The sequence below is a fragment of the Aeromonas sp. QDB23 genome, assembly GCF_027707745.1.
Taxonomy (GTDB): Bacteria; Pseudomonadota; Gammaproteobacteria; order Enterobacterales; family Aeromonadaceae; genus Aeromonas; species Aeromonas allosaccharophila.
Window position 1 is genome coordinate 1 of record NZ_JAPCJA010000047.1, and the last position, 40966, is coordinate 40966.

The 40966-nt window shown below is 58.1% G+C and carries 41 protein-coding genes; 20 read left to right on the forward strand and 21 right to left on the reverse strand.

Annotated elements, in window-relative coordinates; genetic code table 11:
* Positions 1–127: 127 nt before the first annotated feature.
* From gloA to PG888_RS17435, 9 genes are all read right to left on the reverse strand, one after another.
* Positions 128–541 (reverse strand): lactoylglutathione lyase, encoded by a 414-nt coding sequence (gloA, locus tag PG888_RS17395; RefSeq protein ID WP_005347113.1) that lies wholly within the window; start codon positions 539–541, stop codon positions 128–130.
* A gap of 56 nt (positions 542–597) precedes the next feature.
* Positions 598–1239 (reverse strand): endonuclease III, encoded by a 642-nt coding sequence (gene nth / locus PG888_RS17400; protein ID WP_182937760.1) that lies wholly within the window; start codon positions 1237–1239, stop codon positions 598–600.
* 13 nt (positions 1240–1252) lie between these two features.
* Complete coding sequence (locus tag PG888_RS17405) at positions 1253–2014, reverse strand: electron transport complex subunit E (protein WP_420000827.1); 762 nt, start codon at positions 2012–2014, stop codon at positions 1253–1255.
* A gap of 15 nt (positions 2015–2029) precedes the next feature.
* Positions 2030–2662 (reverse strand): electron transport complex subunit RsxG, encoded by a 633-nt coding sequence (gene rsxG / locus PG888_RS17410; RefSeq protein ID WP_021230643.1) that lies wholly within the window; start codon positions 2660–2662, stop codon positions 2030–2032.
* 43 nt (positions 2663–2705) lie between these two features.
* The gene (rsxD, locus tag PG888_RS17415; protein WP_182937759.1) at positions 2706–3758 is read right to left on the reverse strand and encodes an electron transport complex subunit RsxD; all 1053 of its coding nucleotides are present in this window, start codon (positions 3756–3758) and stop codon (positions 2706–2708) included.
* A gap of 11 nt (positions 3759–3769) precedes the next feature.
* The gene (gene rsxC, locus PG888_RS17420) at positions 3770–6484 is read right to left on the reverse strand and encodes an electron transport complex subunit RsxC (protein ID WP_182937758.1); all 2715 of its coding nucleotides are present in this window, start codon (positions 6482–6484) and stop codon (positions 3770–3772) included.
* A gap of 14 nt (positions 6485–6498) precedes the next feature.
* Complete coding sequence (rsxB, locus tag PG888_RS17425; protein ID WP_005350799.1) at positions 6499–7077, reverse strand: electron transport complex subunit RsxB; 579 nt, start codon at positions 7075–7077, stop codon at positions 6499–6501.
* 2 nt (positions 7078–7079) lie between these two features.
* On the reverse strand, positions 7080–7661 hold the full coding sequence (rsxA, locus tag PG888_RS17430; RefSeq protein ID WP_005359621.1) for an electron transport complex subunit RsxA: 582 nt from the start codon (positions 7659–7661) through the stop codon (positions 7080–7082).
* Positions 7662–8101: 440 nt separating this feature from the next.
* A complete protein-coding gene (locus PG888_RS17435) occupies positions 8102–8302 on the reverse strand; it encodes a very short patch repair endonuclease (RefSeq protein ID WP_232093550.1) in 201 nt (66 codons plus the stop codon).
* 68 nt (positions 8303–8370) lie between these two features.
* Here PG888_RS17435 and PG888_RS17440 point away from each other — a divergent pair, with 68 nt between their 5' ends.
* The 8 genes from PG888_RS17440 to rluF all read left to right on the forward strand — a co-directional run bounded on the left by PG888_RS17440 (position 8371) and on the right by rluF (position 18967).
* A complete protein-coding gene (locus tag PG888_RS17440; RefSeq protein ID WP_182937757.1) occupies positions 8371–9942 on the forward strand; it encodes a DNA cytosine methyltransferase in 1572 nt (523 codons plus the stop codon).
* Positions 9943–9988: 46 nt separating this feature from the next.
* Entirely contained in the window at positions 9989–11470 is a 1482-nt protein-coding gene (locus PG888_RS17445) for an ATP-binding protein (RefSeq protein ID WP_182937756.1), read from the forward strand.
* Positions 11467–14142 carry a Z1 domain-containing protein gene (locus tag PG888_RS17450; protein ID WP_182937755.1) on the forward strand — a complete coding sequence of 892 codons (2676 nt, stop codon included), beginning with the start codon at positions 11467–11469 and terminating at the stop codon, positions 14140–14142. Before PG888_RS17445 ends, PG888_RS17450 begins: the two co-directional genes overlap by 4 nt.
* Positions 14135–15106: a PD-(D/E)XK motif protein gene (locus PG888_RS17455; protein ID WP_182937754.1), complete on the forward strand. Its 972-nt coding sequence runs from the start codon at positions 14135–14137 to the stop codon at positions 15104–15106. The genes PG888_RS17450 and PG888_RS17455 overlap by 8 nt, the downstream gene beginning before the upstream one ends.
* Positions 15107–17179 (forward strand): AIPR family protein, encoded by a 2073-nt coding sequence (locus PG888_RS17460; RefSeq protein ID WP_182937753.1) that lies wholly within the window; start codon positions 15107–15109, stop codon positions 17177–17179. It begins immediately after the preceding gene.
* Between the two features lie 42 nt (positions 17180–17221).
* Positions 17222–17590, forward strand: coding sequence for a VOC family protein (locus PG888_RS17465; protein ID WP_127005825.1), 369 nt, complete (start codon positions 17222–17224; stop codon positions 17588–17590).
* A 245-nt stretch (positions 17591–17835) separates the two neighbouring features.
* Positions 17836–17958, forward strand: coding sequence for a hypothetical protein (locus PG888_RS17470; protein ID WP_265176792.1), 123 nt, complete (start codon positions 17836–17838; stop codon positions 17956–17958).
* Positions 17948–18967 carry a 23S rRNA pseudouridine(2604) synthase RluF gene (gene rluF, locus PG888_RS17475; RefSeq protein ID WP_182937752.1) on the forward strand — a complete coding sequence of 340 codons (1020 nt, stop codon included), beginning with the start codon at positions 17948–17950 and terminating at the stop codon, positions 18965–18967. Before PG888_RS17470 ends, rluF begins: the two co-directional genes overlap by 11 nt.
* Positions 18968–19020: 53 nt before the next feature.
* Here the strand turns inward: rluF and PG888_RS17480 are convergent, their stop codons facing one another.
* Positions 19021–20295, reverse strand: coding sequence for a cyanate transporter (locus PG888_RS17480; RefSeq protein ID WP_182937751.1), 1275 nt, complete (start codon positions 20293–20295; stop codon positions 19021–19023).
* Positions 20288–20803, reverse strand: coding sequence for a nucleoside deaminase (locus PG888_RS17485; protein WP_182937750.1), 516 nt, complete (start codon positions 20801–20803; stop codon positions 20288–20290). Before PG888_RS17485 ends, PG888_RS17480 begins: the two co-directional genes overlap by 8 nt.
* Before the next feature lie 109 nt (positions 20804–20912).
* On the opposite strand from PG888_RS17485, the gene PG888_RS17490 reads away from it, so the two are divergent.
* A complete protein-coding gene (locus PG888_RS17490; protein WP_139401398.1) occupies positions 20913–21755 on the forward strand; it encodes a LysR family transcriptional regulator in 843 nt (280 codons plus the stop codon).
* A gap of 65 nt (positions 21756–21820) precedes the next feature.
* Here PG888_RS17490 and rsmS read toward each other — a convergent pair whose 3' ends face one another.
* Both rsmS and PG888_RS17500 read right to left on the reverse strand, forming a co-directional pair.
* Positions 21821–21976 (reverse strand): pleiotropic regulatory protein RsmS, encoded by a 156-nt coding sequence (gene rsmS / locus PG888_RS17495; protein ID WP_082628436.1) that lies wholly within the window; start codon positions 21974–21976, stop codon positions 21821–21823.
* A 94-nt stretch (positions 21977–22070) separates the two neighbouring features.
* A complete protein-coding gene (locus tag PG888_RS17500; protein WP_041208541.1) occupies positions 22071–22538 on the reverse strand; it encodes an acyl-CoA thioesterase in 468 nt (155 codons plus the stop codon).
* Between the two features lie 148 nt (positions 22539–22686).
* Here PG888_RS17500 and PG888_RS17505 point away from each other — a divergent pair, with 148 nt between their 5' ends.
* Positions 22687–23325: a tellurite resistance TerB family protein gene (locus PG888_RS17505; RefSeq protein WP_182937748.1), complete on the forward strand. Its 639-nt coding sequence runs from the start codon at positions 22687–22689 to the stop codon at positions 23323–23325.
* Positions 23326–23381: 56 nt separating this feature from the next.
* Here PG888_RS17505 and PG888_RS17510 read toward each other — a convergent pair whose 3' ends face one another.
* Positions 23382–24812, reverse strand: coding sequence for an aminotransferase-like domain-containing protein (locus PG888_RS17510; protein WP_182937747.1), 1431 nt, complete (start codon positions 24810–24812; stop codon positions 23382–23384).
* Between the two features lie 122 nt (positions 24813–24934).
* On the opposite strand from PG888_RS17510, the gene PG888_RS17515 reads away from it, so the two are divergent.
* From PG888_RS17515 to PG888_RS17550, 8 genes are all read left to right on the forward strand, one after another.
* Positions 24935–26506, forward strand: coding sequence for a cytochrome ubiquinol oxidase subunit I (locus PG888_RS17515; RefSeq protein WP_182937746.1), 1572 nt, complete (start codon positions 24935–24937; stop codon positions 26504–26506).
* Positions 26506–27645 carry a cytochrome d ubiquinol oxidase subunit II gene (gene cydB, locus PG888_RS17520; RefSeq protein ID WP_270693873.1) on the forward strand — a complete coding sequence of 380 codons (1140 nt, stop codon included), beginning with the start codon at positions 26506–26508 and terminating at the stop codon, positions 27643–27645. The genes PG888_RS17515 and cydB overlap by 1 nt, the downstream gene beginning before the upstream one ends.
* A gap of 16 nt (positions 27646–27661) precedes the next feature.
* Complete coding sequence (cydX, locus tag PG888_RS17525) at positions 27662–27772, forward strand: cytochrome bd-I oxidase subunit CydX (RefSeq protein ID WP_005337572.1); 111 nt, start codon at positions 27662–27664, stop codon at positions 27770–27772.
* A gap of 130 nt (positions 27773–27902) precedes the next feature.
* The gene (locus tag PG888_RS17530) at positions 27903–28862 is read left to right on the forward strand and encodes an MBL fold metallo-hydrolase (RefSeq protein ID WP_182937744.1); all 960 of its coding nucleotides are present in this window, start codon (positions 27903–27905) and stop codon (positions 28860–28862) included.
* On the forward strand, positions 28855–29184 hold the full coding sequence (locus tag PG888_RS17535) for a hypothetical protein (RefSeq protein WP_182937743.1): 330 nt from the start codon (positions 28855–28857) through the stop codon (positions 29182–29184). The genes PG888_RS17530 and PG888_RS17535 overlap by 8 nt, the downstream gene beginning before the upstream one ends.
* Positions 29172–30029 (forward strand): DUF692 domain-containing protein, encoded by an 858-nt coding sequence (locus PG888_RS17540; protein ID WP_182937742.1) that lies wholly within the window; start codon positions 29172–29174, stop codon positions 30027–30029. The genes PG888_RS17535 and PG888_RS17540 overlap by 13 nt, the downstream gene beginning before the upstream one ends.
* Positions 30022–30786, forward strand: a complete 765-nt coding sequence (locus PG888_RS17545) for an HvfC/BufC family peptide modification chaperone (RefSeq protein WP_182937741.1) — start codon at positions 30022–30024, stop codon at positions 30784–30786. The genes PG888_RS17540 and PG888_RS17545 overlap by 8 nt, the downstream gene beginning before the upstream one ends.
* A 38-nt stretch (positions 30787–30824) precedes the next feature.
* A complete protein-coding gene (locus PG888_RS17550; RefSeq protein ID WP_139729761.1) occupies positions 30825–31433 on the forward strand; it encodes an HvfX family Cu-binding RiPP maturation protein in 609 nt (202 codons plus the stop codon).
* Positions 31434–31529: 96 nt separating this feature from the next.
* Here PG888_RS17550 and PG888_RS17555 read toward each other — a convergent pair whose 3' ends face one another.
* The gene (locus PG888_RS17555) at positions 31530–32708 is read right to left on the reverse strand and encodes an MFS transporter (protein WP_182937740.1); all 1179 of its coding nucleotides are present in this window, start codon (positions 32706–32708) and stop codon (positions 31530–31532) included.
* A gap of 340 nt (positions 32709–33048) precedes the next feature.
* Between PG888_RS17555 and PG888_RS17560 the strand changes: the two genes are divergently transcribed.
* A complete protein-coding gene (locus tag PG888_RS17560; protein ID WP_232093549.1) occupies positions 33049–34059 on the forward strand; it encodes an HAD family hydrolase in 1011 nt (336 codons plus the stop codon).
* 163 nt (positions 34060–34222) lie between these two features.
* Here PG888_RS17560 and dkgB read toward each other — a convergent pair whose 3' ends face one another.
* The 4 genes from dkgB to PG888_RS17580 form a co-directional block, all read right to left on the reverse strand.
* Positions 34223–35026, reverse strand: a complete 804-nt coding sequence (dkgB, locus tag PG888_RS17565) for a 2,5-didehydrogluconate reductase DkgB (protein ID WP_182937739.1) — start codon at positions 35024–35026, stop codon at positions 34223–34225.
* A 64-nt stretch (positions 35027–35090) separates the two neighbouring features.
* Entirely contained in the window at positions 35091–35387 is a 297-nt protein-coding gene (locus PG888_RS17570) for a putative quinol monooxygenase (protein WP_182937738.1), read from the reverse strand.
* A 181-nt stretch (positions 35388–35568) separates the two neighbouring features.
* Complete coding sequence (locus PG888_RS17575) at positions 35569–35931, reverse strand: VOC family protein (RefSeq protein ID WP_182937737.1); 363 nt, start codon at positions 35929–35931, stop codon at positions 35569–35571.
* Between the two features lie 365 nt (positions 35932–36296).
* Positions 36297–36689 (reverse strand): DUF6404 family protein, encoded by a 393-nt coding sequence (locus tag PG888_RS17580; protein WP_182937736.1) that lies wholly within the window; start codon positions 36687–36689, stop codon positions 36297–36299.
* Positions 36690–36883: 194 nt separating this feature from the next.
* Between PG888_RS17580 and PG888_RS17585 the strand changes: the two genes are divergently transcribed.
* Entirely contained in the window at positions 36884–37786 is a 903-nt protein-coding gene (locus tag PG888_RS17585; protein WP_182937735.1) for a LysR substrate-binding domain-containing protein, read from the forward strand.
* 177 nt (positions 37787–37963) lie between these two features.
* On the opposite strand, the gene glpK is transcribed toward PG888_RS17585, so the two are convergent.
* Positions 37964–39466 (reverse strand): glycerol kinase GlpK, encoded by a 1503-nt coding sequence (glpK, locus tag PG888_RS17590; RefSeq protein WP_182937734.1) that lies wholly within the window; start codon positions 39464–39466, stop codon positions 37964–37966.
* A gap of 38 nt (positions 39467–39504) precedes the next feature.
* A complete protein-coding gene (locus tag PG888_RS17595) occupies positions 39505–40353 on the reverse strand; it encodes an MIP/aquaporin family protein (protein WP_042057673.1) in 849 nt (282 codons plus the stop codon).
* Positions 40354–40966 lie beyond the last annotated feature (613 nt).

The following is a 40966-nucleotide window of genomic DNA, read 5'->3' on the forward strand; positions in this document are numbered from 1 at the left end:
GAAGCCAAGGCCCCAGAGGTATAGTGTGAAAAAAGCCAATAAAAACAATGCCAGTCAGGCTTAACTGACTGGCATTAGCGCATCTGCGCTCTTTTTTGATCCTGCCATCCGGCAGCAGTCGGGTCGCTTAGAAGCTGTCACCCAGGCCAGTACCGGCATCTTTCTTGGCGATCAGTTCAATCTTGTAACCGTCCGGATCTTCGACGAAGGCGATGACGGTGGTGCCGCCCTTGACCGGGCCCGGCTCGCGGGTGATCTTGGCGCCGGCGGCGCGCAGGGCGTCGCAGGTGGCATAAATGTCGTCTGCTTCCAGCGCGATATGGCCGTAGGCAGAGCCCAGTTCGTACTCGCTCACCCCCCAGTTGTAGGTCAGCTCGATCACCGCCTCATCTTTCTCGTCACCGTAGCCGACGAAGGCCAGGGTGTACTTGTACTCGCTGTTCTCGCTCTTGCGCAGCAGCTTCATGCCGAGGACGCGGGTGTAGAAGTCGATGGAGCGTTGCAGATCGCCGACACGCAACATGGTATGCAGAATTCTCATTGCTCAGTTCTCCGGGTTGGTGATGTGTACTGCTTTCAATCTCGCTTGCGAGGCTATCAGCTTTCGGGATAGACCTTCTCTTTATACTCGCACAAGTCCTCGATGATACAGGAACCGCAACGGGGCTTGCGAGCGAGACAGGTGTAACGCCCGTGCAGGATCAGCCAGTGGTGGACATCCAGCTTGAACTCGGCGGGCACCACCTTGAGCAGCTTCTCCTCCACCTGATCCACGTTCTTGCCTACTGCAAAGCCAGTGCGGTTCGATACCCGGAAGATATGGGTATCGACGGCGATGGTGGGCCAGCCAAAGGCGGTGTTGAGCACCACGTTGGCGGTCTTGCGGCCGACGCCGGGCAGGGCTTCCAGCGCTTCGCGGTTTTCCGGCACCTCGCCGCCATGGCGCTCCAGCAGGATGGCGCAGGTCTTGATGACGTTCTCGGCCTTGGTGTTGAACAGGCCGATGGTCTTGATGTACTCCTTGAGCCCGTCCACCCCGAGGCTCAGCATCGCTTGCGGGGTGTTGGCCACCGGATAGAGCTTGTCGGTCGCCTTGTTGACGCTGACATCGGTCGCCTGCGCCGAGAGCAGCACGGCGATCAACAGCTCGAACGGCGTGCTGAAATTGAGCTCGGTGGTGGGGTGAGGGTTGTTTTCCCGCAGCCGCTCCAGGATCTCTCTGCGTTTCTGGTTGTTCATGCCTTGCGTCCGATCATAGCTCGGTCGCCCGGACGCGGGCCGGGGCAACGTTGCAGTGGGCCACGGTGGTCGCCTGTTTGCGATCCCGCCAGTCATTGATGGCGTTCTTGGCGGCGATCAGCTGCCCCAGCCCGATAAAGCCGCCCGGCGGCAAAATCGCCAGCAGCAGGCTGGCATCGGCGTGGAACAGCTCGATGCGCAGGGACTTGGCCCACTCGCCCAGCAGCAGTTCGGCGCCATCAAACAGGGTGCCCATACCGATGATCTCGCGCATACCGCCCAGTACCAGCAGCACCAGAGTAAAGCCAAGGCCCATCATCAGGCCGTCGAGGGCCGCCAGCAGCGGCGGGTTCTTGGAGGCATACGCCTCGGCGCGGCCGATGATGATGCAGTTGGTGACGATCAGGGCGATAAAGATGCCGAGCGCCTGATAGAGGCCATAGGTGTAGGCGTTCATCAGCAGCTGCACGCTGGTCACCAGCGAGGCGATGATCATCACATAGACCGGGATGCGAATATCTTTCGGCACCCAGTTGCGCACCAGCGAGACAGCAAGGTTGGAGCAGACCAGCACCGCCATGGTGGCAAGGCCCAGTCCCAGCGCATTGGTAAAGGTGGAGGAGACGGCGAGGGTCGGGCAGAGCCCCAGCACCTGCACCAGCGAGGGGTTGTTCTTCCACAGCCCCTGACTCATCAGCTCCTTGAGCTCGCCCTTGCGGCTTTCCAGCTCGGCAATCGGGGCTGCGCCCGTTTCAATCTGTTCCATCTGGTTCATGACGGCTCGACTCCGTTAGTTCGCCGCCGGACAAGCCGGGGCGTTGCTGAGCAGTTCGGGTTGCTCCTGCTGCAGTTTCAGCAGGTTCTTCACCGCCTTGACCACGGCGCGCGGGGTAATGGTGGCGCCGGTAAAGGCATCAAACTCGCCGCCATCCTTCTTCACCGCCCACTGGGGCTCGTTGTCATGGGTCAGGAATTTTCCGGCAAAGCGGTTGATCCAGTCCGATTTCTTCAGCTCGATCTTGTCACCGAGGCCCGGGGTCTCGTTGTGAGCGAGCACGCGCACTGCGGTGATGGTGCCCTTGGCATCAAAACCCGCCACGATGCGGATCGCCCCGCTGTAGCCATCCGGTGCGATGGCCTCCAGCGCATAGCCGGTCACCACACCATTCTTGCTGGCGGTATAGAGCGCCTGCGGCTGATCGCTGCCCAGATACTTCCTGCTGGTCACCTGCTTGCAGCTGGCCACCAGATCGTTGTCATAGCTCCCCTCCGGCAGCAATACCGAGAGAGTTTGCTGTTTCTCCAGCTGTTGCTGGTGGGCGATTTTATCCTTGGTCAGCTCGTTGGTCAGTACCACCAGCGCGGTACAGCCGAGCGCGAACATCGCCAGAATAAGGCCGTTCTTGCGCATGCTCTTTAACATGTCCGGGCTCCGTCAGCTGTGATGGGGGAAAAGGGCAGAAACATCATTGGCGACGAGCTCCATATACTTTCGGGCGAGTCAGGCTGTCAATAAACGGAACGCAGAGGTTGGCCAGCAGCACGGCGAAGGCGAACGCATCCGGATAGCCGCCAAAGCGGCGAATGATGTAGACCAGTACCCCGATCAGCACGCCATAGACCAGTCGGCCGCGTGGCGTTGTGCAGGCGCTGACCGGATCGGTGGCGATAAAGAAGGCTCCCAGCATAGTCGCGCCGCTGAATAGATGGAACATGGGCGTGGCAGTCGCATCCGGGCTCACCAGATAGCCGATGGTGGAGGCCAGCAGCAGGGCACCCAGAATGGCGGTGGGAATGCGCCAGTTGATCACCTTCTGTTGCAGCAGGAAGAGGCCGCCCAGCAGATAGCCGAGGTTGACCCAGCTCCAGCCGATGCCGCCCCAACCCTCAAACAGCGGGCCGCTCAGGATCTCGCCGGTGGTGAGCCCCTGAGTCAGGCCGGTTTTAAGGGTATCGAGCGGGGTTGCCATGGTCAGCCCATCCACCCCTTGCTTGAGCTGAGCCATGCTGTAGCCGTCGAGGCTAAAGCCGGTGAAGATCACCGACGCCGCATCGCCAAAGCCGAGGCTGTAGGCGCGCACACTCTCTGGCGGCAGCCAGCTGGTCATCTGCACCGGGAAGGAGACCAGCAGCAGCACATAGGCGACCATGGCCGGGTTGAACAGGTTCTGGCCCAGCCCGCCATAAAGGTGTTTGGCGACGATGATGGCAAAGGCCGTGCCCACTACCATCATCCACCACGGCAGCAGCGGCGGCAGGGAGAGACCGATCAGCACGGCGGTGAGCGCCGCACTGCCATCCATCAGGGCAGGCTTGATGGCGCGGCCACGGAGCTTGAGCACCAGCGCCTCGCACGCCAGCGCAGTCACCAGCGCCAGCAGGATCTGGATAAAGGTGCCCCAGCCGAAGAACCAGGTCTGGGCCAGCAAGCCCGGCACGCAGGCCAGGATCACCAGCAACATCAGGGTTCGGGTCTGTTTGCGGTTATGGGCAAACGGCGCAGTCGCAATATTGAACATGAGTCTGTCGATTACCTTGTGGTTGTTCGGTCGGCTGACGGGACATCTTCAGCGGCGGTCTCTGCGGCTCTGGCTGCCTCGGCCGCCAGCTTCTTCGCCTTGGCGCGGGCCACGGCAGCCGCAATGGCCGCTTTTTTCGGATCAACAGGGGCATCAGCCGCAGGGGCGCTCGCTTCAGGCGTGGCAGTGACGGCAAGTGGTTGCTCACTGCTGGCAGCATCGGTTTGCATCGGCTCAGCCGATACGCGCTCACCCTCAGTTCCGGCACTCTCTACCTGAGTAGCGGCACTCTCTACCTCAGCACTGGTACTTGCGCTCTGTTGCGCCAGCTTTTTGGCCTTGGCACGGGCAATGGCTGCGGCGATAGCGGCTTTCTTGGGATCGACCGCTTCGCTTGCAGCCGCATCGCTTTGGCTGGTGGTTACTTCGCTCTTGGCTACCGTCACGTCGCGGGTCTGCGCGCTGGCAGCTGGCTTACTCTCCGCATCTTCAGCACCGGCACTTTCACCTTGCTGCGCCAGCTTTTTGGCCTTGGCACGAGCGATAGCTGCGGCAATCGCCGCCTTCTTGGGATCAACCGCTTCGCTGACAGCAGATGGCGCATCGCTTTGGGTTGCAGCGGATTCGCTGGTGCCAGCATTTGCAGTCAGGTCGCCCTCAGCGCCGTCACCCTGCTGGGCTGCCTTTTTGGCCTTGGCACGAGCGATGGCGGCCGCGATTGCCGCCTTCTTGGGATCGGCGGGCGCATCGCCTTGCGTGCCTGCGTCGGCTGCCGCGCTGTGATCTGCGCTTACCGGCTCGCCACTGGCTTCGGCCTTTTTGGCTTTGGCACGGGCAATGGCGGCGGCAATCGCCGCTTTTTTCGGATCAACCTCTGTCTTTTGCTGATCAGCATCTACCGCAGGCGCAGCAACGGCTTCGGCAGTCACAGGCCCGGCGCTCTCGCCAGCCTGAGCGGCTTTCTTGGCCTTGGCGCGCGCCAGTGCGGCGGCGATGGCCGCTTTCTTGGGATCGCTGGCGGGGTCAACCGCCTCGGCAGATTGCGGCGCAGCGGCGGCAGTGTCGCTGTTTGCGCTCTCCGCCAGCTTGGCGGCGCGGCGCGCCTCCGCTTCCCGCTTGCGGGCTTCGCGGGCCGCAATCACCGCGCTGTTGTCGGGCACGCCCTCGGCGGTGGCGGCAATGGCGGTGATGGGGGCATCCTGCTTGGCCTTGATGCGGGCGAGAGCCGCTGCCACCGGATCTTCGCCGCCTGCGGCCGTCATGGTCTGACGGCGCTGGGCGGCGGCTTCGGCGTGGCGCGCTTCGCGGGCCGCTTTCTCCCGCTCGAAGCGGGCCTGCTTGGCCTCGAAACGCTGCTTGGCGCGTTCGGCTTTCTCGGCCTCGGCACGGGCTTCGCGAATGTCATCCTTGGCGATCTTGTAGTACTGCACCAGCGGGATCTCGCTCGGGCAGACCCAGGCGCAGGCGCCGCACTCGATGCAGTCCATCAGGTTGAGCTTCTCGGCCTTGTCATACTCCTTGGCCCGGCTGTACCAGTAGAGCTCTTGCGGCAGCAGGGTGGCCGGACAGGCATCGGCGCAGGCACTGCAACGGATGCAGGGCTGCTCCGGGCCGGGGGCGGGCAGTTCGGCCTGCGTCGGCGCCAGCAGGCAGTTGGTGGCCTTGACCACCGGCACCATGGCGTGGGGCAGGGTAAAGCCCATCATGGGGCCACCCATGATCACCCGCTGCTCCGCTTCCGGTTGCAGCTCGAAACGCTGCAACAGCCAGCGCACCGGCGTACCGAGGCGCACCCAGGCGTTGCCGGGCTTCTTGAAGCTGTCGCCGGTGAGGGTGACGATCCGCTCGATCAGCGGCTCGCCGTCGATAATGGCGCGCTTGATGGCAAACACAGTGGCGACGTTGAGCACCATGATGCCGATATCGACCGCGCGGCCCCCCTTGGGCACCTGACGGCCGGTGAGCAGCTCGATGGTCTGCTTGGCACCGCCCGAGGGGTACTTGGTCGGCACCGTCTTGACCAGCACATCTTCATCGGTGGCGTGGCGGGTCAGCTGCTCGATCGCCTCGGGCTTGTTGTCTTCCACCCCGATCAGGGTGAGTTTCGGTTTGAGCAGGTGCTTGAGCACCCGGATGCCATCCATGATCTCGCCTGAGTACTGCTGCATCAGCCGATCATCGGTGGTGATATAGGGTTCGCACTCCAGCCCGTTGACGATCAGGATCTCGGTGAGCTGGCCGCGGCCATCGAGCTTGCTGTGGGTCGGGAACACGGCGCCGCCAAGGCCCGCCACCCCCGCCTGCTGGATGCGCTCGAGCAGCTCGCCCCGCTCCAGATTCCAGTAATCGGCTTTGCCGTTGCGCTCGCCCCACTCATCCTCGCCATCGGGGGTGAGAATGACGCAGAGATCGCCGAGCCCGGAGGGGTGGGCAACCGTGTGGTTGCCAATCTCGGTGATGGTGCCCGAGGTGGAGGCATGCACCGGCACCGTGCGCCCTTTGGCGTAACGGGTCAGCGGCTGCCCTTTTTTGACCTTGTCGCCCACCTGCACCAGCAGATCGCCGGCGGGGCCTGCGTGCTGGCGCAGCGGAATGATGAGGCGCGGCGGCAGACCGGCGTCTACCACCGGACTCTGGCTTGATTGCAGCTTGTTGTCGGCGGGGTGAATGCCACCGTGAAAGTCCCAGAGCGTGCCGGCTTTGATACGTTCGAGTAAGGAATGCATGGTTGCTCCGCTGTTTATTCCACTATCTTGACCGGAATCTTGCCCGGAACATGCACGTTATTGAGATCCCACTTCCAGTTATCGACCGTGGTGGGCACCGGGATCATCTCGATGCAGTCGGTCGGGCAGGGATCGACACAGAGATCGCAACCGGTGCACTCGTTGGCAATCACGGTATGCATCGCCTTGGTGGCGCCGACGATGGCATCCACCGGGCAGGCCTGAATGCACTTGGTGCAGCCGATGCACTGATCTTCGTGGATAAAGGCGACCTTCTTGACCGGCACGGCGGCCTCGTCACTGCCCCCCAGCGGCTGGGGCTCGACCCCCATCAGATCGGCAATCTTGCGCATGGTGGCCTCGCCACCGGGCACGCATTTGTTGATCTGATCGCCGTTGGCGAGCGCCTCGGCGTAGGGTTTGCAGCCGGGATAGCCGCACTGGCCACACTGGGTCTGGGGCAGCAGGGCATCGAGCTGATCGACGATGGGGTCTGCTTCCACATGAAACTTGACGGCGGCAAAGCCCAGGATAATCCCGAACGCCAGCGCCAGCAGGGTGAGCACCAGAATGGCAAAGAGAATATGGATCATGGTTATATCTTGATAAGGCCGGTAAAGCCCATAAAGGCCAGCGACATCAGACCGGCGGTGATCATGGCAATCGACACCCCGCGAAACGGCGCGGGCACATCGGCGGCGATCAGACGCTCGCGCATGGCGGCGAACAGGATCAACACCAGCGAGAAGCCGGTGGCGGCGCCAAAGCCGTAGATCACGCTCTGGATAAAGTCGTGTCGCTCATTGATGCTGAGCAGCGCCACCCCGAGCACCGCGCAGTTGGTGGTGATGAGGGGCAGGAAGATCCCCAGCAGGCGATAGAGGGTCGGGCTGCTCTTGCGCACCACCATCTCGGTAAACTGCACCACCACGGCGATCACCAGAATAAAGGCGAGGGTGCGCAGATAGGCGATATCCAGCGGCAACAGGATATAGTGCTCCACCAGATAGGAGCTGGCACTGGCGAGGGTCATCACGAAGGTGGTCGCCAGCCCCATGCCGATGGCGGTTTCCAGCTTGCCGGAGACCCCCATAAAGGGGCAGAGGCCGAGGAATTTCACCAGCACGAAGTTGTTAACCAGCACGGTGCCGATCAATAAAAGCAGGTACTCAGTCATCAATTACCGTCACTGAAAGTCGGGTTATCGGGGGTTGAAGGCGGGCGGTATTATCTGACGTTAGGGCCAGTTAAACAACCGCAAGGCCGCATGGTTATTATGCGGCTGGCTAATTTCGGCGGTTTTTGGGCAAGATTGCGGCAGTTTGGCAAGCCGTTCGGATGAACACCATGACTAGAGGGTGCTCAGAGGATTTCGAACTCAGGCCAGCCAAGAAAAGAAGTTGTTCCCCTGATCTGTTCCGGCAGCCAGCTCAATGTCTGAACATCGGCATTTTTGAGTCCGCATTCCCAAATCCTGATCCTGAACACTCGCCAGCCAGCTTCATGAAGCTGTTTTTCAACCAGTTCATCACGAGCGGTATTGGCCGCAAATTTCTGTAGCCAGAATTCGGTATTGCTTTTGGGGGTTGCAGCAAAGCGGCAGCCTGGATAGCGATGTCAGAAACAGCCATGAACGAAAATGCAGAGTCGATAGCGGGGAAGAACGATATCAGGTTTTCCGGGGAGCTCTTTGACATGCACTCGAAAACGAAATCCCAATCCATGAAGATATCTGCGCAGTGCCAGTTCAGGGCGTGTGTTTTTGCTTTTGATGCCAGCCATCATGGCTGAACGGGTTGCAGTATCGACAACATCCATGCTTTTGCTTCCTGCTTGGCAAGCTTCCTGGTATCTTTATGGCCTGATCAAAAACACAGTAATTTTCAATGAGCATTTTTTCATCATCCATCCCCGTTGTCGATTTGTTTGCCGGTCCAGGTGGTTTGGGTGAAGGTTTTTCATCTCTCAACGATGGCAAGGCATTCGAGATTAGGGTTTCCGCGGAGAAGGACCCAATAGCACGTGAAACCTTGAGACTTCGCTCCTTTTATCGTCTGCTCAAGAATCATCGACGAGATTGCCTTCAGGACTATTACCGGTATTGCAATGGTGAAGCTGAACAAGCATTTACCGAAAAGACCATTGATCTCTGGGAAAAGGCTGGTTTGGAAGCCATGTCTCTGGAGATCGGCAGTGAATCTGGCAATCAACGACTTGATCAGGCAATTACCAAGGCGCTTGAAAACAGAAGCGAATCTCAGCCATGGGTGTTGATTGGTGGGCCTCCCTGCCAAGCATACTCTCTTGCGGGGCGTTCCAGAAACAAGGGCAAATCCGATTACAAGCCGGAAGAAGATCATCGGCACTTTTTGTACAAAGAGTATCTGCGGATTATTCAAAGAAACAGGCCGGATATATTTGTCATGGAGAATGTCAAAGGCATTCTATCTTCAAAGATAAATGGGGATTTCATTTTTCATCAGATACTGCGAGATCTGGCAAACCCCAATGCCGCATTGGATATGCCCGATGATGGTTTGCGTTACCAGATAGTTTCGCTTGTCAGTGACGAGGTATTCAGGGATGGCGATGACCCCAAGGAGATTGATGCAAGAAAGTTCATCATTCAATCAGAGGAATATGGCATTCCACAAGCTCGTCACCGGGTGATTCTGCTTGGCATTCGTGGTAATCACTCCTTAACTGACTTGCCCAAGCTATCCAGAACTAATCCTGTGACGGTAAAACAGGTTATTGGAAGCCTGCCTGTATTACGCAGCAAGCTAAGCAAGCAACATGATTCTTATGAAAACTGGGAGTCGTTGGTAAGAAATGAGCTCAAGTCACTTGGTGTCTCCGCGTTGAATGGACCTGCGCAGATAACACCACTTGCTACAAAACTTTCCGATGCCGCAAATCATTTGAATGCACGAAATACCGGTGGGCTACGCAGTAGAAAGAGTGACAAAGATGGGTTTACTAATATCAGAGAGTACGATGACTGGTATTTAGATGCTGAGCTGAATGTCTGGTTGAATCATGAAACTAGAGGTCATCGTATAGATGACTTGGCTCGTTACGGATTTGCAGCATGCTTTGCGGAAAAACATGGGCGCTCACCTAAAGGTCATGCTGATTTTTGCCTGCCTGGACTGGCTCCAGATCATAAAAACTGGGAGTCCGGCAATTTTTCTGACAGATTCAGAGTTCAGTTGGCTGATGCACCATCAACGACAATCACTAGTCATATCTCGAAGGATGGTCATTATTTCATCCACTACGATCCAAGACAGTGTCGTAGTCTGACAGTGAGAGAAGCCGCACGTTTACAGACATTTCCTGACAACTATTTCTTCCAAGGAGGAAGGACTCAGCAGTATCATCAGGTTGGGAATGCTGTTCCCCCATTACTTGCGCGCAGAATAGCTGGTGTCGTATTTTGCATTCTGCAAGGGTAATGGATTGTGTTGCTAGATTGTAAGGTAAAATAGAGAAGGTTATCTGATGGCTAGCGTAAGACAACATCCACCAAGTGCAGCGTGTTTGTCTGCCTCTATGAGAGATATTGGTTACTCGCTCGAAACAGCTATTGCAGATTTGATAGACAACAGTATTTCTGCTGGTGCCAGTAAGATCGAGATTATTTGTGATGTTGCATCAACATCTCCGGCAGTGGTAATTCTCGATAATGGCGGAGGTATGACCGAAGATGAGTTATTGGTAGCTATGCGTCATGGAACGCATAATCCCGGTCTGATACGCTCATCGCATGATCTTGGCCGCTTTGGCTTGGGCTTGAAAACTGCTTCTTTTTCACAATGTCGCTCTCTAACCGTAGTTAGCATCAAGCAAGGACTCATATCTGGCGCGGAATGGAATCTAGATCGCATTGATGCATCGGACGACTGGCTTCTATCAATTCTGGAGCCTGCTGAGATTGAAGCATTGCCCCATATTGGGTTGCTTGGCGACACTGGTACAGTAGTCATCTGGCGTGAGCTGGATAGATTGATGGAATATGAAGTCGGAGCTCGCCGGGATGAAATCGTCCACGAAAAACTGGAGGCTGTTGGCAGGCATCTTTCCCTTGTATTTCATCGTTTTCTTTCTGGAGAGATAAAGGGATATTCCAAGATTTCACTCAGCATAAATGGTCATCCGATTACAGCATTCGATCCTTTCTGCAGAAAAAATCCTGCCACTCAGATTCTTCCTGAAGAGGTTGTGTACATTGGCGATGCTCAAGTTCGCCTGCAGCCTTTCATTTTGCCACATCATAGTCGCTTGTCTGCCTCCGAATATGACTATTACCAAGATCGCAGTGATTTTATTTCCAACCAAGGTTGCTATGTATATAGAAATGGGCGCCTGATGGCATGGGGCGATTGGTTTCGTATTGTACCTAAAGGAGAAACCACCAAGTTGGCGCGGGTACAAATTGATTTCCCAAACACTCTCGATGAAGAATGGACTATCGATATCAAGAAGTCGCGAGCTCGTCCGCCTCATGCTGTACGTGAACGTCTACGTCAGATTCTTGCGAAGGTCACTGCCCGCAGTGTAACAGTCCACCGAGGGCGTGGACAAAAACTTTTCCATAATATTAGCTCTCCATTGTGGGAGCGGTATGCAGATCAAAAAGGGATTAGATATTCGCTGAATATCTCACATCTTCTTGTACAAAAACTTAAAGAGCGGCTCGATGGTGAAGGTATTCGTCATCTTGATCTTCTTCTTGCTGCAATATCCACATCTTTACCTGTTGAAATGGTGTATTCAGATTATTCAGCCAATCCTCGAGAGGTAGAGGTGAAGCAGACTTTTTCAATACAAGAGATACAGGGGCATCTTCATGACCTAAAAAAAGCACTCTGGGGAGAGCTTACAGGTAATGTAGAGGTATTTCGGGATGTGGTTAGGTCAATTAAATTATTTGAAGATCATAGTTCTATCGTTGAGGAATATATAAAAAAGGAATTTTTATGACGATCCAGAATGATAAGGCAAAAGTTTTACTAGCAGCATTGATTGGTGCTTTTGATGATCAAGAAGAACTCCCATTGTATGATGATATTGCCGAAAAAGCCGCAGGGCTGGCCCCTCTAATTGGATACCTTGGTCCTCTCCATAATATAATCTCTGAGGCTGAGGCTATAATGCCATCACGGATGAACGCAGGTGTATCTCTTGTTGACGTTAATGCGCCTCATGATGAGGATTGGATTCATAAACGAGATATCATAAGTATATATGGGGATGCTTATGGTGGATATCTACGAAGCCAAGGTTGGAAGCCAACAGTAGTAAACACCCTCCTAAATGGTGATGCTTCAAAAATTCTCGGATTGCTTCAAGACCCTACGAGTAAAGATGCTTGGAGCCGTCGTGGTCTTGTTATTGGTCATGTTCAGTCCGGAAAAACGGCTAACTACATGGGGGTGATTGCAAAAGCGGCTGATGCCGGTTATAAATTTATCATTGTCATTGCTGGTATTCATAATAATCTTCGTAAGCAAACTCAACAGCGTGTTGATGAAGGATTTGTTGGACGTTCCAGCGATCCTGCAGACCGTGTGAGTATCGGAGTCGGGCTTGATAGAAGCTATCCTAATCCTGTGACGCTCACCAATATCATTTCAGATTTCAATAAGCAGATGGCTGACAGAAGTGGTGCTCAGCTTAACGATTTCAAAAAACCTGTCATTATCGTCATCAAGAAAAATGTGAAAACTCTCGAGGCTCTACACGTCTGGCTTCGTGAATTGAATGCAAAAGGAAGGGACCGAATTGCTGACGTTCCCATGCTGGTCATTGATGATGAGGCTGACAACGCCTCGATCAATACAAATAAGCCAGATATTAATCCAACAGCGACCAACTCGTGGATAAGAAAAATACTACGTCTCTTCACTAAAAACTGCTATATCGGATATACTGCCACCCCGTTTGCAAACATATTCATAGATCCAGATGCCTTCGATAAGGAGGCCTACGAAGAGCTATTTCCCAAAGACTTCATTCATGCACTGGATGCGCCGACAACTTATTTTGGACCTGACAAGGTTTTTCTGAACGATGAAAGCAGCGATGCTATTATCAGGAAGATTACGGACTGTGAAAATTATCTTCCTCTATCGCATAAGAATGGTTTTCCTGCATTAGAGCTGCCACCCAGTCTTTACCACGCCCTCGATCAATTTATTATCGCAAGAGCTATACGTAACCTTCGTGGGCAGAAAAGAAAGCACTGCTCGATGCTGATAAATGTATCGCGTTTTGTATCCGTGCAGAAAGAAGTTAAAAGTTTCATAGAAATTCGCTTAGAGCGGATACGCGAAGCAGTGAAGGCAAACTACATGATGCCGGAATCTACATCAGCGAAAAATGAACATATGGCGAGGCTACGATCGGTGTTCGATGCTGAATTCGCAGGCAATGAGCAGGGTGGGAAGCATTATTGCTGGGAGGAAGTAAAAGCCGCGCTCTGGTGTGTTTTTGAGCATATGCGGGCCTATGTGGTTAACAGTAAAAGCGACGAAATTCTGGATTTTGCAAAGTATGAAAAGGATGGGGTTGGCTTGACCGCGATTGCTATTGGCGGTCTTAGTCTTTCACGCGGTCTTACCATTGAGGGGCTGACGATCAGCTACATGTACCGCAATACAAAGATGTATGACACGCTGATGCAAATGGGGCGCTGGTTTGGCTATCGGCCGGGCTATGAGGATATCTGCCGTGTTTGGCTGTCCACTGATTCTATCAACTGGTACAAGCATATAGCGCTCGCTTCAGACGAGCTCCGCCAACAGATTACCCGAATGCGACAGGCTGAGATGAGCCCTAAAGATTTTGGTCTCTATATCAAATCCCATCCCGATAGTCTGCTAGTAACTGCTGCAAATAAGATGCGCAACGGTGAAAAAGTCATTCTAAATCAGAATTTCACCGGCCTCCTTGTCGAAAGTTACGACCTTCCCCTAAACCCAGAGATCAATGCTGCAAACGAGGCTCTGATCGAAGAATACTGGCGAAACGGTTTTGGCGGAGTGATTGAAGACACGAAGCAAAAGGGCTTGTTTATCCCTAATGTGGATGTTGAGAGAATTGAAGAGTTTCTACTTCGGTTTAAGTCGCATAAAGATGCAAGGCAGAGGACAATATCTGCAATTGAATATCTTCGAGCCATTTCGGCGCAGTATCCGAAAGGTGATGTTCTTTTGATTTCCAAGGGGCCAGTCGATTTTGATAGATTTCGCCTCGGGGTACAGGAGCGGACTGCTGAAGATGCAACGTCGGACAAATGGCGTGTTTCGGGGTACCGTGTTGCCAGTCGAGGTGACGAAAAGCTCGGTCTCAAACCGGAGCAGATTATGGCTGCAGAAAAACTGGCAACGGAGGGCTCTAAGAGTAGAGCGAAAGGCCCTTCGGACATTCATTATCGGGTAGTGCGTGACAAGCCTTTACTAATGCTTCACGTCCTGGAGCCGACCGATAAGGCGGAATTGGCGGGAGTTCGGGTTCCTGCATGGGGGTTAAGCTACCCTGATGGTCTGTACGGCGTCGAGATTGAAGTCATAGCCAACAAGGTTTGGATGGAGCAAATGTACGGGTCTCTAGACGATAATCCTGACGCCGATGAGGATTATGACGATGAATAAAATTGTTCCATGGGATGGCATACCGATTCCGTCGGCAGATCTCAGTGTCCTGCGTGTTGCTGGAACCACTGGTATCCCCATTTACTGGGGCCGAGATCCGAGCTCGCAATGCCTGCTAATTATTGAGCTTGGCGGCGACCACATCGCACAGTTTCGCCGGGATATTTTCTCAGTGCATGGCATTGGTATTGATCTTCGCAATTCTAATGATACCGGTCGGCAGCGCCTTATCCTTACGCTGGCGCGTCATATCGATAGTGACCTATTTCTTGGCCTTTGCGAAACATTAATAGCCAGTCTAAAAAATGTTGCTGATCCTGCGATAGCACTTGCAGTTACACTTGCCCACTTAAAACGTTGGAAAGCATTCTTGGCTGGCCGTAATGCTAGGCTGCTTTCATCGGAGGAGGTTCGTGGCCTTTTTGGAGAACTTCATATCCTTCGAACGCTTTATCACAAAACTCTCCCACAGGCTGTAGCTGTTGATGCTTGGTGTGGGCCTGATGATTCTCATCATGACTTCATTTTTGGTAACCGTGCCATAGAAGTTAAGTCACTTTCCTGTCGTGAGCGCAGCACTGTTCGAATTTCTTCTGAGGATCAACTTGAATCGCTTTCTGATAAATTGTTTTTGCTGACGCAGCGTATTAGCGATATGCCTAGTTCCGAACACTCCTTGTCATTGAATGGTATAGTCACGCTGATAAAGGACGAACTGATGGATTCCGAGGCTATCGAGCTGTTCATGGATAAGCTAGCAAATGTGGGTTATGCGCCGCTTGCTGAATATGACACGCCTTCTTTTGTTGTGAGTGGTGCTCAGGGATATCATGTTACCGCCGACTTTCCGCGGCTGATAAGGTCTAAATTACCGCAGGGCGTAACCAAGGTGACTTACGACCTTATGTTGGAGGACATCGAGCCATTTTCTTGTGCTCAAACAGATATTTTTAGCGGGTACTAAATGGACACAACCACTGAGGTTTTCTTCCACAATTTTCGGCAAGAGTTGTTAGCTGGAGCTGAAGCCAATGGTCGGTTTCAGCTTGACGAATTCATGGAAACTGTTGCAACTGAGCTGATCGATACCGGTTTTACTGAAGGTTTCGAACTCTGTCATTACCGGGCCCAGCGTGGTATGCGTGTTGATGGGTTCTGGTTTAATGATGAAGGTGTTCTAGATCTTTTTATTGCTGATTTTGATTCAAGGAATGAGCTAACAACCCTCAACAAAGCGGATGTGACTGCGGCATTTAAACGAATTTCCAAGTTCTTCGAAACAAGTGCCAATAAGTATTTAGCTAGCGATTTGGAGGTGACATCACCGGAGTTTGGTCTCGCCAAGCAAATTGAGGAGCGAATGGCCACTCTACGGCAGATTAATCTGATCCTGTTTTCCGAACGCATACTCAGCGAGAAAATCCAGACCCTATCCGATGCAGTAGTTGCTGGTATACCAACGATTTATCACATTTGGGATATCTCACGTCTGCATCGTCAGAGAAGCTCTCGAAACCATAAAGAACCACTTGATATCGATTTCATGCAGATGTTTGGTAAAGGAATTCCCAGCCTTCCTGCTCACTTGGGAACTGATGCTTATCAATCCAATCTCATGGTCATGCCTGCAGATGTGTTGGCAACCCTGTACGAAAAATTTGGCGCTCGTTTGCTTGAGCAGAACGTGCGTACGTTTCTGCAGGCCCGCGGCAACGTGAATAAAGGGATCAGGGCCTCGATCTTGAATGAGCCAAGCATGTTTTTTGCTTACAACAATGGGATAACAGCTACTGCGCAAGAGGTTGAAACAGTGATGACGACTTCAGGCCTTGTAATTACAAGAGTTGTTGACCTTCAAATTGTCAATGGCGGACAGACGACGGCATCACTGTTTCATACACGCAAGCGTGACAAGGCTGATTTGTCCCAGATATTTGTTCAAATGAAGCTGTCTGTCATTGATAGTCTTCAAAGCGAGGCGGTTGTACCAAAAATATCAGAGTATGCAAATACCCAGAATAAGGTGAATGCTGCAGATTTTTTCTCAAATCACCCTTTCCATGTTCGAATGGAAGAGTTCTCACGCCGTATATGGGCTCCTGCGCAACAAGGATTGCAGCGTGAGACCCGATGGTTCTACGAGCGAGCACGCGGCCAATATGCCGATGCGCAGTCGAAACTTACCCCTATGGAACAGCGCAAATTTAAAGCTGAGCATCCGAAGCAACAGATGTTCACTAAAACCGATCTTGCGAAATTCGAAAATGTTTGGGATGACCATCCTAAGTGGGTAAATCTTGGTTCTCAGAAGAATTTTGCACGTTATGCCGCTCGGATAGGGGGTGAATGGGATAAATCATCCGACGAATTCAATGAATTTTACTTCAAGAGAGCTATCGCGAGAGCTCTAATATTCCGTGCAACAGAGCGAATTGTTTCTGCTCAGTCTTGGTACAACGGTGGGTACCGTGCGAACATTGTAGCCTATACATTGGCGCTACTCGGCTATATCACGAAGCTACGAAATGAAAATATAGATTTTTTGGATGTCTGGAATATACAGAAAGTTAGCCCTGCACTTGAAAATACCATCGCAGTCGTGTCAAAAGCTGTGAATGATGATGTCATCAGACCCCCGCAGGGTATTTCCAATATTTCCGAGTGGTGCAAGAAAGAGGCATGCTGGGCAAGAATACAGGCCCGTGCTGAAGCTATAGCTAATTCTCTTCCAGCCGAATTTTACGCTGGACTGATTTCACTCGATGAGCAGACCGCTACTATTCGGTCGGCAAAGCAGACACAGAGAACAGATAACGGTATTGAGACACAGAAAAAAGTGCTTGCAGTGTCCGCAACCGAATGGGCTCGTATCCATCGGTCTCTGATTGAGAAGGGCCTCCTCACGCCAAAGCAAGACAGTGCATTAAGGGTGGCCATGCAGATCCCCTCCAAGTTTCCGACCGAGAAGCAAAGTGCGGCGTTGCTGAAGATTCTTGAAGAAGGAAGGCTGGAAGGGGTGGCGGTACATGAGGGCTGAATATGTCGGTCACATCAACCAGATCACCACCAGGAGGTAACCATGATCAGCCATATCGACCATCTGGTATTGACGGTCAGCGATATCGAACGGGCCGTGGCGTTTTACAGCTCGGTGCTCAATATGGAGGCCATCACCTTCGGTGCGGGGCGCCGGGCGGTAGGGTTTGGCAACCAGAAGATCAATCTGCAACTGTTGGGACAGGAGCCGCGCAACCGGGCGCAGGTGGGGTCGGGGGATGTCTGCCTTATCACCCGCTGGCCGCTGGAGCAGGTGATGGCCCAGCTTGCCTGCCACGGGGTGGAGATTGTCGAGGGGCCGGTGACCAAAAGCGGTGCCTGCGGGCCGATAGAGTCAGTCTATTTCCTCGACCCGGATCAAAACCTCATTGAGGTCAGCCGCTACCCCTGACGCGCTGATACGCCCGATGCCTTATGAGCCCCAGATTTTCATTGCCGCTTTGCCGGTTAAATCCTCTCTATTCCTCCTTGGCGGTATCCTTGTTTAACCCCTTGTGACCGTGATACTGCCCCAATTTGTGCCCTTTGCTGGGGCGATCTGTGAACTATCCGGCGTGCGAGACGGGGCAATATGCTAATGTAGCGGCGTTTTTTGATGGATAAGCTGGCATTGGCCTTTTTTGAAGATGGAATGGTATGCAGAACTTTGACGTAGTGAATTGGCTGATGCAGCAGACAGCCGCCCCGGCGCAGCCGGAACAGGCAATGGCACAACCGGGTGCGGCCCAGACTCTGTGGCAGGTGACTCATGCTGGCTAACGAATCCATGCGCCTGAACAAATACATCAGCGAGAGCGGCATCTGCTCGCGCCGCGAGGCCGACCGCTTTATCGAGCAGGGCCACGTCTTTATCAACGGCAAGCGCGCTGGGATTGGCGATCAGGTGCAGGTTGGCGATCTGGTCAAGGTCAACGGTCAGGTGATTGAGCCGCGCGAGGCGGACAGTCTGGTCTTTATCGCCCTTAACAAGCCGGTGGGCATCGTCAGTACCACAGAGGCGGGCGAGAAGGACAACATCGTCGATTTCGTCAACCACAGCACCCGGGTATTCCCCATCGGGCGACTGGACAAGGATTCGCAGGGCCTTATTTTCCTCACCAACCACGGCGATCTGGTCAACAAGATCCTGCGGGCGGGCAACGATCACGAGAAAGAGTATCTGGTGACCGTCGACAAGCCGGTCACCGACGAGTTTGTGCGCGGTATGGCGGCCGGGGTGCCGATCCTCGGTGCCGTCACCAAGAAGTGCAAGGTGAAGAAAGAGGCACCGTTCGTCTTTCGCATCACCCTGGTGCAGGGGCTGAACCGCCAGATCCGCCGCATGTGCGAGCACTTCGGTTTTGAAGTGACCAAGCTGGAGCGCATCCGCATCATGAACGTCAGCCTCAAGGGGCTGCCGGTAGGCGAGTGGCGCGATCTGACCGACGACGAGCTGATCGAGCTGTTCAAGCTGATTGAGGACTCCTCCTCCGAGGTGAAACCGGCGAAGGGTGAAAAACCGAAGGCGGCCAAGGCCCCTACGGCGCAAACCGCCAAACCGGCCCAAGGCAAGAAACCGCGCCGCGATGACGATCACGAGATTGGCGGTCGCCCCAATGTGCCGGGCCCGGAAGCCTTCGAGAAGAAGCCTCCGGTGGGCAAGGTGGGCGCGGGTAAAGGGGCTGCCAATAAGGGCGGCGCCGGTAAAGGCGCGCCCAACAAGGGCAGCAAACCCGCCGCAGGCAAGCCACGCACCGCTAACGCCGGACGGCAGAAGAAGGGGCGCTGAGTTGCCCCTCTGAGTGGCGTCAGCCTTGCATTGTCATCCCCAACACACCGGCCTCAGGCCGGTGTGTTGCTTTGGGCCGCAGAGCTGGCCGGGAGGGGCGCCGAAAGGGTTGGCTCGCTGCTGGTAGGTAACTTCATTACGCGAGGATAGTGGCGCGGGTCGAGGCGCAGCACCAGCAGGCTCATCAGCAGCAGGCCCCCCAGTTGCCACTGCCAGGCTGCGGCGAAGTCGCCCATAAAGTGATAGAGCCGCGCCGCCACCCAAGGGCCGGTGGCCGCCAGCATAAAGCCAAACCCCTGCATCAGGGCGCTCAGGGTGCCCGCGCGGCGCGGGTCGGGCAGGTGATCGAGCGCAATCACCATGATGAGGGAAAAGCTGCCGCCAAGACCGGCGCCGCACAGCATGCACCAGATAACGGGGGCCGCCTGTGGCGCCAGCCAGAGACCGGCAAATCCCGCCAGCTGCATGGCGATGGCAAGGCCCATCCACGGTCGCCGATCCAGATTGCGCGCCGCCAGCAGCGGCAGGCCGAGGCCGCTGGCGGTCTGCGCCAGCGCCAGCCAGGCAACCAGCTCGCCCGCCTGCGCGGCGCTCCACCCTTGCGCCATGTAGGCGGGGGCCAGCCAGGCCACCACGATGCCGTAACCGCTGTTGATGATGCCAAAGCAGACGATCAGCAACCAGCTGCGGGGCAGGGTGATCAGTCGCTGCTCGCCGTGAGGCGCGTGGCTGGAGGCCGTGCGCGGCAGGCGCACCTTGCAGATCAGCCAGCTGAGGGCCAGCAACACCGGCAGGCTCCAGAGCGCCAGTGCCCGTGACCAGTCGAGGCTGGCTGCCAACCGTGGCGTGAGGCTTGCCCCGAGCGCCCCGCCCCCCATCATGCAGGCGGAGAAGATCCCCATCACCAGCGGCACCTTGTGGGCGAACGCTTGCTTGATCAGCGCCGGTAGCACCCCCTGCACCAGCGCCGACCCCAATCCACAGAGCGCCGCACTGGCGATCAGCAAGGTGCCGCTTTGGGCATCGAAGCGCATGGCGCTGCCGATGCCGAGCAGCAGCAGGGCCACCCCCAGCAGTTGGCGCGCACTGGCGCGCCGACGCAGGCTGGGGGTGAGCAGCACACCAATCCCGATCAGCCACAGCGGCAGCAGGGTGAGCCAGGCGAGAGTGTCCATCCCGAGCGCCAGCCGCTGGTCAATGGCTTGGGCCAGCGGGCCGATGGCGGTGAGAAAGGGGCGCAGATTCAGGCCAATCAGGATCACCAGCACCAGCAGGGCAAACTGCTGGCGGCGCGCCTCTGCCGGTTCGGTGGCAGCGCTCTTACTCATGGTCATGGCTCTGCGGCTCGGAGCCATAGAGATCAGCCGCCGTCATGGATACGGACAATTTGATCAGGGGCAGCGGTTGCGGCGCAAGGGGCAGCCCCAGCTTTTGGTAGGCGGCGGTGCTGTCAAAGCCGAACGGGGCCGCATCGGCGTTATCAAAGGCGTAATAGACGGCGGCGATGCCGTTCATCACCAGCGCACCGAGGCACATGGGGCAGGGGTGGCCACTGGCATAGACGATGGCGCCTGCGAGCGGCCCGCACTGGCTCGCCTGGCGCAGCGCCTCCAGCTCGGCGTGACGGGTGGGATCGCCATCCAGATGGATGCCGTTGACGGCGCTCGCCACCAACTGGCCATCTCGCACCAGCAGCGCCGCGAAGGGGCGACCGCCCTGCTGATGATTTTCTCTGGCCAGTTGCACCGCCTGCTCCAGCCACTGTTGGTGAGTCTGGAGTGAGGTTGATGGGGGGAGCGAGCGAAGAGGGGTAGACGCTACAAGAGGCTGTGACATGGTGACAAACCCTGATTTGACGGAAGAGACGTCAGCCTAGCGGGGTCTAAAGTCATTTTGAAATTAAATGATAGAATAGGTTTCAGTGGTTTTGTAAATGGAGTGCCCCATGCTGGATCCCCTGTTACTGCGCAGTTTTGTCGCCATTATCGACACCGGCAGCTTCACCCGCGCCGGTGAGCGGGTCCATCTGACCCAATCCACCATCAGCCAGCAGATCCGCCGCCTTGAGCAGCAGCTTGGCTGCCCGCTGCTGGATCGCGCTGGCCGTCAGGTGGTCGCAACGGCGGAGGGGGAAAAATTGCTGGGGCTGGCCCGCCGCATTCTGGCGCTGCTGGCACAGGCCGAAGAACAAGTGACGGAAGGGAGCGTGGCGCTCAGCCTCGGGGTGCCGGAGGATTTCGCCGCAGGAGCCATCACCCCGGTGCTTGCCGCCTTTGCCCGCGATTATCCCGAGGTGCGGTTGGAGGTGCAAAGCGGCCTGAGCCACGAGATCTGGCAGCGCTTCGCGGCGGGGGAGCTGGATCTGGCGCTGGTCAAGCAGACGCGTGGGCAGGGTTCGCCCCTTGCCAGCTGGCGCGAACCGCTGGTGTGGGTCGATAGCCGCGACTGGCCCGCCCGGGAACGGGATCCGCTGCCGCTGGTGGTGTTCCCGAGCGAGGGGCTCTATCGGCGGCAGATGACCGAGGCGCTCGATGGCCTTGGCCGGCGCTGGCGTATTGCCTATGTCAGTGCCAGTCTCGCCAGTTTGCAGGGGGCGGTGAGTGCGGGCATCGGCGTGAGCTTGCTGCCCAAACGGTTGATGCCCGCCGATCAGCTGGCCCTGACCCAGTGGCCCAAGGTGGCGCCGGTGGAGCTGGCGCTGCATGCCGGGGTAAGCGGGGGCGAGCCGCTCACCCGCTTGAGCGCGGCCCTGATCGCCCTCTGTGATGAGGTGATGGGGCCGCAATAAGTGGTTCTATTCTGTGGAGAAAAACTGAAGTCGGAAAGATAAGGCGTAAAAAGTACGGGTAGGGATCAGAGATCCTTCCCCTCCGCCAGCTTGCGCTCGTAGTCACTTTTCACAATGGCCAGCGCCGCCAACACCAGCTCGGGGGCCAGCTGGTTGGTCTCCAGCAGTTCAATCAGATCCACCGCGAGTTTCACCTCGGGCGGGGCAGTTTCCAGTGACATGGGCAGGGTTCCGGTTGCGGGAAGAGGGGGGATTATACAGGGGCGCTGCCGCTGGCCGAAAGCGCCCGCTGTATCGGGCTGTGAGGCACGAAGGTCAGAGGTGCTGGCGCATCTCCTTGTCGATCTCCTCGCGCAGGGCGATCAGCTTTTTGGCGTACTGCTGCAACTGCAGATCGCTCTCGCTCAGTGGCTGCCACTGGGGAACCGGGGTCGGCTTGCCCTGCTCATCCATCGCCACAAAGATGATGATGCAGTGGGTGGTCTTGTGGCGCTCGGTCTCGGTGGGGTGGCGGCTGTAGACATCCACCGCCAGATGCATGCTGGTGGTGCCGGTGTGGATCACCTGAGCGTGTACCTCTACCAACTGGCCAATCTGGATGGGGCGCAAAAAGCGGATTCCCCCCACATAGACGGTCACCGCATAGCCGCCGCACCAGCCCGCGGCGCAGGCATAGCCCGCCTGATCGATCCACTTCATCACCATGCCGCCATGCACCTTGCCGCCGAAGTTGACGTCGGAGGGTTCGGCCAGAAATTGCAGGGTCAGTTCGCGATTGGGCACAGTTACATCCTTATTGCCTGAAGGGTTTCCCTGAGCTTTGCCCCATCGGCCTGCCCGGTCAAGGGTTCATCCCCGATTCAGGGGGGCGGGGTCACTATCTGGCTCTATTCATCCCGATTTCACTTTTTTGACCCGCAGGAGTGACACCATGAAACAGATGCTGGAACAGTTGCTGGGGGCTGGCAAAGGCTGGCTCAACGAAGGCGGAGACAAGCGCAAGGGGCAGATGCAGGGGGCGCTGGCCGGCGGTGCGCTCGGTCTGCTGCTGGGCAACAAGAAGATGCGCAAATATGGCGGCAAGGCGGCTGCCGTGGGCGGCGCTGCGGCCCTTGGCGGGCTGGCCTACAAGCTCTATCAGGATTGGCAGGCCCAGCAGTCGGCGCCCGCCCAGCCGACCCATCCTGTCAGCACTCTGGAAGGCAATGCGCTGGATGCCCGCGCGGCTCTCTTGGTGCGCGCCATGGTGGCGGCAGCCCGGGCCGATGGCCATATCGACGGCGCCGAGCGCAAGAAAATTCAGGAGTACCTGACCGAACAGGGCCAGAGCGATGCCGCCCGCTGGATTGACGCCGAACTGGCCCGCCCCCTCGACCCTCACGCACTGGCGCGGGAAGTGACCGACATGGAGCTGGCCACCGAGGTCTATCTTGCCTCCCTGCTTGCCATCGAAGTGGATCACTTTATGGAGCGCGGTTATCTCGACGAGCTGGCACGCGCTCTCAAGCTCGATGAGAACCTGAAAGGAAGTATCGAGCGGCAGGTGGCGCAACTTAACGCCCCCGCCTGATACCCCTCACCGCCATGGATTGCCGATAACGCCCCGCTCAAGGGGCGTTGTTGTTTTCAGTTTTCGCCAAGTTGATCTTTGCCTAGCTGTACGGCAATCAGCGCCGCCAGCCGGGTGAGGGCCAGCTCCAGCTGTTCGCTCCAGGGATGGGAGCTGTTGAGGCGCAGGCAGTGGTTGTGTTGCCCCTGACTGGAAAAGAGCGCGCCGGGGGCCACTGAAAAACCGCTACCAAGTGCCTGGGCGTGCAGGGCGCGGCTGTCGAAATGGGCAGGCAGCTCCAGCCAGAGAAAGTAGCCGCCATCGGGGGAGGAGATGTTCACTTCACCCGGCAACAGCCGCAACAGGGCCGCCCGCATCTGCTGCTGGCGCTGGGCCAAGGTGTGGCGCAGGCGGCGAAAGTGGGCATCGATCCCGCCCTGGCGCAGCATCTCGGCCAGCGCCAGCTGGCTCGGTACATTGGTGGAGAGGGTGGACATCAGCTGCAGCCGCTGCACCCGCTCGGCATGGGGCCCCGCCACCACCCAGCCGACCCGAAAGCCCGGCGCCAGGCACTTGGAAAAGGAGCTGCAGAGCAGGCTGTCGCCACGCTGATCCCAGTGGCGGAGCGGCTTGGGGCGCTCGCGGCCAAAGTAGACCTCCGCATAGACGTCATCCTCCACCAGCGGCACCTTGTGGGCGTTGAGCAGTGCCATCAGTCCCTGTTTATGCGCATCTGGCATGGTGTGGCCCAGCGGGTGCTGCACATTGCCCATCAGCCAGCACGCCTTGATCGGCATCCGGGCCAGGGCATCTTCCAATAGCGCCAGATCGATGCCCACCCCCGGGATGACCGGGATCTCCACCGCCTTGAGTTTCAGCCGCTCGATGGCCTGCAGGGCGCCATAGAAGGTGGGGGACTCTACCACCACCCAGTCACCGGGCTCGGTCAGCACCTGCAGGCTGAGGGAGAGCGCCTCCATGGCGCCGGTGGTGATGATGATCTCCTGTGGATTGACCGCCACTCCGTCGCTGGCGTAGCGCTGGGCGATGGCACGACGCAGCGCCTCGTTACCGGGGGGCAGGTCGGCCACCGTGCTGAAGGGATCGAGCTTGCGCATGCAACTGGCCAGCGCCCGCCCGAGCTGGGGATGGGGGAACAGGGTCGGGTCGGCCACCGACATGCCAAGGGGCACCAGATCCCGCGATTTGCTCGCCTGCAACACCTCGAACACCAGATCGTTGATATCCACCGAACCGCTGTAATGGGTCTGGCTCGGCGTGTGCTGCACGACTTGTGGTGAAGCGGCTTTGACGTAGTAGCCGGACTGGGGGCGGGCGAGGATCCGCCCCTGACTTTCGAGCAGTTGATAGGCCTGCAACACCGTCATGGGGCTGAGCCCGTGGGTCTTGCAGCTCTGGCGAATGGAGGGGATGCGCTCCCCCGGTTGCCAGATGCCATCGTCGATCTGGCTTTGCAGGCGGTCGGCCAACTGCTGGTAAAGGGACATGATCTGGATCAACTGTTATAGGTGTAATTCAATATAACTGCATCTGTTATAGGTGTCATGCTCCGTGATGTACTTGTCACGCACGAAACGTGCAAGGCAAATACAACAAAAGAGAGTGACGCATGATCAATCCGGATGACGTGGTCAGCCTGTCTCGCCTGCAATTTGGCGCCACGGCCCTGTTCCACTTCCTGTTTGTGCCCCTCACGCTGGGGCTGTCCTGGATCCTGGTGATCGCCGAGTCGGCTTATGTGATGACCGGCAAGGTGATCTATCAGGACATCACCCGCTTCTGGGGCAAACTGTTTGGCATCAACTTCGTCATGGGGGTCACCACGGGGATCACCATGGAGTTCCAGTTCGGCACCAACTGGGCTTATTACTCCCACTATGTGGGGGACATCTTCGGTACCCCGCTGGCCATCGAGGGGCTGATGGCCTTCTTCCTCGAATCAACGCTGGTGGGGCTCTTCTTCTTCGGCTGGGACAAGCTCTCTCGCGGCAAGCACCTGCTGGTGACCATGCTGGTGGCGCTCGGCTCCAACCTCTCGGCGCTGTGGATCCTGATCGGCAACGGCTGGATGCAAAACCCGGTGGGGGCCGAGTTCAACCTGCTGACCCAGCGGATGGAGCTGGTGGATATCGCCGCCGTGCTGTTCAACCCGGTGACGCAGGTGAAGTTCGTTCACACCGTTGCGGCGGGCTATGTGGCCGCCTCCATGTTTGTGATGGGGGTGAGCAGCTGGTATCTGCTGCGCAAGACGGAAGTGCAGTTTGCCCTGCGTTCCTTCGCCATCGCCTCCGGCTTCGGGCTGGCCGCCATCCTCTCGGTCATTGTGCTCGGGGATGAGTCGGGCTATCGCACCGGCGAGGTGCAGAAGGTCAAACTCGCCGCCATCGAGGCGGAGTGGGAGACCGAGCCAGCACCAGCTTCCTTTACCTTGTTCGGCTTCCCGGATCAGCAGGCGGAAACCACCCACGCCGCCATCAAGATCCCGTATCTGATGGGGATCATCGCCACTCGCTCCCTCGATGAGGCGGTGACCGGCATCAAGGATCTCAAGGTGCAGCACGAGGCGCGCATTCGCAGCGGCATGGTGGCGGCCGAGGCCCTCGACCAGATCCGGCAGGGCGATGACACCACGGCCACCCGCGCTCGCTTCGAGCAGCACGGCAAGGATCTCGGCTACGGTCTGCTGCTGACCCCCTATGCCAGCAATATCGCCAAGGCTGGTGAGGCAGAGATCGCCAAGGCAGTGGATGACTCCATCCCACCAGTGGCGCCGCTGTTCTGGGGCTTTCGGGTGATGGTGGGGCTTGGCGTCACCATGCTGGGGCTGATGGTGGTGAGCTTTGTCCAGCTCTGTCGCAACCGGCTGCAAGACTCGCCACGGCTGCTCAAGACCCTGCTCTGGAGCATTCCGCTGCCGTGGATTGCCATCGAGGCGGGCTGGCTGGTGGCCGAACTTGGCCGTCAACCCTGGACCATCAGCGACGTGCTGCCGGTCTCGGCCTCGGTCTCTTTGCTTCAGCCGGGCCAACTCTGGTTCAGCCTGATCGCCATCTGTTCCATCTACACCCTGCTGCTGCTGGTGGAGCTGTTCCTGTTGCGCCATGTGATCCGCAAGGGGCCCGCCATTCTCCATACTGGCCGCTACAGCGGTGAACAACCCGAACTTGCGAGGATCGCCTGATGGATTACGCAACCCTGAAACTCATCTGGTGGGCGCTGGTGCTCTTCATGATGGTCGGTTTTATCGTGATGGATGGCTTCGACCTCGGCATCGCCATGCTGCTGCCGGTGGTGTCGAAAGATGACGAAGACCGTCGTTTGGTGATCAACAGCGTGGGGCCGGTGTGGGAGGGCAATCAGGTGTGGCTGATTGCTGGTGCCGGTGCCCTGTTCGCCGCCTGGCCACTGGTGTATGCCGCCGCCTTCTCGGGGCTTTACATCCCCATGGTGGTGCTGCTGCTCGGGCTCTTTCTGCGTCCGGTCGGTTTTGACTATCGCAGCAAGCTGGCCGATCCGGTGTGGCGTCGCTGGTGGGATCGGGCGCTGGTGGCCGGTGGTCTGGTGCCTGCCTTGATCCTGGGCGCAGCCATTGGTCTGGTGATGGAGGGGCTGCCATTTCGCTTCGATACGGCGCTGCGTCTGCACTACGGCGCGTTCGACTTCCACTGGGGCTGGCTGCTCTCGGTGCTGGCCACTGCCATCACCTTGCTGCTGCTGCACGGCGCCAGCTTTTTGCAGGCCAAGGTAACGGGCACCCCTGCGCTGCGCGCACGGGGGATCGCCATCCTGCTGGCCCCGCTGGTGACCCTCTGCTACCTGCTGGCCGGTTGGCATCTGGTGGATCTGCAAGGGTTTCAGCTGACCGGTGTGGGCACACAACCCTTTGACTCGAATGCCGCCATCAGCCCGTTGATGAAGGGGGTCACCCCCCATGTCGCTGGCTGGCTGCACAACTACCACGAGCAGCCGCTGCTGTGGCTGGTGCCGATCATCGGGGCGTTGGCGCCGCTGGTGAGCGGGATTGCCGCCTGGCTGGAGCGGGGCCGGATAGCGCTGCTGGCCAGCGCCATGGCCTGCGCCGCCATGCTCTGCTCGGTGGCCATCGCCCTGTTCCCCTTCGTGCTGCCTTCATCCCTTGATGCGGTCAGCAGCCTGACCCTGTGGGACAGCACCTCCAGCTACAAGACGCTGGCCATCATGTTCGGCATCGTGCTGGTGCTGATGCCGGTCAACCTCGGCTACACCGGCTGGGTCTATCGGGTGGTGCGGGGCAAGCTCGACCGTGCCCGCATCAAGCGCGACAGCCATCAACTCTACTGACCTCAAGGGATCTGCTATGTGGTACTTCACCTGGATTTTGGGCCTCGGATTCGCCCTGCTGCTGGGCCTGTGCAACCTGCTCTGGCTGGAAGCGCGCTGGCAGGCGGACGAACGGGACGGTAACTGACTGCGGGGGGCTCGCGCCCCGCCATGGCCGGTGGCTGGCGTTGACTCGTCGCCATCGGCCCCTCTCTCCCCCTCTTTAAACGACACACACGACACACTTTCAACTGACAACCAACCGACAGGTAATTGTGATGAAACAGAGATTGAAAGCGGTGGCGCTGGCCATCGGGTGCGCGCTCGCCGTCGCCCCGGCCTGTGCCGAACCGGTACAACTGACGCCACTGGATAAAACCTTCACCCTGCAGGTGCTCGGCAGTGGTGGCCCCATCTCCGACGACCTGCGCGCCTCCTCCAGCGAGGTGATCTGGTGGAAGGGGAAATCCCGCATCCTGATCGATGCCGGTGGTGGCGTCTACCTGCGCTTCGGTCAGGCAGGGGCCAAGCTCGAAGAGGTCGATTTTATCGGCATCACCCATTTTCACACCGACCATGTGACCGACCTGCCCGCCCTGCTCAAGGGGGCCTATTTCTTCGAGCGCAGCGATCCGCTGGGTCTGGCGGGGCCGCAAGCCGGTTCGGCCTTCCCCAGCATGAGCGGCTACTTTGACGCCCTCTTCAACAAGGATAAGGGCGCTTATGCCTACCTGAGCGGCTTCAAGGATGGCACCGATGGCCTCTTCCCCATCACCCTGCACGATGTGCCCTACCAGAGCCCGCAGCCCCACACCGTCTATCAGCAGGATGGGTTGACCATCACCGCCCTCGGCATCCCTCACGGTGACGTGCCCTGTCTGGCCTATCGCATCGAGAGCGCCGAGGGAACCATCGTCATCTCGGCGGATCAGAACGGCAGCAACCCGGCCTTTGTGCCGTTTGCCAAGGGGGCCGACATTCTGGTGATGCCGCTCGCCATTCATGAAGCAGCCGACCCGGTCTCCGCCTCGCTCCATGCCAAGCCATCTGTGGTGGCCAAGATTGCCGCCGAGGTGAACCCCAAGCTGCTGGTGCTGAACCACTGGATGGGGGTTGGCCTCAATCACAAGAAAGAGGCGATGGCCATCGTCAAACAGCAGTTCCACGGCCAGATCGTGGCCGCCCGCGATCTCTCCAGCTACCCCGTTTCATCCGTCAAGGAGTCCGCTCATGAGTAACTCAAGCTGCAACAAAACCACCGGCAAACTGACCCTCTCCATCGCCATGACCAGCCTGATTGCCCTGACCCCGGGACTGGCGCTGGCGGCCACCCCGAGCGATGCGCCGGTGAAAGCTGCCCCCAGCGAACAGCACGGCGGCAAGTGTGCGGCGGGTAAGTGCGGCACCGAGAAGCGCTTCGAAAAACAGGCTTTAGACAGCGATCCGCAGGGGCGGCTGGTGCGCGCTCGCGATGGCAAGTGTGGCGTGGCGGGCGAGGGGATTGATGGCAATACATCCAGCAAGGGCAGCAAGATGACGGAGGGGGTATGCGGCCAATAAGCTCCCGCAGTCGGGGGATCGGGCTGCGTCAGGAGCATCTGGATGCGCTCTGCTCCGGCCCCGTCCGCCCCTGCATCGACTTTCTCGAACTGGCGCCGGAGAACTGGATGGCTATCGGCGGCGCCAAGCGGGCGCAGCTGCATCAGCTTGCCGAGTGTTACCCGCTGGTGGCCCACGGCCTCAGCCTCTCCCTCGGCGATTGCCAGCCCCTCAATCGCACCCTGCTCAGCCAGATCCGCACCTTTCTGGACGAGTTCGGCATCGGGATCTACAGCGAGCACCTGAGCTTTTCCCGCGACCAGCAGGGGTATCTTTACGAGCTCTTACCGGTGCCGCGTCAGTGGGAGAACATCCCCTATCTGGCCGAGCGGATCGAGCAGGTGCAGGAGGCGCTGGCCCGCCCGCTGGTGTTGGAAAATATCTCCTACTACCACGGCTATGACCACGAGATGCCGGAGGAGGATTTTCTCGCCGAGCTGGTGGCGCGCAGCGGCTGCGAGCTGCTGCTCGATATCAACAACGCCTTTGTGAACAGCCACAACCACGGTTACTGTCCCAAGCGGATGATCGCCGGGTTGCCGAGCAATGCGATCCGCTATTTCCATATCGCCGGTCATCTGGAAGAGGCGGACGGCACCTTGCTGGATACCCACGGCAAACCGGTTTGCGAGGAGGTGGTGGCGCTGGCCCGTTATACGGTGCAGACCCACGGCCTGCGCCCCCTGTTGCTGGAGCGGGATCACCATCTGCCACCGCTGGCAGAGCTGGAGGCCGAGCTGGCGCGGGTGCACGGCGCCTGTTGTGAGGCGATCGACCGTCAGGTGCGGGAGGTGCGCTATGGATAGACGGTTATCACTGATCACTGCGCCCAAAACGGCGCCGCAGCGGATGCAGCAGCAGACCGCCTGGCTGGCGAGCCGGGTGCGGCTGCCGCAGGATGGCATTGCCAGCCACTATGCCCGTAGCGTGCGCACCAATGTGGAGTCGGTGCTGGAGAGCGCTTTTCCGCTCACCCACGCTCACTGGGCGCAGGTGGACAGGTGGCAGCTGGTGGAGGGCTTTGTTATCGCGCACGGCGCCGAGGCTCCCGAGTTTCACCATATCGCCACCGAGTTTGTCCGCTATGTGCAGCATCGCCACAGCGAGGGCTCCCTCAACTGGCCCAGGCAGCGGCTGGCACTGCTGGAGTACGAGTGGGCCTGCCTCTGTGTCGAGATTGATGAAGGGGTGGTGCCGCAAGTGTTGCCGGGGGCGGAGGTAACGGCGGAGAGTTCGTTTACGCTCAATCCCACCCTGCAATTGCTAGAGCTCCCCTTTGCCATCCGTCGCAGCGGCGTGGTGCCTACCCGGCAGGGCAACCACTTCTATGGCCTGTTTCGCAGCCCGGATCATCAGGTGGTGACCCAGCGGTTGCGCGAATGGGATGTGGCCCTGATCCAGCTGTTGCAACAGCAGCCGGGGCTTAGCCGAACGGCGTTCCAGCAACAGGTGCAACAGGTTCGCCGCGACTTTGATCTGACCGAATGGGCGCGCCATTTTCACCGGCTTGGTCTGCTTACCCTGCCCGTCGGCGAGCGCCAGTCCGGCGCGCCCTTGCCCTGACTTAGGCCCTCATTTAGCAAACACCAAGGAGAATTCCCATGAACAACACCCTGATCCAGTGGTACGAGCGGGCGGTGGCCCAGTGCAAGCGGCTCGATTTTCTGGCCCTGCTGGCCATTCGCCTCTATCTCATTCCGGTCATCTATGTGGGGGCCCACTCCAAGGTAATGGGCTTTGCCGGCACCGTCGCCTGGTTTGGGGCCCCGGTCTCGGAAGGGGGGCTCAACCTGCCGTTCCCGACCCTGCTCGCCTTTCTGGCGGCGGGCACCGAGGTGCTGGGCTGCATCTGCATCGCCCTTGGCCTCTTTACCCGCATCATGGCCATTCCCACCATCTTCCTGATGAGCGTGGCGAGCGCCATGGTGCACTGGAAGCACGGCTGGGACGCCATCGCCACCGGCAGCATGGAGGCCACTGTGCGCCTCAACGGCTTTATCGAGTGGCTGGCCGCCAACTTCCCCGGTCGCTACAACTACATCACCGAGCTCGGGGATCCCGTGATGCTCAACAACGGGATGGAGTTTGCCGCCACCTACTTCGTGATGCTGTTGGTGCTGCTGGTTTACGGCGGGGGTCGCTACGTCAGTCTCGACTACTGGCTCAAGCGGGCAGTGACCAAGAGGGCAGTGATGTCTCGCCCGGCATAACAACCAACAAATAACAGAGCGTGAAAAGAGACGAGCGGCATAAGCCGCTCGTTTTTATTTGATGAAGGAAGAGGCGGAGCGGCCTGCTGGCACAGCTTATGCCTGACAGGCGGCGAGCCGGACGGCTTCGCGGCGCTCGCTGACATGGGTCAGCCCGTAGGCCAGCAGCACGATAAGGGCGCCGATCCAGGGGGTGTGCATCAGGCCGAGGTGCTCCACCACCAAGCCACCGACTATGGAACCGAGCGCAATGCCGACGTTGAAGGCGGCGATATTGAGGCCCGATGCCACATCCACTGCGTTGGGGGTGTGCAGCTCGGCCTGCTTGACCACCAGCACCTGCAGACCCGGCACATTGCCGAAGGCAAAAGCGCCCCACACCAGCACGGTCAGTACCGCCAGTACCGGATGGGGTGCGGTGAAGGTGAGGGCCAGCAGCACCAGCGCCAAACCGGCAAACAGCAGCTTCAACGCAGGTAGGGGGCCCATCTTGTCGGCCAGCTTGCCGCCCCAGATATTGCCGATGGCAACCGATACCCCGTAGACCAGCAGGATCAGGCTCACCGCACCGGCGCTAAAGCCGCTCACCTGCTGCAGGATCGGGGCGAGGAAGGTGAACGCAGTAAAGGCGCCGCCGTAACCGAGCGCCGTTTTGGCGTAGACCAGCAGCAGTGGTTTCTTGGTCAGTACCGAGAGCTGTTCGCGGATGGTCGAGGCCGCCCCCTTGGGCAGGTTATTGGGGATCAGCAGCAGGCTGCCCACCATGGCGATCACACCGAGCAGGCTCACTACCAGAAAGGTTTCACGCCAGCCAAATACCTGACCAATCCAGGTGCCGAGTGGCACGCCGGTTACCAGCGCCACTGTCAGACCGCTGAACATGATGGCGATGGCACTCGCCGCCTTCTCTTTGGCCACCAAGCCGGTGGCGATGGTGCTGCCCACCGAGAAGAAGACCCCGTGCGCCAGTCCGGTGAGGATGCGGGCCACAATCAGGCTCTCGTAACCGGGGGCCTGCCAGGCTAGCAGGTTGCCAGCGGTAAAGAGCGCCATCAGCCCCACCAGCAGCCACTTGCGCGGCACCTTGCCGGTGAGCGCCGTGAGCACGGGGGCGCCGATGGCTACCCCAAGGGCATAGAGGCTGACCAACAGGCCCGCCGAGGGGAGCGAGACATTGAGCTGCTGGGCTATGGTGGGGATGAGCCCCACGATCACAAATTCGGTGGTGCCGATCGCAAAGGCACTCAGGGTAAGGGCAAATAACGCCAGTGGCATAACAACTCCTTGGATAGTGACTCCCGACGGGAGAATGGCGCCAGTATGCCGATGCGATTTGTTGGCAAAAATGACGGTGACATCAAATTACTTTTGCCAAATCAGCAGCAATAACGCTGAGTGGGATGGAATTGCGTTGCCCGCCGCGCGAGCGCAACGCAGTGATCTGCCTCGCAGAACGGACTAAGCGCAGCTCCTTTTCTGAGCTTGCTTAAGCTCCAGTACAAGCTGGCCGCCATAGGGTTGTCCCTGTTAAACCCGTGAGTGTTGAATCCATGCGCGCCGGTGGTGTGATGGCCGCGCGCTTTCATCTACAGGCAATATCCAGCTGACAGGTAACATGATGACATTGAACCGACTCTCCTCTCTTTTGCTGCTGTGCGGCGCCTTTGCGGTACAGGCTGGCCAGAGCGACCCCCTCTCTGCCTGGAATGACACGGCAGCCAAGCAGGCGATCACCCGCTGGGTGACCAATGCCACCGATCAGCAGCTGCCCACCTTTATTCCGCCCGAGAAGCGCCATGTGGTGTTTGACAATGACGGCACCCTTTGGCCGGAAGCGCCCATGACCTATCAGCTGCAGTTTGCGATGGACGAGATCAAGCGCCTGGCACCAGAACACCCGGAGTGGAAGGCCGATCCCATCGTCGCGGCAGTGCTGAACAATGACCTCAAGGCCGTGGCCAAATCGGGGGAGAAGGGGCTCGCCAAGCTGGTGGGACTGACCCACAGCGGCATGACCACCACCGAGTTTGCCGAGCGGGTCAGCCGCTGGGTCAACAGCAGCAAGGATCCCCGTTTTGGCTGCCACTACGATCAGCTCGGTTATCTGCCGATGAAGCAGCTGCTGGGGTATCTGCGGGACAATGGCTTCCAGACCTGGATTGTCTCCGGCGGTGGCGTCGACTTTATGCGGGTGATGTCCGAGCAGATGTATGGCATCCCGCCCCAGCAGGTGATTGGCTCCTTTACCCTCGGCGAGTTTGCCCTGAACGGGCAGGGCAGCGAGATCCGCAAGACCATGAACGGTGCCTTCTTTGATGACGGCAAGGCGAAACCGGCGGCTATCCACCTGTTTATGGGACAGCGCCCTGTGGCGGCCTTTGGCAACAGCGATGGCGACGTGCCCATGCTGCAATACACCTCGACCAACCCGGATTACCACACCTTCGGCCTGCTGGTGCACCACACCGATGCCAAGCGCGAATACGCCTACGACAGCCATCCGCCTGCCAGCGGCAAGCTGATCGACGGGCTGGCACAGGCAAAAGCGCGGGGCTGGGTGGTGGTCGATATGAAATCAGACTGGAATCAGGTGTTCGATCCCGCCCTTTGTCAGAACGCGCCCTGATTGCGGGGGCTGCAGCTTGCGTCAACAGGTAGGCTGAAGGTTCAGCAAGCGCGGCAACGCGTGAGGCAAGAAAAGAGACAGGGAGAGCATGATGCTCTCCCTGTTTTATCTGGCTTGCTGGCAGAGCCAGCCTTTCTTTTGCGTTAGTCTCACGCCTTTCGCGTCAGTCCCACGCGGGGGCAAAGTCGGGATTGGCGCAGCGCTCGCCCCGATCCAGCGTGGCGATGGCGGCCATCTCCTCGCTGCTCAAGGTGATATCGAGAGCGGCCAGATTGGCAGCCTGATGCTCCCGCTTGGTGGAGCTCGGGATCACTGTCATGTCCTGCGCCAGCAGCCAGGCCAGCGACACCTGCGCCGCCGATACCCCGTGGCGCTTGCCAATCTCCATCAGCAGCGGCTCGCTCAGCACCTTGCCATAGGCGAGCGGCATATAGGCAGTAACGGCGATACCGTGAGCTTTGCAGAACGCGACCACCTTGCGGTTTTGCAGCAGAGGATGAACCTCGATCTGCTGATGGGCGATGGCCCCTGGCCCCAAAATCTCGATAGCCTGTTTGAGCTGGGCCACGGTGAAGTTGGAGACCCCGATCTCCCGGGTCAGGCCCTGTGCTTTGGCCTCGGCCAGTTGCTCCAGATAGACCGTCATCGGCACCTCATCCTTGGGGGAGGGCCAGTGGATCAGCGTCAGATCCAGATAGTCGGTGCCCAGTTTTTCCAGGCTCACCTCAAGACTCGGGATCACCTTGCCCGGGCCAAACTCGCTGGTCCACACCTTGGTGGTCAGGTAGATCTCGTGACGGGCAACAGTGTTGCGGGCCAGCACGGCGCCGACCTCGGCTTCGTTGTCATAGATCTGGGCGGTATCGATATGGCGATAGCCCAGCTCCAAACCGTTGGTCAGGGTGGCAAGCAGCGGCTCGCCCTTCAGGCGGAAGGTGCCCAGACCCATGGGTGGCATATTGATCATCTCGTTCCTCAATGGGGTGGTGGTTGGCCCTTGACGGGCTAATCGGGAGCGGCGCAAGTGCCCGTCAGGCGCCCAGCGGCTGATAGCGGCGAATGGTGCTGTCGGCAAACCAGGGCTCGGCCTTGGCGATAAATTCGGTAAAGTGGGGCTGGTTCTGATGGGCTGTGAGGGCCGCTTCGCTCTCCCACACTTCGTAGAGCATCCAGCTGTGGGGATGGTCCAAGTCCTGATGCAGTTGATAGCGCTGGCAGCCAGCCTCTTGCTGGGTGGCCGCAATCAGCGGCTCAAGGGCGGCGCGAAACTGATCGGCATATTCAGGTTTGGCTTCAAGCTGGGCAATCACAATCACCGGTGATGACATCTGAACCTCCTTGGCAAAAACGAAGGGTCAGTATGCCTGCCGTGACTTGCTGGAAACAGGGCGCTGGTCGCAAAACAGTATTGGGGGGAGAGCAGCAATCCGGCAGCAAGAAATACATGGCGCAAGCGCCATGGTGGCATGGAAAAAATGAGAAAAGGGGCGGGCGTACCGCCCTGCATCATCAGGCGCGGGAAGGCTCCGACCAGACGGCAAACTCATTGCCGCTAGGCTCAACGAAGTGGAAACGGCGGCCACCGGGGAAGTCGAATAGTGGGCGGTTGATGGTGCCACCGTGTTGGCTAACCTTGGCTTGAGTCGCTTCAATATCGGCGCTGTAGAACACCAGCAGGGCGCCGCCCTGAGCTGTCTGGCTGCACTGATCCGCCCGATAGAATCCGCCATCCAGCCCCTCATCGGCAAAGGCGCAGTAGTCGGGGCCATAATCGACAAACTGCCAGCCAAATGCGGCCTGAAAGAAGGCTTTAGTCGCTGCAAGATCCCGTGCAGCAAACTCTACATAGTTCAGTTTTTCATGGACGTTCATAAAGTGATGCTCCCTGCTGATGTATTGGGCATGATGGCAGAGATAGCTGCGCCAACCTACTGACACCTCTTACGTTTTTTCTGGTCTGCTTCTCACGAGAGTGCTGCCACGATATGGGGCTTGAGCAACAAGGCTGCGGATGTGCTGAAGGGAATAAAAAAAATAAGTGGAACCGGATCCTTGCTGCGCTGGTAAGTGCGCCAACTGCAGTTGTGGCGGCGAATTATACGGTAGCCGAGCAGTAGACTATGGATGAAAACAGTCAGAGTAAAAATGACGATAGAATCCAGCAATTGAAGACCCCATTCAGGTAAAAGGTGGGTTGTACAGGTATGGATGCGTCATGTCTAGACCCGTATGGAAATTCATTCCCTCTCAGGTTGCTCATGTGAGAGTTGCTCAGGTATCTGCCCTAACTGCTCCCACGAGGTCAATCCAAGCTGTCGGCGCCTCAGCCAGAGCCTGATTAAGGTGAAGAGGCCAAATATGCCAGCGAACACGGCTGTATTGAACAGGGCTGATATTGGATCCTTCTCCTCTGGGCGCCAGACGAAAATCCACATAATCAGACCCCAAATTGGTGCAATAGAGAGGCCTGCACAGATGAAATTGACAAACCAACCGGCGTAATAAGGTGGTTTGACGGCACAGCCTAGTTTACGCAGCAATTTGAATAACCACGGGTTGTAGTCGAACTCCTTGATGCCCTTGTCAGCCAGCTCCTGATGGGCGGCGGCCAGCCGCGCTTCAAATGTCATGGTATTGATCCTTGTGAAACAGGTGGTGCCATACGGTGCTTTTCAGGCTGCATTGTACTGAGAAATCGCGAGCATGATGTGGGCTCGCGGTCACGTTCTTTCTCTGTAGAAAAACAGATCTGGCCCACCGGACCCTTGCCAACCCACAGCGGCTACGCCTATAAAGGCCCATTACTCTTGTCCGGATAACAGCAATGAAGACCCATTCTGATGAACTGACCCTGTTTGTGGCGGTGGTGGAGGCGGGCAGTTTTCGCCAGGCGGCGGAGAACCTCGGCATGGACAACTCGGTGGTGAGCCGTGGCATCAAGCGGCTGGAGGAGAAGCTCTCTACCGTGCTGCTCAACCGCACCACCCGCCGGGTCAGCCTGACCGAGGAGGGGAGCTGGTTCTATCAGCGGGCGGTGAAGATCCTGACCGAGATGAGCGAGGCGGAGGGGCATCTGCTGATGCGCCGGGAGCAGCCGGAGGGGATCTTGCGGGTCGATGCCGCCACCCCGTTTATCCTGCACCGGTTGGTGCCGATCATCGGCGAGTTTCGCCGCCGCTACCCCGCCATCGAGCTGCAGCTGCACAGCTCGGAGGGCTTTATCAATCTGATGGAGCGGCGGGTGGACATGGCCATCCGCATCGGCGAGCTGACCGACTCCTCCCTGCGCGCACTGCCGCTGGGCCGTTCGCGGCTGCGACTACTGGCCTCTCCCGCTTATTTGAGCGAGCGCGGTACGCCGCGCCAACCGGTAGATCTGCTGAGCGGTCACGAGCTGCTCGGCTTTTTGTATCCCGATCACCTCAACCACTGGCCGCTGCTCAGTGCCGAGCAGGGGGATCGCTTTGCCATCACCCCCAGCCTGCGTGCCAGCAGTGGCGAAACCTTGCGCCAGCTGGCGTTGCGGGGGCAGGGGATCGTCTGTCTGTCGGATTTTATGACCGGGCAGGATCGGGAGAGCGGGGCGCTGGTGGAGGTGCTGGCGCGCAATAACAGCGGCGCCTCGCGCCCCATCAATGCGGTCTTCTACTCCGATGCCCAGCGGGATATCCGGCTGCGGGTCTGGCTCGATTTTCTTAAAGAACAGCTGTGCAGCCACTCACTCTGATGCGGTGGGCCCGGATGCGCGGTGGGTGGCCGCGCAAGGGCGTTGGTGCTGCATGTGTGAATTATTCAGACGGCAGCCCAGCTGGCAATGTAACAGCCTGTCGGGAATGTAAAAAAAGAGGCCGACATTGCTGTCGGCCTCTCTGGTTTTTATCTCAACGGGATATCGGTTGCCCGATCACTCCTCTTCAGCCCAACGGCGTGAACGCTCGACCGCTTTCTGCCAGCCGCTGTAGCGTTTGGCGCGATCTTCTCTGTCCATCTGCGGGATGAACTCGCGGTCCACGCTGAACTTGTCTTCCAGCTCGTCGGAGCTCTTCCAGAAGCCGACTGCCAGACCCGCCAGGAAGGCGGCGCCCATGGCGGTGGTCTCGATGCGGGTCGGACGTACCACAGGGGTGTGCATCATGTCAGCCTGGAACTGCATCAGGAAGTCGTTGGCCACGGCGCCGCCGTCCACTTTCAGCGCTGCCAGCTTGATGCCGGAGTCCTGCTGCATCGCATCCAGCACATCGCGGCTCTGATAGGCGATGGATTCCAGCGCGGCACGGATGATGTGGTTGCGGTTGGCGCCACGGGTCAGACCGACCATGGTGCCGCGAGCATACGGATCCCAGTAGGGCGCGCCCAGACCGACGAAGGCCGGTACCAGATAGACGCCGTTGGTGTCACCCACCTTGGAGGCGAAGTAGTCGGTATCGCGGGCATCGTGAATGATCTTCAGCTCGTCACGCAGCCACTGGATGGTGGCGCCACCCATAAACACCGCACCTTCCAGTGCGTAGTTCACTTCCCCTTTCGGGCCGATGGCGACGGTGGTCAGCAGGCCGTTATTGGAGCGAACCGGTTCGGTGCCGGTGTTCATCAGCATGAAGCAGCCGGTGCCGTAGGTGTTCTTGGCCATCCCTTTTTCAAAGCAGAGCTGACCGAACAGGGCAGACTGCTGGTCACCGGCAATACCGGCGATGGGGATGCGGGAGCCGCCGCCACGGGTGGTGTAACCGTACACTTCGGAAGAGGGTTTTACTTCCGGCAGCATGGACATCGGGATGCCCAGCTCGTCCAGCATCTTCTCGTCCCACTTCAGGTCGCGGATGTTGTAGAGCATGGTACGAGAGGCGTTGGTCGGGTCAGTGACGTGTACTTCGCCATTGGTCATCTTCCACACCAGCCAGGTGTCGATGGTGCCGAACAGCAGCTCGCCGTTCATTGCCTTCTCGCGGGCACCTTCCACGTTGTCGAGGATCCACTTCACCTTGGTACCGGAGAAGTAGGCATCCAGCACCAGGCCGGTATTGTCACGGACGTACTCTTCCAGACCGCGCGCTTTCAGCTCTTCGCAGATGGCTGCGGTACGGCGGCACTGCCAGACGATGGCGTTGTAGATGGGTTTGCCGGTGGCTTTTTCCCAGACGACGGTGGTTTCACGCTGGTTGGTGATACCGATGGCGGCGATCTCTTCGCTGCGCAGGCCGGTCTTGGCCAGCACTTCGGTAAAGACGGAGGATTGGGTCGCCCAGATCTCCATCGGGTCGTGCTCTACCCAGCCCGCTTTCGGGTAGTGCTGGGTAAATTCACGCTGGGAGGTGCCGACAATGTTGGCGTCCTGATCAAACACGATGGCGCGGGAAGAGGTGGTACCCTGGTCCAGAGCGACGACATATTTCTTTTCTGCAGACATGATGTTCTCCACGTTTATTTTCTACGTTGGGTGCCGTCTTACGCGGCAGCCTCTTCTTTGGTGGTTTGGGTCGCTTGCTCGGCGGCGGCAACACGGTTGCCCGGGACGCAGGGAGCCAGCACTTTGACATACAGAGCGGTACCAAGCTGGGCGCCAACGATGGGGCCAAGGATCGGAACCCAGAAGTAGGGGTTGTCACGACCACCGGTCAGGGCAACATCACCCCAGCCAGCAAAGAACGCGAACAGTTTCGGACCAAAGTCACGGGCCGGGTTCATGGCAAAACCGGTTAACGGGCCAAGGGAGGCGCCGATCACGGCGATCAGGATACCGATCAGCAGGGCGGCCGCGAAACCTTTGGGGGCGCCGTTGTTGTTGTCACCCAGCGCCATGATGCCCAGCATCAGCACGGCGGTGATCACCAGCTCGACGGCGAAGGCTTGCATGTTGGTCAGCAGGGCGTTCGGGTAGGTAGAGAAGATCCCGGCGGTGCCGAGGCTCTCGACGCTGCCGCGCACCACGTTATGGGTCACTTCCCACTGGGTGAAAAGGTTACCATAAAGGAAGTAGACAAGGGCCGCGAAGCAGAAAGCACCAGCCATCTGGGCGATGATGTAGGGCACTACCTTGCGCTTGTCGAACCCGCAGAAGGTCATCAGCGCCAGGGTCACGGCCGGGTTCAGGTGGGCACCTGAAATACCGCCGGTCACATAGATGGCGATCGCGACGCCCAGACCCCAGGTAATGGAGATTTCCCATTGCCCGAAGTTGGCACCTGCCAGCACCAGAGCGGCGACACAACCGACGCCGAAAAATATCAGCAAGCCGGTTCCGATAAACTCGGCGATGCATTCGCCAAGCAGGGTATTGGGTCTTTGTATGCTCATATCTTTATTCCTTATATCCACCCGTAGAGGCCATAGAGGTTTAATGTTCCGTTTTTCATTTTTGTGTCTATCCGTTGCGGCCGAAAACGTTTCCTTGTTGTTTTTGCGTCTTGCGCAAACGTTATGCTCGTTTGCGCTCGTTATCGGACGAGAGAGAAAATAAACCTTCCCGCGAAATTCACCATCCCCCTGCCATGGGAAATGTGGACAAGATCCCACTCATTGCTAAGAAAATGTGACGTATAGCAACTTGATGGCGGCAAGATACCACTAAGGGGGTACTCTCTATCCCTTGTCCGGCAAGGGTTTGAGGCAGATGAGTAACTGCTCATTTGGAACTTTTATTTGTAATAGAAATGAAATATTTGAGCATGCATCACAGATTAAATGAGCGCATATGAGCACAATGGGCTCGCTTACGAATCAGTGGACTCACATGGTTCGTCGGAATGGTCAGGGCATCCTCAACCGCCCATAACAACAATAAGGAAGCAGAACATGCTTAGTCTCTTCAGGCCTGCGGCGCACATCGACAGGTAACCGTTCACCGGGACGGTGTTGACAGCACCAACTCCTCCGGGAACGGGTAGTCGGTTTTCTCGATGCAGGACCT

What these genes read in the sequence shown, in the direction of transcription:
- gloA (WP_005347113.1), bottom strand. Translation starts at nt 541, where the DNA reads ATGAGAATTCTGCATACCATGTTGCGTGTCGGCGATCTGCAACGCTCC.
- nth (WP_182937760.1), bottom strand. Translation starts at nt 1,239, where the DNA reads ATGAACAACCAGAAACGCAGAGAGATCCTGGAGCGGCTGCGGGAAAAC.
- PG888_RS17405 (WP_420000827.1), bottom strand. Translation starts at nt 2,014, where the DNA reads ATGAACCAGATGGAACAGATTGAAACGGGCGCAGCCCCGATTGCCGAG.
- rsxG (WP_021230643.1), bottom strand. Translation starts at nt 2,662, where the DNA reads ATGTTAAAGAGCATGCGCAAGAACGGCCTTATTCTGGCGATGTTCGCG.
- rsxD (WP_182937759.1), bottom strand. Translation starts at nt 3,758, where the DNA reads ATGTTCAATATTGCGACTGCGCCGTTTGCCCATAACCGCAAACAGACC.
- rsxC (WP_182937758.1), bottom strand. Translation starts at nt 6,484, where the DNA reads ATGCATTCCTTACTCGAACGTATCAAAGCCGGCACGCTCTGGGACTTT.
- rsxB (WP_005350799.1), bottom strand. Translation starts at nt 7,077, where the DNA reads ATGATCCATATTCTCTTTGCCATTCTGGTGCTCACCCTGCTGGCGCTG.
- rsxA (WP_005359621.1), bottom strand. Translation starts at nt 7,661, where the DNA reads ATGACTGAGTACCTGCTTTTATTGATCGGCACCGTGCTGGTTAACAAC.
- PG888_RS17435 (WP_232093550.1), bottom strand. Translation starts at nt 8,302, where the DNA reads ATGGATGTTGTCGATACTGCAACCCGTTCAGCCATGATGGCTGGCATC.
- PG888_RS17440 (WP_182937757.1), top strand. Translation starts at nt 8,371, where the DNA reads ATGAGCATTTTTTCATCATCCATCCCCGTTGTCGATTTGTTTGCCGGT.
- PG888_RS17445 (WP_182937756.1), top strand. Translation starts at nt 9,989, where the DNA reads ATGGCTAGCGTAAGACAACATCCACCAAGTGCAGCGTGTTTGTCTGCC.
- PG888_RS17450 (WP_182937755.1), top strand. Translation starts at nt 11,467, where the DNA reads ATGACGATCCAGAATGATAAGGCAAAAGTTTTACTAGCAGCATTGATT.
- PG888_RS17455 (WP_182937754.1), top strand. Translation starts at nt 14,135, where the DNA reads ATGAATAAAATTGTTCCATGGGATGGCATACCGATTCCGTCGGCAGAT.
- PG888_RS17460 (WP_182937753.1), top strand. Translation starts at nt 15,107, where the DNA reads ATGGACACAACCACTGAGGTTTTCTTCCACAATTTTCGGCAAGAGTTG.
- PG888_RS17465 (WP_127005825.1), top strand. Translation starts at nt 17,222, where the DNA reads ATGATCAGCCATATCGACCATCTGGTATTGACGGTCAGCGATATCGAA.
- PG888_RS17470 (WP_265176792.1), top strand. Translation starts at nt 17,836, where the DNA reads ATGCAGAACTTTGACGTAGTGAATTGGCTGATGCAGCAGACAGCCGCC.
- rluF (WP_182937752.1), top strand. Translation starts at nt 17,948, where the DNA reads ATGCTGGCTAACGAATCCATGCGCCTGAACAAATACATCAGCGAGAGC.
- PG888_RS17480 (WP_182937751.1), bottom strand. Translation starts at nt 20,295, where the DNA reads ATGAGTAAGAGCGCTGCCACCGAACCGGCAGAGGCGCGCCGCCAGCAG.
- PG888_RS17485 (WP_182937750.1), bottom strand. Translation starts at nt 20,803, where the DNA reads ATGTCACAGCCTCTTGTAGCGTCTACCCCTCTTCGCTCGCTCCCCCCA.
- PG888_RS17490 (WP_139401398.1), top strand. Translation starts at nt 20,913, where the DNA reads ATGCTGGATCCCCTGTTACTGCGCAGTTTTGTCGCCATTATCGACACC.
- rsmS (WP_082628436.1), bottom strand. Translation starts at nt 21,976, where the DNA reads ATGTCACTGGAAACTGCCCCGCCCGAGGTGAAACTCGCGGTGGATCTG.
- PG888_RS17505 (WP_182937748.1), top strand. Translation starts at nt 22,687, where the DNA reads ATGAAACAGATGCTGGAACAGTTGCTGGGGGCTGGCAAAGGCTGGCTC.
- PG888_RS17510 (WP_182937747.1), bottom strand. Translation starts at nt 24,812, where the DNA reads ATGTCCCTTTACCAGCAGTTGGCCGACCGCCTGCAAAGCCAGATCGAC.
- PG888_RS17515 (WP_182937746.1), top strand. Translation starts at nt 24,935, where the DNA reads ATGATCAATCCGGATGACGTGGTCAGCCTGTCTCGCCTGCAATTTGGC.
- cydB (WP_270693873.1), top strand. Translation starts at nt 26,506, where the DNA reads ATGGATTACGCAACCCTGAAACTCATCTGGTGGGCGCTGGTGCTCTTC.
- cydX (WP_005337572.1), top strand. Translation starts at nt 27,662, where the DNA reads ATGTGGTACTTCACCTGGATTTTGGGCCTCGGATTCGCCCTGCTGCTG.
- PG888_RS17530 (WP_182937744.1), top strand. Translation starts at nt 27,903, where the DNA reads ATGAAACAGAGATTGAAAGCGGTGGCGCTGGCCATCGGGTGCGCGCTC.
- PG888_RS17535 (WP_182937743.1), top strand. Translation starts at nt 28,855, where the DNA reads ATGAGTAACTCAAGCTGCAACAAAACCACCGGCAAACTGACCCTCTCC.
- PG888_RS17540 (WP_182937742.1), top strand. Translation starts at nt 29,172, where the DNA reads ATGCGGCCAATAAGCTCCCGCAGTCGGGGGATCGGGCTGCGTCAGGAG.
- PG888_RS17545 (WP_182937741.1), top strand. Translation starts at nt 30,022, where the DNA reads ATGGATAGACGGTTATCACTGATCACTGCGCCCAAAACGGCGCCGCAG.
- PG888_RS17550 (WP_139729761.1), top strand. Translation starts at nt 30,825, where the DNA reads ATGAACAACACCCTGATCCAGTGGTACGAGCGGGCGGTGGCCCAGTGC.
- PG888_RS17555 (WP_182937740.1), bottom strand. Translation starts at nt 32,708, where the DNA reads ATGCCACTGGCGTTATTTGCCCTTACCCTGAGTGCCTTTGCGATCGGC.
- PG888_RS17560 (WP_232093549.1), top strand. Translation starts at nt 33,049, where the DNA reads ATGATGACATTGAACCGACTCTCCTCTCTTTTGCTGCTGTGCGGCGCC.
- dkgB (WP_182937739.1), bottom strand. Translation starts at nt 35,026, where the DNA reads ATGATCAATATGCCACCCATGGGTCTGGGCACCTTCCGCCTGAAGGGC.
- PG888_RS17570 (WP_182937738.1), bottom strand. Translation starts at nt 35,387, where the DNA reads ATGTCATCACCGGTGATTGTGATTGCCCAGCTTGAAGCCAAACCTGAA.
- PG888_RS17575 (WP_182937737.1), bottom strand. Translation starts at nt 35,931, where the DNA reads ATGAACGTCCATGAAAAACTGAACTATGTAGAGTTTGCTGCACGGGAT.
- PG888_RS17580 (WP_182937736.1), bottom strand. Translation starts at nt 36,689, where the DNA reads ATGACATTTGAAGCGCGGCTGGCCGCCGCCCATCAGGAGCTGGCTGAC.
- PG888_RS17585 (WP_182937735.1), top strand. Translation starts at nt 36,884, where the DNA reads ATGAAGACCCATTCTGATGAACTGACCCTGTTTGTGGCGGTGGTGGAG.
- glpK (WP_182937734.1), bottom strand. Translation starts at nt 39,466, where the DNA reads ATGTCTGCAGAAAAGAAATATGTCGTCGCTCTGGACCAGGGTACCACC.
- PG888_RS17595 (WP_042057673.1), bottom strand. Translation starts at nt 40,353, where the DNA reads ATGAGCATACAAAGACCCAATACCCTGCTTGGCGAATGCATCGCCGAG.